Genomic DNA, 57,671 nt, shown 5'->3' with positions numbered 1-57,671 from the left:
GACTTGATAGCCTAGGCAGATGTGGTGTTGCCTTTGCGAACATATGTCAGGAACTTATGCCGGATTCAGAGAGAACAGGCATAGGTATGATAAAACCGAGTGGATGGCAGACTGCAAAATATAACGGAGTTGTTGAAGGCAATTATCTTTACAACCGCTGTCACCTTATAGGATTTCAGCTTGCCGGGGAAAATGCAAACGAAAAAAATCTTATTACGGGAACAAGATATATGAATGTAGAGGGTATGCTGCCGTTTGAGGATGAGGTCGCAGCTTACGTCAAAAAAACGGACAATCATGTACTGTACAGAGTAACACCTGTCTTTAAAGGAAAGAATCTTGTGGCAGAAGGGGTGAAAATGGAGGCATATTCGGTAGAGGATAAAGGTAAGGGAGTATGCTTCAATGTTTTTGTGTATAATGTCCAGCCTTATATAACAATTGATTATGCGAACGGAAACAGCAGGCTGTCATCTGATGTAAAGGAAAATGGCGGCAGTACAGACAGCAAAAGTAAAAACGCAAATAAAAATAGAAAGAGTACATCTAAAAGCACTAAATATGTAATAAATACAAATACCGGAAAATTTCATCTGCCATCATGCAGCAGTGTAGCAGATACACTCGCTAAAAACAAAAAAGTTTTTAACGGAAACAGGGAACAGCTTATTTCGGACGGCTATATGCCGTGTAAGAGATGCAATCCATAAATTCGTTTACACTTGCGTAATCCTTGCAAAAAAGATATAATTATAGCTTAGAATGTATAAAAAGGAGAAAGTTTATGGCAGCGGCTTCAAAGAAAAAATCGACTAAAGAAAACGATGAGGTCAAAGATAATGCTAAAAATGCTGAGAGTGTTTTTGAAAGCAATACAAAGAAAGGCGGCAGAACCGGAAGTTCAAATGTGAAAAAGACGGTAAGGCCACAAAGTACAGCTTCTAAAACACTCGATAGAAAAAGGAAAACAGCAGATGTAAATATTACACATCAGCGTAAAATTCAGGATGTGACAGAATACAGGGACAGGCTTGCATTTGAGACAGGTATAACTCTTATTGTTATAGGGATAGTAGCTGTTTTTTTGTATATCAGTTTTTTAGGCCTTGGAGGTATCATAGGCAGAATTTTTGGAGGCCTCTGCTTTGGAATTTTTGGCTGGATAGCATGGTTTGTTCCGGCAGGAATGATGCTTACATATATTTTTACGATTGTAAATAAAGGTGACAGGCGGGTTAAGAGAAAAATGACGGGAATTATCGGTATGTTTCTGTGTTTTGCTGCCATAACAGACCTTATAACTAAAAAAGAAGTCATAACAGAATATTATACGTCAAATCATGTTCTGCACCGTGGTTATTTCGATTGCATGAATCTGACATTGGAAGATGTACTTGAAAGCGGAAAAAGCAGCGGAGGTTTGATTGGAAGATGGATAAGTTCACTGCTTTCAAAAATATGCGGAAATGTCGGTGCGTGTATTTTGTTGTTTGCATTGCTTATATTGTGTCTGTTTGTTTTTGAGGGTGTCGAGATTATGGCTGCCTTAAGAAAAAGAAATGCATACAGAGAGGAAATGGAAAGGCTGTACGGAGAGGTTAGGGATGAGATTGGTTACAGTGAGCCGTCATACAATGTTCTCAGAAATAAATCCTCAATAAATCCATTTGGGGATATAAATAAAAAGAACGATGAAGTAGACATAAGAGAAAAATATAGGAGAACATCAGAGGGAGCAGCAAAAAAATCTGACACACCTGATTATGTTGAAAGCGTAAGAAATAGTACAGATGGTGTAATGCAGTCTGTTGATTTGAAAATGATGGGAAAATTTCTTGATGAACAGAAGAAGAAAGCTGAGGCAAAAGAGAAACAACATAATGAAATATGCGAAATACACAGTGAAAAACCGGGTGTTCAAAAGAAAAAGACCAAAATACAAAAAGAGACTGAAACTAAAATTGATTTAAATAAGCAAAAGAGTACAAATAATACAGAGAAAAAGGCTGAAAAGGAAATCGAAATAAGAATAGACGGTGATAAAGAGATTGAGAAACAAAAAAAGGAAGTCAGTCTTGACTCTGAGAGCATACCTATTTATAGGGAGGAGATGAACCAAAAATTTGGCAGGAACAGAGGAAGATTATCTTACTCCGGAAATTCAAATCTAAATTCAAAACAAAATAATGAGCAGAAGCAGGAGAGTTTTGAGGACAGACCTGTACCTGTATTTGAAGAGAAATATATACCGGAAATAGAGCATTATGACGATAAAAGCGCAAAAGATACTGTGGTAGAAAATAATTCTAATATTGCAGAAAACAGTTCTAATGCAGTAGAGCGTTACGATACATATGTAGAAAACATAGCTGCCGCAGAAGAAAATGCATCGGAAACAGTTGAATTTACAGCGCAGACAGAGAAAGCGGATGGAGCAGTTGAATTTGCTGCAGAAGCAGATACAGAGGATGGAATACCCGGATTTGACACAGAAACAGAGATGGCAGGTGAAACAGTCGAAGTGCCTGAAATAAATAAAAATGATGAATTTTTTGCTGATGAAAGTATTAAATATGCCCAAAATACAGAATTTGAAAATGAGCCTGTTAATGTTAGTTCTAATGTAGCCGGTCAGCCGGTCAAATCAACTGTTGAAACCGTTGGAAATGTCGGTACGGTAAATTCATATAAGAAACCGGAAAACAGCAGCAGGCATGGAAAGTTTGGCGGAGAGGATTATGTCTCAGAATCGAAAGCGTTTAATGCTTTAAATGAAACAAAGGTGGCAGAGCCTGTTATTGAATGTGCACATGTATTTCCTACTGTTGAACTTTTGGGAGAACCTGTTCATAGCAGCGATTCAATCAGTGACAGTGAACTCAGGGAGACAGCACAGAAACTGGAAGATACATTAAAAAGTTTTAATGTCAATGTCAGGATGGGAGCTGTTATCTGCGGTCCTACGGTTACAAGATATGAACTTTACCCTGAACAGGGTGTCAGAGTAAATAAGATTACTAATCTTACGGATGATATAAAACTTAGTCTTGCCGCACAGAGTATTCGTATCGAAGCACCGATTCCGGGAAAATCTGCCGTGGGTATCGAGGTGCCTAATCCTACTCCAAGTTCTGTATATTTCAGGGAACTTCTGGAGGGAGAAGCATTTGAAAAGGCAAAATCACCGCTTACATTTGCTGTCGGCAAAGATATTTCAGGAAAACCTATACTTACTGATATTGGAAAGATGCCGCATCTTCTTATAGCAGGGGCAACGGGTTCCGGTAAGTCAGTATGTATAAATACTTTGATTATGAGTATTCTTTACAAGGCAGATCCAAAGGATGTAAAACTTATTATGATTGACCCGAAAGTTGTTGAGCTTAGTGTATACAACGGAATACCGCATCTTATGTGTCCTGTTGTGACAGATGCTAAAGACGCTGCCGCAACATTGAACTGGGCAGTAAGGGAAATGAGCGACAGATATAATAAATTTACTGAACTTGGTGTGAGAAATATTGCAGGATATAATGAAAAACTGCAGAAAGTAAGTGAACCGGAAAAAGCCGGACATACAAAAATGCCGTATATAGTTGTTATCGTTGATGAGTTTGCGGATTTGATGATGGTTGCATCAAAGGATGTTGAAGATGCAGTATGCCGTCTTGCACAGCTTGCAAGAGCAGCGGGCATTCATCTTGTACTTGCTACCCAGCGTCCGTCAGTAAACGTAATAACAGGTACCATTAAAGCAAATATTCCGTCGAGAATAGCATTTTCGGTTTCATCAGCAATTGATTCAAGAACTATCCTTGACAGGAGCGGTGCTGAAAAGTTATTAGGAAAAGGTGATATGCTGTTCTTCCCGTCAGGTTATTCAGAGCCGGTCAGAGTACAGGGTGCATTTGTGACTGATGAGGAAGTAAGCAAAATTGTTGATTTCCTCAAAAACAATAATGAAGAACCTGAATACAATGACAAGGTTACACAGGTGGTCGAGGAAGATACAACTGAAACTCAAAAAGAATCAAAACCTGAGAGGGATGAATATTTTGAGGAGGCCGGAAGATTTGTGATTGAGTCAGACAGAGCCGCAGCGGGTCAGCTTCAAAGAAGATTTTCAATAGGTTTTAACAGAGCGGGAAGGATAATAGACCAGCTGCATAAGGCAGGTGTCGTAGGTCCGGCAGAAGGAACAAAACCGCGCAAAATTCTTATGAGTAAAAACGAGTTTGAAATGATGCTTGGAAATGCACCGGAGCCGGTATCTGAGGAAGAGATAGATGCAATAACAGAGGAATTTGGACAGCAATAAATTATCATGAACTGAGTATTGTAAATAACGCAGTAAATTATCTTGAATTAAGTGTTATAAAAAACTTTCAATAAACAGCCTTGAAAGAGAAAAGAGGAAAACTATGAACGTAAAAAATAATATTAAAAATAAAGCACTACTTGTATACAATGATTTTTTGCACAGCGACAAGTTTAATCTGCATTATAAATGGCTAAGGGCTGCCGCTGAAAAGCATGGTATATCCTTGGAATGTGAGGGGAATTCAAAAATTTTATGTTCATATGCATCTTCTTTAGACGAAAGTTTTGAAAAGACTCTTTTGGAATATGATTTCATTCTTTTTTGGGACAAAGATATAAGACTTGGAAAAAGATTTTCTGATATATGTTTTAAGGCAGACATTCCAATTTACAATAATATTCAGGCGATAGCTGATTGTGATGACAAGTCAGCAACCTATGAAAAAATATGGAGATGGAATGACAGTCATGATGGCAGTGAGCAGATAAAAATGATACCTACTGTAGTTGCTCCGATGACTTATGAAAATATAGGATACACAAGTTTTGATTTTCTCGACAGGGTAATTTCGGAGTTTGGATTTCCGCTTGTTGTAAAGGAGTGTTTCGGTTCTTTTGGAATGCAGGTGTATATGGTACATGACAGGGAAGAGCTTGAGAAAACTGTCAAAGATATAGGCGGAAAACCAATGCTTTTTCAAAAATATATAAAGGAAAGTAGTGGTTTTGACGTAAGACTTCAGGTTGTAGGTGATGAGGTTGTGGCTGCTATGTACCGCTATACGGATGACGGCGATTTTAGGGCAAATATCACGCATGGCGGAAAAATGAGAAAGTATGAACCTGATGCGGCAGAGATAAAGCTTGCCGTGAATACCGTAAAGGCTCTGGAACTTGACTTTGCGGGTGTTGATCTCTTGTTTTCAAGTGGAAAAAATAAACCGGCAGATATGGTATGTGAAGTGAATTCAAACGCCCATTTTAAAAATATTTTTGACTGCACTGGTGTAAATGTTGCAGACGAGATTATGGATTATATAGTAAAAAGACAGTAGAGAGATGAAACGCAGCAGTTAAAAAGAAAACGGAGAAAAAATGAATATTGCATATATAATTTATTATGACGAGGAAGCAAAGAAAAACAGTGGTTTTATAGATATGTTAAAGTCAGAGTGCAGAAAATATGATATTGCTATTGAATATATTTCTTTTGAGAAAGTTAATCTTATGTCTGAAAGTTCTTTTGAAAATAAATTCAAAAAGATTTTTTTTGTTATAAACAGAACAAGAGAGTATAAGCTTAGTCTGAGATTTGAAAAGATAAACGTAAAAGTATTTCATTCATCAAAAATTACGGAGCTTGGCAACAACAAATATAAAACATATTGTTATCTGAAAGAGTATTTTGAGAGAAATAAAAATGAGCCACAGGGCGAATGGATAGCACACACTGTCTTGGTCAAAGCAGACGATTTAAATAATGTTTTAAATGATTATATTGGAAAAGATTATGTGATAAAGTCGGTTGACGGTCATGGCGGAAGCCAGGTTTTTTCATTAAACGATGATGGTACGAAACATGGTTCATATAGAAAAAACAGAGATAATGCAAAAAATAATATATATAAAGCACTACAAGGGCATGACTGTGTGTTACAAAAGCGTATAGACAGTGACAGTAATGACATCAGGGTGTATATTGTTTTTGGAAAAATATATGCAGCCGTTTTAAGGCATGGGAATGATGGGTTTAAATCAAATTTTTCTCTCGGGGGAAGTGTAGAGGAATATTTTCCGGATGAAGAGCAGAAAAAAAACATAGAGAAGTTTATAGAAGCATTTGGAGCAGAGCAGCTTTCTATGGCTGGAATAGACTTTATTCTGACAAGAGACGGCAATCTGATTTTTAATGAGCTTGAGGAGATGGTTGGTTCAAGAATGTTGTATAATTGCTCAAAACATGATATAGTAAGAGAATATGTAGAACAAATTGCGAAATTGCAGGAAAGAGGTACAGTATGAAGAGTGACATCGAAATAGCACAGGAAGCAGAAATGATTCATATTCGTGAGGTTGCAAAACAGCTTGATATTACAGAGGATGATTTGGAACTTTACGGAAAATATAAAGCAAAACTTACTGATGAGCTTTGGGAACAGGTAAAAGACAGAAAAGACGGAAAACTTATACTTGTTACAGCCATAAATCCGACACCGGCAGGTGAGGGAAAGACAACCACATCTGTGGGTATAGGACAGGCGATGGCAAAACTCGGAAAGAAAGCAGCTATTGCACTTCGTGAGCCATCACTTGGACCTTGTTTTGGTATAAAGGGCGGCGCAGCAGGCGGCGGATATGCACAGGTTGTTCCTATGGAAGAATTAAATCTTCATTTCACGGGAGATTTTCATGCGATTACTTCAGCAAACAATCTTTTGGCAGCTATGCTTGATAACCATATCAAGCAGGGAAATAAGCTTGGTATTGACACAAACCAGATTGTATGGAAACGCTGTATGGACATGAATGACCGAGTTCTCAGAAATATTGTTGTAGGACTTGGCAGACCGGTTGACGGTGTTGTCAGAGAGGATCATTTCATAATCTCTGTTGCATCTGAGATTATGGCCATACTTTGTCTTGCCGACAACATGAAAGACTTAAAGGAAAGACTCGGAAGAATGATTGTTGCATACAACTATGAGGGAAAGCCTGTTACAGCGGCTGAGTTAAATGCGGTTGGTGCAATGGCAGCACTTTTGAAAGATGCAATCAAACCAAATATGGTTCAGACATTAGAGCACACACCGGCATTTGTACATGGTGGTCCTTTTGCAAATATCGCACACGGATGTAACAGTGTACGAGCTACAAAAACATCACTCAAACTTGCTGATTATACTATTACAGAGGCAGGTTTTGGAGCAGATCTCGGAGCAGAGAAATTCTTTGATATTAAATGCCGCATGGCAGGTTTAAAACCGGACGCAGTTGTACTTGTCGCAACAGTAAGAGCATTAAAATACAATGGTGGTGTTCCAAAGGACAAACTTTCTGAAGAAAATCTTGCTGCTTTAAAGAAAGGTATTGTAAATCTTGAAAAACATATTGAGAATGTTGCTAAGTTTGGTGTGCCTTGTGTAGTTACACTCAACAGATTTGTGACAGATTCAGAGGCAGAACTTGATTATGTCAAGAATTTCTGTGAGGAAAGAAATTGCGATTTCGCACTTTCAGAGGTCTGGGAAAAAGGTGGCGAAGGCGGAATTGAACTCTGCAAAAAGATTATCAATACACTTGAGACAAAGGAAAGCCACTTTAAGCCACTTTATGATACAAATCTTTCAATCAGAGAAAAAATTGAGACTATTGCAAAGGAAATTTACGGTGCAGCCAGTGTTACATATGATGCGGCAGCTTCTAAGGCAATTGACAGACTTGAAGAACTCGGTTATGGAAATACACCTATCTGTATGGCAAAGAACCAGTATTCATTGTCAGATGATGCAAAGAAACTTGGAAGACCTGAAAACTTTAATATAAATATAAGAGAAGTTTATGTCTCTGCCGGTGCAGGATTTGTAGTTGCTATCACAGGAACAGTAATGACAATGCCGGGACTTCCGCTTCATCCTGCTGCTGAGAGAATTGACGTAAATGATGATGGAGTTATCGTAGGATTATCATGATGATTTTTGACTATATTCACAAAAAAAGCATATTGTGTATGCTTGTGATAGCATTTGCTTTTGTTTTGTGTGGCAATACAAAAAACACCTCGGCACAGAGTGTGTTCAATGATGAGGCAGGTTTTTATTATACTGAAAATGTGGCAAATGGAACATATAACGTTGCAGCTTACAATGGAACAGATATGTCGGTGACAATTCCAAGTTATTTTAACGGAGGGGAAGTAGTATCAGTACTTACTAACGCATTTAGCAATAAGGATATTACGGATGTGTATATTCCGGATACAGTAAAAACATTGGGAGACAATGCATTTGGCTATTGCACGAAGTTAAAAAATGTACGACTTTCAGCAAAACTTACTTCAATCCCTATAACATGTTTCAGCAATTGCAAGTTGTTGAAAGCAATTTCCATACCTGTGTCATGCACTCAGATAGGATATGATGCATTTGCATCATGTACAAGTTTGTATCAGATAAGTGTATCAAAAGCAGTCAAAGTAATCGCTTCATCAGCATTTGAGGGCTGCAACAGAAACATACTTACAGTAGTTGCACCAAAAAGTTCATATGCTGCCAAGTTTGCTAAAAAATACGGCATTATGACGACAACGACAAAGTCTGCAAAGCTTTCAAGTAAAAGCAGAAAAATGATTATAAAAGAAAAAATTCAGCTTTACCTGTATAATTCACCGCAAAAACCTAAGTGGAAAAGCAATCATTCATCGATTGTCAGTGTAAACAGCAAGGGAAAGATTACAGCAAAAAAAAATGGCAAGGCTACGATTACGGCAGTATGTGGTACAAAGTCATATAAATGCAGCATAACGGTAAAGACAAAGACTGTAAATTCGATGCTGCGTGTTATATACAGCCAATATGTCAAAGATAGTATGAACGATTACGAAAAGATAGCGGCTGCGCATAAATGGCTTATACAAAACGTCAAATATGATAAGAGATTATATACTAAAGGTGATGTTCCGTGGGTAAGCCATACCGCTAGGGGAGCGTTAAAGTATGGAATAGCAGTGTGTGACGGATATTCAAAAGCGTTTATGATGATAATGGAGCATTATAATATTCCGTGTATGATGGTCACGGGAGGGCAGCATGCATGGAACCTAGTTAAGATAAAAAATAAATGGTATCATGTTGACTGTACATTTGATGACCCTATTGTAAATTGGAGTTTCAATAATACTCATGTATATAAGACATACTTTTTAAAGACGGACGCGTATATGTCAAAGGATCATACATGGCTTAGAAAGTATTTTCCTAAGGCAAAATCTACTACAGTTGATAAAAAATACAGAACAAAGTAAAAGAAGAAATACAGACTAAAAAACTTAAAAATAAAAACTCAAAACAATGTTTACCGATACAGGTAATGATGTTTTGAGTTTTTTGTTTACAAAATATTGACACATAAATTATCTGCCATGAAATAAATATAATGCTGCAAGCAAATGTACTGATTATAAGTTATAAAAATCAGTTTCCCTTAAATTTTGATTCGCAGTAAACACATCTGTATATTCTGTGTTCACGGTTGGTGAGCTTAAATTTGTGAGGAAGTTCCTGCTCTATGGATGTTATACAGCGTGGGTTTTTGCACTTGATTATGTTTGTTACGGTTTCAGGTAATTCAAGTGTATGTTTTCCGACGATTCTGTTGTCTTTTATAAAGTTGATTGTTATCTTGTGGTCAAGAACTCCCAATACATTTAAATCTACATCAAGATTACCTTCTATTTTTATGATGTCTTTTCTGCCCATTTTACTGCTTTTAGCATTCTTTATTATGGCTACCTGACAGTCCATCTTTTCAAGATTGAGATATTCGTATATCTTCATGGCTCCGCCCGCCTGAATATGGTCGATTACGATTCCTTCGCTTAAACCGCTTATATTAAGCATATTATGACTCCCCTTTCTTTGTTAAGAACATATTTTAAAATATAAATTATAAATCTTATTGAAAACGAATGGAGTGGTGCATTAACACTTATCTTTGAGTCCGAGCAATGTTATGATAAGTGCCATTCTTACATAAACTCCAAATTTAACCTGTTTAAAGTAGACGGCTCTCGGGTCGTTATCTACATCCGTTGAAATTTCGTTTACACGAGGAAGAGGATGGAGAACATACATATCGTCTCTTGCAAGTTTCATTTTCTCACTGTCAAGTATAAAACTGTCTTTTAATCGTATGTAATCCTCCTCGTTAAAGAAGCGTTCGCGCTGAACTCTTGTCATGTACAGGATATCAAGCTCAGGCATATATTTTTCAAGTTCATTTGTCTCGACATATTCAATATTTTTTGCGTCGAGAACTTCCTGTCTGAGATAGTCAGGTATTTTAAGTTCATTTGGTGATATAAGAATAAAACGCACATTTTCGTATCTTACCATTGCATTGATAAGAGAGTGTACTGTACGGCCAAATTTTAAATCTCCACACATTCCGATGGTCATATTGTCAAGACGGCCTTTAAGTGTTTTTATGGTCAAAAGGTCTGTAAGAGTCTGTGTTGGGTGGTTGTGACCGCCGTCACCTGCATTTATAACAGGAATTTCAGAATACATAGATGCAACTGTCGGAGCACCTTCTTTCGGATGGCGCATAGCGCATATGTCTGCATATGAAGAGATAACTCTTATAGTATCTGCAACGCTTTCTCCTTTTGATGCCGAACTCGAATCAGCCGAAGAAAAACCAAGTACCTTACCGCCGAGATTAAGCATTGCAGCTTCAAAACTAAGACGTGTTCTTGTACTTGGTTCATAAAATAATGTAGCTAATTTTTTTCCATCGCATACATGGGAATACTTTTCAGGATTCTGCATAATAGCTTGTCCTAAGGATAGAATTTCATTTAATTCTTCAATAGATAAATCAAGTGGACTTATTAAATGTCTCATGGTTACCCCCTATAAAATGTATTTTTCTAATTTTACTACAATGATTGAAAGTATTCAATAGTGTCATATAAAAAAATTGAATTATTTTGTTTTTTATTGCTTTGACGCATAGAGATATAAACTTTCCAGCTATTTACATATATCACTATGCTTATCAAATGATTTTTTACTTATAGATTATAAGAATATATGATATTTGAGATATATGAATTGATTTAATCAAAATGGGAAATCTTATCATTAGCAAATATTGATTTATGAGAAAAGTTAGTATAAACTAACCTAAAAGGAAACTTATATCAGGCGTACATGAATATAAGTGACCTCATTTACTTACAACAGTATTGCAAATTGATTATAATAATGTGCGCAGAAACGAGGAAAAATATGTCATATTTGGAAATTGAAAAAGTAGTAGGCAGAGAGATTCTTGATTCGAGAGGGAATCCAACGGTTGAGGCAGAGGTTTATCTTATTGATGGATCTGTAGGCAGGGGAACTGCTCCTTCTGGTGCATCGACAGGTGAATTTGAGGCACTTGAACTTAGAGACGGAGATAAAGAAAGATACCTTGGAAAAGGTGTTACAAAGGCGGTAACCAATATCAATGGTACAATAAATGACGTTCTTACAGGAATGGATGCGTCAGACATATATGCCATAGACGCTGCAATGATTAAAGCAGACGGAACAAAAGGAAAAACAAATCTTGGTGCAAATGCAATTTTAGCTGTTTCAATTGCATGCTGCCGTGCAGCTAGTATTGCCCTTGACATTCCTCTTTACAGATTTTTGGGCGGAATTTCAGGAAACAAACTTCCGGTTCCTATGATGAATATTGTAAACGGTGGATGCCATGCACTTTCATCAGGACTTGACGTTCAGGAATTTATGATAATGCCTGTCGGAGCACCTTCATTTAAGGAATGCCTGCGCTGGTGTGCAGAAGTATTCCACGCATTAGCTGCGATTCTTAAGGAGAGAGGACTTGCAACATCAGTAGGAGATGAGGGAGGATTTGCACCGGCATTAAAATCTGACGAGGAGGCTATTGAGACAATTCTTGAAGCAGTAAAAAAAGCAGGATACGATCCTGAAAAAGATTTCCGTATTGCTATGGATGCCGCATCATCTGAATGGAAGACAGGAAAAGTCGGAGAATATAAACTTCCGAAAGCCGGAACCGTATACTCATCTGAACAGCTTATCGAACATTGGAAATCACTCGTAGAGAAATATCCTATTATCTCTATCGAAGATGCACTTGACGAGGAAGACTGGGAAGGATGGCAGAAGCTTACAAAAGAGCTTGGAGACAAGGTTCAGCTTGTCGGGGATGACCTTTTTGTTACAAATACTGAAAGACTTGCAAAAGGTATTAAACTCGGCTGTGGAAACTCAATCCTCATTAAACTCAATCAGATTGGTTCTGTATCAGAAACACTTGAAGCTATCAAGATGGCACACAAAGCAGGATACACAGCTATTAGTTCACATCGTTCAGGAGAAACAGCAGACACAACTATAGCAGACCTTGCGGTTGCATTAAATACATGCCAGATTAAGACAGGAGCACCAAGCAGAAGTGAGCGTGTTGCTAAATACAATCAGCTTTTGCGCATAGAGGAAGAACTCGAGGAGAGCGCAGTATATCCCGGAATGGATGCATTCAATGTAGAATAATTCATCATTTAAAAATCTACTCTTGAAAAAACAAAATAAAAGTAATAATATATGCAAGGGCAAAAATATAATTTTTGCTCTTGTTTTTCGTTAAAACATTATAAAAACATTGATTTTATATATTTTTGAAAGGATTTTGATAAAAATGAGCAATGTTAAAGTCGGAAAGAGTAAACAGATAGATATGCTTAACGGCAGTCTTATTGATAAAATACTTGTTTTTGCAATACCTATTGCGCTTAGCAGTATTTTGCAGCAGATGTTTAATGCTGTTGATGTGGCGGTAGTCGGAAGGTTTGCGAGCAGTACGGCGCAGGCGGCAGTTGGCGGAAACGGAGCTTTGATAAATCTGCTGTTAAATCTTTTTATAGGAATTTCAGTGGGGGCAAATGTTGTTATTGCAAAATATATAGGGCAAGGAAGAATCAACAAAATAAAAGGGGCGGTACATACAGCAATGCTTATCGCCGTGTTAAGCGGTATCATATTGCTTTTTCTTGGTATTTCGGTTGCAAAACCAATACTTGAGCTTATGGGAACGCCATATGATGTAATAGACCAGGCAGTAGTGTATCTAAGATTATATTTTGCGGGAATGCCGTTTATAATGGTTTACAATTTCGGAGCATCTATTTTGAGAAGTATTGGTGATACAAAAAGACCGCTTATATGTCTTATAGTTGCAGGAATTACCAATGCAATAATAAATCTTACATTGGTGATTGTCTTTCATATGGGAGTAGCCGGTGTAGGAATTGGAACAGTTGTATCAAATATGATAAGCTCATCGATGGTTGTGTATTTTCTTATAAAAGAGAAAGACCCGATAAAATTGTATCCTAAGGAGCTTAAAATACATAAGATTGAATTGCTTAGAATGCTTAAAATCGGTATTCCTGCCGGTCTTCAGGCAATGGTATTTTCGGTTGCCAATGTGTTTATTCAGGCTGAATTAAATAAATACGGTTCAGATGCAGTTGCAGGTTCAGCCGCAGGTCTTAATTATGAGTACATAGCATATTTTATGATTTCAGCATTTAACCAGGCGACTATGACATTTACTAGCCAGAATTTTGGCGCAAAAAAATATGACAGATGTAAGAAAATATATAGGATAACAATGACATTGGCCATAGTGGTTACAATAGTAATGTGCGGTTGTTTTTTGATGTGGAGAGGATTTTTTATAGGAATATTTACATCTGAACCTAAAGTGGCGCACTATGCGGCAGTAAGAATGATACGTCTTTTAAGTTTTTATTTCCTGATACCTACATATGAGATAGCAGGTTCGACGCTGAGAGGAATGGGGTATTCAATGACACCGGCTGTTATCACAGTATTTGGGACATGTGTATTCAGATTGGCATGGATATACACGGTGTGCAGAAAATTTAAGGGATTTGAAGTTCTGATGAATGTTTATCCGGTATCATGGGTGATAACAGGTGCTTTGGTATTGATTAGTTATTATATTATACGAAGAAAAGTTTTTAATAAAAAAGGGCAAAACCAGCGTTTAGCGGTATTTTAGATAATCTATAAATTTTTTTGTTGCAAGTGACGCATTTTTGCTGCTTTTTAGGGCGAGTCCAATCTGTCTTTTTGCAACAACATCAAGTGGTCTTGTCATTATGTTAAAAGGTTTCTTTTGTAATATGAGTTCCGGAAGAATACTTACGCCGAGACCGTGTTCTACCATTGACATAATCGCATAATCATCCCATGTTGTAAACTGGGTGTTTGGTTTTATATTATTTTCTTTGAAAATGGCAGAAATCTCAGTATTTTTATCTTTTTCAAGCAGCATAAACGGTTCCTTTGAAAGTTCTTTTAAGGGAACTTTTTTGTATTTTAAAAGAGGATGTTTTTTTGGCAGTATGGCAAGGAAAACATCTTCTTCTAGAAAAATTGTCTCAACACCGGTAGAAACAGGGAGACAAAGAAAACCGCAGTCAACACGTCCGTCTAAAATCCAGGCTTCTATTTCGTCATAATCACCTATGAGAAGTTCGTATTCAATATTTGGATAATCTTTTTTGAATTCTTTAATAATATTGGGAAGCCAGTAGGTTGCCACACTTGAAAAAGTGCCTATTCTTATAATACCTGATGAAAGGTCATTTAAGCTATCTATCTCGATTTGTAATCTTTCAAAATCATCACATATTTTTTTTGCAAAAGGAAGTATCCTGAGTCCGTCAGACGTGAGTTTGACACCGGAGTGGTCTCTTTCAAGCAGACACATGTTCCATTCTTTTTCTAAATCACCAATCATTCTGCTGATGCCGGATTGAGAGTAATTTAAAATCTCGGATGCTTTAGTAAAACTTCCATATTCAACTGTTTTCACAAATGACATGTATTTCTGGATATTCATTTCCATTTTGCAGATTCTCCGTTTAATAATATATTTTATCTGATAAAATTGTACACTTATTAAAAAGTAACATCATAAATAAATATATCTTTTATAGAGAATGTTTGTCAAGGTTCTGCAGTCAGTTTTATGGAGATTATACATACAATTCAAGGTCGTGCATAAAATCTTCCATAATAAAATAAACCTCTTTTCTGTGCATGTTTTGTTTATTAAGCTGTGATTATTATGGGATATATTGTTAAAATTATGCATGTAAGAATAAAAAGGTAAAAATTTCCGTATTGACATATATATATAATGGTGTATTATATAAAATGCAACTTGGTTGCAAATGCAAATTATTTGCGAATTGAAAAGTGAATTCATGAAACAGTAAGAAGGAGGAAGAGATTATGCTTGAAGTGGTAGAAGACACACTTATTGACGGACTGAAATTAGTACCGTTTTTATTTATAACATATCTTTTTATGGAAATTCTTGAACATAGGATGAATAATAATGTCAGACAGAAAATAGTAAAAGCGGGAAAGACGGGGCCTGTATGGGGCGGAATTTTAGGAGTTCTACCACAGTGCGGTTTTTCTACGGCGGCGGCGAGTCTTTATTCTGGAGGAATAATAACAGTTGGAACGCTTATAGCGGTTTTTATGTCAACTTCCGATGAGATGCTGCCCATTCTTATATCAAGGGCATCAGGAGCAGGAATGATTTTAAAAATTCTTGCCGTGAAGGTTGTGATAGCTGTGATTTCAGGTCTTGTGGCAGAATATGTTTATGTAAAGATTTTCTTGAAGAAAGAAAGGGAGCCGGATATTCATACGGTATGTGAAGAAGAACATTGTCACTGTGAGGACGGTTCTTTAGTTTCAGCGATAAAACATACTATAAAGATAACGATATATATCATAATCATTTCGTTTGTTTTAAATGTGATAACACATTTTTGGGGAATTGAAAACATGGAAGGTCTGTTTTCGTCTGTACCTGTGATTGGAGTGCTTTTATCTGCACTTATAGGTCTTATTCCAAATTGTGCGTCATCTGTTGTTATTACGGAGTTTTATCTTGACGGGGTTATAAGTGCCGGTTCTATGATGGCAGGACTTCTTGTTAATGCAGGTGTAGGCATGCTGGTACTTTTCAGGCTTAACAGGCACATAAAACAGAATTTAAGCATTGTTTTGGCGATGTATTTTCTTGGAGTGTTCTGGGGATTTGTAATACAGATTGCAGGTATTACATTTTAGATATATATTAAAGATAAAGAAATGAGGTAAATATGCAGGGATATTCAACACCGAGCAGAAAAAGGATATTAGAGTACCTTGAGGAGAATAAAAGCAGAACCGTTACAGTGGCAGATATTGAAAACTATCTTGCAAAAAAAGAATGTGCAGTAAACAAGACCACGATATACAGGTTTTTGGAAAAACTGATATTAGAAAAGAAAGTTGTAAAATATGTTGCACAGAAAGGAAAACAGGCAACATTTCAATATATTGAGGATGGACATCACTGTGAACAACATCTTCATCTGCAATGCACAAAATGTGGACGTATATTTCATCTTGAATGCGATTTTATGGGTGAGATTGCAATGCATATTCAAAGGGAACACGGTTTTTATATAGAATGCAAAAAATCTATTATATATGGAATATGCAAGGATTGTGTAAAAAAATAATAAAATATTTGTTGAAAGTGCATAAAGTTTTTGGTAAAATAATTTAAAAGAAACTAAACAACATAAGTTTATTGTAAATTATTTTGAGGAGGATCTATGAACAAAAATCTTTTTGCAAAAAATCCGCCGATGGGGTGGAACAGTTATGATTATTATGACACATCAGTAAATGAAGAACAGATAAGAAAAACAGCAGAGTATATGGCTGAAAATCTTAAGGAATACGGTTGGGAATACGTTGTTGTTGATATAGAATGGTACAGCTATGACACAGGAAGCCAGAGAGATAAATATCAGTATATTCCGTTTTGGAAAGTTGAGATGGACGAATATTCAAGACTCCTTCCATGTGTTGACAAGTTTCCGTCATCAAAAGGCGGTAACGGTTTCAAACCGTTAGCTGATTATATACACAGTCTCGGACTTAAATTTGGTATACATATCATGCGTGGTATTCCAAGACAGGCAGCACATGAGCACACAAAGATTCTTGGAAGCAATGTACTTGCAAATGATATTGCAGACCCTTCAAATATCTGTGAATGGAATCCGGATATGTATGGTATACGCCCTGAGGCAGAGGGAGCACAGGAATATTATGATTCTATTTTTGGATTATATGCTCAGTGGGGTGTTGATTTTATAAAGTGTGATGACATCTGCCGTATGGATATGCCGTCTGCAAAAAAAGAGATTGAAATGCTTTACAATGCTATTCAGAAATGCGGACGTGAGATAGTATTAAGCCTTTCACCGGGACCGGCAAAGATTGAGGAAGCATGGCATTATGAGAAATATGCAAATATGTGGAGAATTACCGATGATTTCTGGGACAGATGGGAATTGCTTCTCCCTATGTTCTGGCGTTGTGAACTTTGGCAGAACCATGTAAGCGAGGGATGTTTCCCTGATTGTGATATGCTTACACTCGGAAAACTCGGAAAAGGTTTCGGACATGAGTGGGAGTGCAATTTTTCACATGATGAACAGATAACACTCATGACACTTTGGAGTATATTCCGTTCTCCTCTTATGCTTGGTGCAGATCTTTTACAGCTTGATGACTGGACAAAGAAACTTATTACAAACAAGGATGTCCTTGGACTTTTAAAACATTCAGAAGGTGCAAGACAGATTGAGAGAGATGATGAGCATGTTATCTGGTGTTCAAAGGATACAGAGGACGGTTCATATTATATGGCAGTATTCAACTTAAAAGAACAGAATTGTGATGTGACAATTCCTTGGGAGGATGTTACAAATTATGGAGTGACATGCAGAAAGGCTGTTGAGCTTTGGAGCCATGAAGAAATAGATTTTACAGACAAAGAAAATGTGTTTGTAGCGTCACACGGAGCGAAATTATTTAAAATACTGTAATTTGTAAAAGAATGCCATGTTAAAAATTACATAGGAAAAAATGCCGTGCATTGGTTAATGCACGGTATTTTTGATTTTTTTTCGGTGTTTTGAACATATTTTGAACGTGGTTGAAAAAAACTTGCATAATTTATTACTGTATGATATAATACGACACGTTGTTTAAAACTGCATAAAAAACTTTGGTATAAAATTGGAAACGACACATGTGTGACTTATCACCTGATTAACGAACAACACACATGTATTTTTTATGCCCATTTTTAGAAAAAGGAGATATTAAATTATGCAGAGAACGAAACTTCAAAACTTTATTTTTACTGTTGTTATGGCATTTATCATGGTATATGGAATGGTATGTTATAATATTGCCCTTGATAAGGGTGGAATGAGCAATGAAATATTTTTGATAGCTTTTCATGAGATGCCTATTATGTGGCCAATTGCTGTTATTCTTGAAATGTTTGTTTTTGAGAAACTTGCGGTAAAACTTGCATTTAGATTTGTAAGACCGGGAAAAGACAGTGAGTTTATGGTGACAATAGCGATTTCATCAATGATAGTTGCACTTATGTGTCCTACAATGAGCCTTATTGCAACAGTATTATTTGCACATCCGGGTTCACAGGTTGTAGCCGTATGGCTTCAGAAATATATATTAAATTTCCCAATGGCATTTTTCTGGCAGACATTTATAGCAGGTCCGCTTGTGAGAAATGCATTTAAAATATTTGAAAGTGGAAACAATGTAGAGAGTGAAGAAAAACAGGCTGCTTAGAAGATTATGAAAATTTATAAGACCTGATATTATATATTAAACTAAACCGCCCCAAAGAGCCGAAATTTAAGTCTGACTTTTTGGGGCGGTGTTTTAATATAAAACACTGAAATTTAAAAATAATATTTTGTAGGGTATCCGTAATCATTATAGCGTGAGTTTACAATTATATATGGAACATCAACGCCGCTTATGATTTTATTTTTGGATGCTATAGCCTCATATTCATCTTTTGTGATTTTATTGTAAATTATAGGATATTTTGTGGCAGTGTTTTGATTTTTCCAAGGCATACACTGAATAACTCTTGGAATATTTTTAAAACTGCAGCCTTCAACTGTTATTTTTGAGACACCGCCTCTTATAAGGATTGCTCTGGTAGTATTACTTTTATCAAATGATGTGTATTTCCCTTTGGAGTTTTTGCCAATATTTATAAATTTTATATTGTTTAATGATATATTTTTCCAGTTCATCATTTCAATAGCACCGCTTACACAGTTTTTTATGGTGCAGTCAGATATTGTAATATTTGTGTGATATTTTTTTACGGAATACTGATGTGTTCCTATTGCTTTTTCAAGATTAGAGAATGTGCAATTTGTAATCTTTACATTTTTATTTGCGGTACAGTCATATTTGCTCCAGTCGTGAGTAAATCCTTTGGTTTTTTTGTCGGGAGTGTCAAGATTTATCGCTTCGGAAGTGTGACGTTTGCTTGACTTGTATCCTGTGAATGTACAATTGTTCACGACAACATTATTAGAGGCATCCATCTCAATAAAATGACCGTACTTCATGTTTTTAAATGTTATGCCGTCTATAGTGATGTTTTTGTTGTGACACATAACAAGTCCGATACAGTTTTGACCGTCTTTTCCCTTGTATGCCTGATCTATAACTGCCTTTCCGATAGAATATATTTTGACATTGTGTACACCATTATATTTACCGTGAACACCTTTTTTTGCAGCTTTTGACGGTTCGAGCAGTTCAAAAATACCACCGCTTGGCTGCATCTGTTTAGAGTTTGTTTTCATTGTCTTTTTGATTGTTACACCGTCTTTTAACTCGATTGTTACATTTGAAGGTATGTATAAAACGTTTGATATTTTATAAGTACCTTTTTTAAGAATAAGTTTTCCACCACCCTTTTTTTCAAGCATTTCCAAATATGAGCGGATAAGGAAATATTGTTTAGTTGTTGAATTATAAGCGGATGCATTTTTATAATTTCCTTTATAAACTGCTGAATTTGGCGATATTGTATAAGTTTTAGCGGCGGATACCATTTTTTGAATTTGAAGAGTTTTAGAATATGGTGTGGTAACAGCTATTGCAGAAAACATAGTGATACCGGCGAGCATAAATGATAAGTTCTTTTTTAACATTTGTTTTTTCCTCCATTTTTTCTGTTATGTATTTTATTATAACTAAAATTATAAAGAAAATCAAGAATATGAGGCGTAACAGGAAACGAATAAAATTTCAAAAATAATAAAATCTTAATACTATTGCTGCTCAAATCTGTTATACTTTAAATAGCGTATTAAGGAAAAATAAGGAAGTATACTAAAGTATATTGTACGGATTGGAGACAGGCATATGTTCTGCTTTCAAGTTGGGAGGAAATATTTATGAAGAATGGGAATTTTAAATATTTGACATTGTTTAGCTTTATTGTTGTACTTATTATTGTTGTTGCAGATACGACGATATGTGCCAGAAAAGATATTAGTCAGAAAAGTAAAAAAATATCTTCGGTTGTGAGTAAGGACACAACAAACAGTACTGACAATAAAAAAACATTAAAAAAATCTATTAAAAGTAAAGAAAATAAAATTTTAAACAGTTCAGGTACAAAAATCAAGACAAGATTCAATACTCCGGCAGGTTATAAAAGAAGTGTATCAGAAAATTCATTCGGAGAATTTTTAGAGAATTATCCGTTATATAGTGATGGCAGAAAAATCAGATTATATAATGGAAAATTAAGCAGTACGCAGAATGTACATGCGGCGGTTTTAAAAATGAATATGACTGATGGTGACTTACAACAATGCGCGGATTCTGTTATAAGGCTTTACGCAGAGTATTACTATAAACAGAAAAAATATAATAAGATAAAGTTTCACCTCACAAACGGATTTGAAGTTGACTTTTCAAGGTGGGGTCAGGGAATGAGAGTAAAAGTAGACGGAAACAAGACATACTGGGTGAAAAGTGGACAAAAAGACAGTTCATATAAAACATTTGAAAGTTATCTCAGGTTTGTCTTTGCCTATGCCGGAACTTTATCTATGGTTCAGGAGTCAAAGAAAATTTCTGAGAAAGATATAAGACCGGGAGATATTTTTATATATGGCGGAAGTCCGGGGCATGTTGAGATGGTTGTTGATGTATGTGAGAATAAATCAGGAGATAAAGCTTTTTTGCTGGGACAAGGGTATTTGCCAGCACAGCAGTTTCATATTCTTAAAAACCCGGATAATGAAAACGACCCTTGGTACTATGTATCAAAAATGAAATATCCGTTTAGAACAGCTGCAGTTACATTTAAAAAGGGTACGCTTATGCGACCGAATTATTAGATTTTGTGTACAGCAGTGTCCTGTGAAACTCAGATTATATGTGTGAACAGTAATGTTGCTTGCAGAATTCACAAAAAATTCACAATTTAATTAGCAGTCACACTTGACGAGTGCCAAATAAAGTGCTATAACACAATTGTATCAGAAAGATACCTAGTGATCACCAGGCGATTTCAAATTTTGCCTACAATTGCACTGATACTGATATGGTTTTATTACCATATTCGCAATTGCAAATTTTAATCGTTTTGGAGGAAAAGACAAATGAATACTTTAAAAGCAGAAAAAAGAAACGCAAAGGCTAAGGCATTAAGAAGAGAGGGTTATGTGACAGGAAATCTTTTCGGAAGAGAGATTGAGGGTTCTATCCCTGTAAAAATAGCTCAGAAAGATGTAAGCGAAGTATTACGTTATAATGACAAGGGAAGTCAGTTATTCCTTGAGGTTGAAGGAAAGAAGTATGATGTAGTCATTAAAGAAATTGATTACGATAATATGGCTAAGCATGTTTTAGATATAGAATTTCAGGCTTTAGTAAGCAATGAAAAGATTCACAATACCGCTGAAATTATTTTACTCAATAGAGAAAAAGTAGTTGAAGGTGTTTTGGAAGAGTTGCTTGAGGAAGTATCATATAAAGCATATCCTGCTGATCTTGTTGACAAGATTAAGTTAGATGTCGGAAGTCTCAGACTTGGAGATACAATTAAAGTTAAGGATCTTGATATTTCAAAGAATGATAAGATTGAGGTTACAACAGACCCTGAGACGATAGTTGTAAATGTTATTGCATCTAAGAACGATCAGACAGATGATGATGAAGATACATCAGAGACTGCAGCAGAATAGTTAATACATTTCTTAATTTTTCATTATATAAGAGGAAGTCAGAGTGTTAAATGCTCTGGCTTTTTCTTATGTTATAGGAAAATGCTGTAACATAGTGAGAAGTCAATAAGAATTGCAAAGCAATTCTTAGAGGGCAAAACGCGGGTTTTGCCCTTTTATACAAAATAATAAAAAGAATGGAGAAAAAAGATGGAATACTTAAAAATTATTATTCCCATACTCGTAGGAGCACTGATAGGATATTGTACAAATTACATTGCTATCAAAATGCTTTTCAAACCGCAGAAACCGATTCATGTATTTGGAAAGAAACTGCCATTTACACCCGGTGTTATTCCAAAGAACAAATCGAGAATAGCTGCGGCTGTCGGTAAGGCAGTGGGACAAAATCTTTTTACAAATCAGGATATAGTAAATGCGATAACAGAGTCCGGACTTAAAAATAATCTATCAGAAAAAATCATGGATACTGCCTTTAACACAGACAGTTCAATAAAAGATTATATAGATAAATATTATTCTAAAAAGTCCGGTGAAAATGATGACTTGATACAGACAGAACTTTCAAAAGAAGTCGATTATGATGCAAGTGATTATGATGATGTTATCATTGAAGAAACGGATTACGATAAAATAAAAAACAAAGTGAGCGATGTTATTACATTAAAAATTTTAGGTGCATTTGAAAAGATTGATTTAAATGCCATGGTATCACAGATTGCCAGTAAGACTTTATCTGAAAAGGTAAAAGGTACCATGATGGAGATGTTTTTAAACGAATCTACCGTATCAGCAATGTCGGCACCAATAGGCAATTCAATAGCAGAATATATAAAAAATCACGGTGAGGAGATTATTTATCCTCTGGTTGATACTGAGGTCGACTCATTTATGGAAAAGCCGGTGAGTGAAAATCTTGAAGAATTGGGATTAGATACCAATATCTTAGAGTCATCTGTAAATAAACTTTTCGATACGGCAGTTTCAAAATGTAGCAGCATGATTTCTGAATATATTGATATACCGGGAATTGTTGAAAGTAAGATAAACAAAATGGATGTCAGTGAACTTGAAGAACTTGTTATGCAGGTCATGAAAAATGAACTTCAAACAGTCATAAATCTTGGTGCTCTTATAGGTGCTGTTATTGGAATTATAAACATATTTTGGTAATGATACAATGTATCAATAACTATATTGACTGCAAATGTTAATTAGTGTAGCATGAAATAGTAGTTAGATATATCTAACAAAAGTTACACAATGTCAATTCTGCATGTGTAGATTATACATGTGGCTAACATTTGCAGGAGGTTATATGAGAACAAATGTACTTTACATGTTGAAAAGTATGGATAAACAGGATGTAGGATTACAGCTTGCATTACAATGTGCACCGGTTATTACAGGGATAAAAGTGTCCAATCTATTTATAATTGATAAAAACATGGTTGAAGAATTATATGATATTATTGACGGAACGGATATATCTGCATTTTTTCTTTACGAAGATGAAATTAAAGCAAATATTCTTCTATACAGAAAGAAGGAACTTCAGCAGTATCTTTTGAGAAAAGAAAATCAGAAATTTATCAGAAATTTTGGGTATGAAAGCGTCTATATTGACGATCTGTTGCCTGAGTTTGCAATAAGATTTTCTATTTATCAGCTTACACAGGGGGAGTTTCCACATGAGATGGGGATATTGCTTGGTTATCCCGTAGAGGATGTAGAGGGATTTATAAGTAATAACGGAAAAAACGAATTATACACAGGTTACTGGAAAGTATACGACAATCTACCTGAAAAACTCGTTCTGTTTAATTATTATGAAGCGGCGAGGGAACATTTTATATGTCTTTTGGCAAAAGGGATGGATATGAGCAGTATACTTATGATGTATAACCGTGCAAGAAAAAAATACTTGCAATTTCAAATAAATTGAAGTAAAATAAAAGATAAAGACTATTAAAACTCTTTGCACTGCATATATTTACTACAGTACAAACTGAGCAGGCCGACACATAGGAGCCGGGTCACATTAGTGACAGTGGATTATTATAGTCAGACGATTATTTCTCCACGGGACAGTAGTTACTTGATTTATACTGACCCGTGGTCTTTTTTACTCAAATTTTGAAAGTGAAAGTCCGGGAAAGTATGGATTTTCACTTTTTTAATGTTATAGGAAACTTTGGTATTAAGTATGCAAAGTATGAGTGCTCAGTTAAAAAAGGAGGTTTTATTATGGCGAATGTAAATAATTATGAAAAGACGGCTATGAAAGTATCAATTGTGAGTATTATCTGGAATTTGATTTTATCTGTCGGAAAGCTTTTTGCGGGAATTTTTGCAAATTCCGGGGCAATGATAAGTGATGCAGTCCATTCGGCATCTGATGTTTTCAGCACGGTTATTGTTATGATAGGAGTAAAGATTTCAAGCAGGGATTCTGATACCGAGCATCCATATGGACATGAGAGACTTGAATGTGTTGCCGCCGTAATTCTTGCCACGGTGCTTGCTGCAACAGGTTTAGGTATAGGGTATGGAGCAGTTGCAAAAATCTATTTTGAAAATTACAATGTATCAATGCCCGGAATTTTGGCTCTTGTTGCTGCAATTGTGTCAATTTTAGTAAAAGAAATGATGTTTTGGTATACGAGATATTATGCCAAAGTTATAGATTCAAGTGCTCTTATGGCTGATGCATGGCATCACAGATCAGATGCACTTTCTTCAATCGGTGCACTTATAGGTATTGCCGGGGCAAGGCTTGGATTTGGCATTATGGAGCCATTAGCATCTGTTGTTATCTGCATTTTTATCGAAAAGGCCGCATTTGATATATTTATGGATGCCGTAAATAAAATGGTAGATAAAGCTTGTGACAATGATGTGGTTGATAAATTAAAGGATTGTGCGTTAAGTATTCCAGGTGTCGAAAATATTGACTTGTTAAGAACAAGGGTATTTGGCAATAAGATATACGTTGATATGGAGATTGCAGCAGATGGTACAAAGACGTTGAATGAAACACATGCTGTTGCAGAAAATGTACATGATGCAATAGAAAAGAATTTTCCGAAAGTAAAACATATAATGATACATGTCAATCCAACTGTAAAATAAAAAAAGGATTTTGATGAGATGACAGCTAAAGATAAGAAAAATATAAAGAAAACAAAAGCAAATAATATTTTTACAAATAAGAGTATGGTGGTTGTTTTTGCGGTTATCGCAATGTTTTCTTGGGGATGTGCATTTCCTTTTATAAAAATCGGAATGCGTGAGTTTGCCATTGCTGTTGATGACACGGCAGGTAAGATGTTGTTTGCAGGTGTCAGATTTTTATCTGCCGGGATAATCACACTTATAATTTCTTTCTTTAAAAATAAGGATATAAAAATAAATTCCACAATGGATTTTTTATGGCTTATTTTGTACGGAGCAGTAAATACAGGTTTTCACTATTTCTGTTTTTACATGGGACTATCCAATTGCAGTGGAAGCAAGGCGTCTATCATAGACTCTCTTGGAACTTTTTGGCTTATATTTTTAGCTGCAATAATTTTTAAAGAAAAGATTAACGCAAATAAAATTGCAGGATGCATTTTTGGATTTTCGGGTATTGTAATAGCAAATTATACAACAGACATGATTGGAGGTCTTTCATTTAATGGAGAGGGATTTCTTCTTATAAGTACATTCTGTGCTGCATTTGGAGGCGTTATAACAAGAGTTGTTACGGTAAACAGAAAGATAAGCGTGATTAAAGCGACAGGGTATGGATTGTCGATTGGAGGTATAATGCTTCTTATAGGAGGTATTGTTTTAGGCGGAAGTGTTGAGAGAATAACATTAAAAGGTATTTTTGTAATGGCGGGGCTTGTATGTATTTCTGTAATAGGTTTTGTTTTGTATAATCAGCTTTTGTCATACAATCCTGTGGGGCAGATTGCAATATTCAATGCACTTATTCCGGTTTTCGGAACACTCACATCGTGTATTCTGACTGGGGAGAAATTTTATTTTAAATATACGGTATCAATCATATTGGTAGCTGCCGGAATATGGTTTGTAAATAGGGACAGCTTTAAGGAAAAATAAAAAATCATGCGTAATCTCTTGCAAATATCGGGCATAAGTAATATACTAAATATGTTTAATATACATATAGTAAATAGATTTTTGGAGGGTGTCATGGCAAGAAGCACAAATTCATCAAAAAAGAATACAACTACAACAAAGAAAGCAGAAGCAGTAAAGACTGCACCTGTCACAAAGGAAAACGTAACAGAAAAAGATGAAAATGTTACAACGGCAAATGAAATTAAAAATGAAGTTAAAAAAGAAACAGAGAAAGTGATTTCTAAAGAGACAGAAAAAACAGAATCTAAAAAAGTGGCAAAGAAACCGATTGAAAAAAAGGAAGCTGTCAAAGAGCCTGAAGCAACAAAAGAGGAAGCAGTAAAGGCAGATACAAAGGTAGTCTCTGCTAACACAAAGAAAGAAAGTGCACAATCTGCACCAAAGAAGAGGGGAAGAAAGCCGGGAAGCAAAAACAAACAGAAAGAGCAGCTTACACCTGAGGTATATGTACAGTATCACGGAGAAGAAGTTGAACAGAGTGCTATCATAGAAAAGATTAAAGAACAGTATGTGTCAGAGGGACACAGAGCCGGAAATATTAAGTCATTAAAACTTTATTTAAAACCGGAAGACAGAGCTGCATATTTTGTTATAAATGATCGCTATGCCGGAAAGGTTGATTTGTTTAATTTTTAAATAAAAATAAATTTTAGGTGTTGTAAAAAGGCAAGATTATTTTAGTCTTGTCTTTTTATGATAATACAGTCTGTTTTGGAGAGATACGATGATAAATATCCTTATATCAGTTGTATGTGTAGTAATTATTGGGATATTATACTGCATATACAAATGCAGAAAATCAGGTACAAAAGTAGCAGAATCAATATCAAGGTTATTATTCATAGCTCTTGTGACAGTTATTAGTTATTTAGTGTTTGGATTTTCTGATAATAATATGATTGCATATATTTTTGCAACAATATATTGTTGTTCAATAGATTGGGTTTTAATTGGTCTGTTTGATTTTACGGGAATTTATACCGAATATTCTTTTTTAAATAAAAGAATAAAAGGAATATTGTATATTATTGCTGCGATAGATAATGCATTATTGCTTTTAAATATTCCTTTTCATAATGTTTTTTTAGTAGAAAAAAATATTTTTTTCAAAGTGATTTTAACAGTATAGCTGATTTTGGTGTTGTTTTTTATATGCATTTAGGATTTTCATATATAATTGTTATAGCTATTATGGCGGTTATGGTCAGGAAAATTATGACAGTTCCGGAGTTTTACAGGAAAAAGTACAGTATTGTTTTAAGTACATTTCTGACTGTGATTTTTTTAAATGCAATATTTGTATGTACTGATTTGTCATTTGACATATCAATACCATTTTATATGATTGCGGCGGTGTTTATAAGTTATTGTGCGGTAAGTTTTATGCCTAATGGACTTGTAGAAAAAACACTTTCACTGGTAGTAGATGATATGAACAGTGGCATAATATGTTTTGATTTTCAGGGAAAATGTATTTATGCAAATGAACTGGCGAGAGATTTGTTTGAGACAGGTGATGATATAAAAATATTTGAAAAATATCTTCCTATATGGCTTGAACGCAGACATATAGAGGGTGAGAGTGCCTCAACGTGGACTGAGGGACATTTGTATAAAGACGAAGAAATCTACATAAAAGCAGAATTTAAAAAGATTCTTGATGAAAACAGTCGTCTTATAGGATATTATTTCTGCATGAGTGACAGAACAAATGAAATAGAAAAATACAGGAGTGCAGTTTATCGTGCAAATCATGACAATCTTACAGGAATTTATACAAGAGAAAAGTTTTTTGACAAGGTAAGTGAAATTATTCATATAAATCCGGAGGTAAAACGACTGATAATTTGTACCAGAATAAATAATTTCCAAATGATAAATGATCTGTTTGGAATTGAGATGGGTGACGAAGTCTTGAAACAGCAGGCAGACATATTAAAAGAAAAAATCAGGGCGGATTATGTATATGGACGTCTTATAGGAGACAGATTTGCAATGTGTGTTCCAAAAGAGTTATTTGATATGGATAATTTTATCAAAAAGAATACTGAAATTGGAAAAAAATACCATAATAAACTGTTTGGAGTATATATAAATATAGGTATATATGAAATAACAGATATAGATGAACCGGTTTCTGATATGTGTGATAAGGCGTATATAGCTATTGACGGTATAAAAGAAAGCAATGACTGCAATGTTGCTTATTTTGATGTTGCTTATTTTGACGATGATATTCTTGATGAGGTAAATTATGAAAAGGGGCTGGTGAATGATTTTGAGACAGCAATTGAACAGGGACAGTTTAAGATAAAGTTACAGCCTCGTGTTTCAGGTGATGGGACGGTAAAAGGTGCAGAAGCACTTGTCAGATGGGAACATCCTGAAAAGGGAATGATTATGCCTGGGGATTTTATAAGAGTTTTTGAGAAGAGAGGTCTGATATATCGTCTTGACGGATGGGTATGGGAACAGGCAGTGATTCAGCTTAAAAAATGGAAAGAAAAGGGGAGAGAAGATTTATACCTGTCGATAAATATTTCAGCAAAGGATTTCTTTTATCTTGATGTGTATAAAATGTTGACCGGTTTCATTAAAGAATATGATGTAAATCCAGACAATCTTCGACTTGAGATTAAAGAGAATGTGCTTGTGACAGAAGTTGAAGGAAAATTAAATGTGTTATCATCACTCAGTAAATTTGGTTTTAAGATTGAGATGGACGATTTCGGAAGCGGTTATTCATCTTTAAATATTTTAAAGAGTATGAATGTTGATAATGTTAAATTTGATATTAAATTTATTAAAGAAAATATACATGATGAAAAGAATGTTGCTGTTCTTGATGCGACAGCTCTTTTAACAAAGAATTTGGGAAAAGGTTTGATAATAGAGGGTGTGGAGACAAAAGAGGAAGTTGATACACTTATAAAACATGGCTGTGGGATGTTTCAGGGATATTATTTTTCTAAACCCTTGTCTGTTGAAAAGTTTGAAGATAAGTTTTTACAGGATGTAAATTAGCAGATGTTTTTTCAGATTTGGAGGATAAGAATGACATTTAAATACGAATATGATATAGCTTCTGCTGTTATTTTGTTTATATTACTTGTATATAACTGTTGCATTCCGCAAGTAAAAAATCTTGTAACAAAATTGTTTAAGTATTTTTTGTTGATTGGTTTTATAAGTAGTTTTGCCGATTCAATATGCGGTGTGTTTATTTCAGTTCATTTCAGTGATAATTTATTTCTGAGTTATTTATGTATATGGATTAATTTCGCTTCAACTCATTTAATTGCACCATTATATTTAATGTTCGTTATGGCATTGACAAATAAATATGAAAAGATACCATATAGGGAATATTTGTATTTTATTCCGGCGGGTGTTGCACAGATATTAATACTTTTTTCTCCTGTAACAGGCTGGGTATACACTTACTCAGCGGAGAATGGATATCACAGAGGGAAAATGCTGCCACTGTTGATCTGCATTTCATTATTCTATATGATTTATGGCTCGATTTTGGTTTGGTTCAAGGGTAAGCATCTTGGCTTGTATTATCAATTGACAGTGATGGGACTTTTTGTGATTTCTGCAGTATTTTTAGGAATTCAAATTTATTATGGTGAATATGTGCTTTTGGATGCAGCTATGGGAATAAGTGCCTTTATAATGCAACTAACACTTTTAAATCCTAAGATGATACGAGATGCAAGTGAAAAAGAAATTGTAGCAAGAAAAGCTGCTGAGGCGGCAAATGCGGCAAAATCGTCATTCCTTGCAAATATGTCACATGAACTCAGAACACCGTTAAATGCAATTTATGGGATGACGGAACTTCTTGAAAAGAGTAAGCTTGACGATTTTCAGGAAGATTCTGTTACTACAATAAGACATGCAAGCGAGAAACTTATTTCAATAGTTGATGATTTGCTCAATTATTCAAAAATAGATTCGGGAAATCTTGATATAAATGAGACAGAATATAAATTTTCTGATTTGCTCGAAAGAGCTGAGACATATATGGCAGAGCAGCTTGATGAAAGAAATATAGACTTTGAGGTCAATGTCGGTGCGGGAATACCAAGCAAATTATACGGTGATTATGAGAAAGTATATACTATTCTGAAGAATATCCTGAGTAACGCTTCAAAGTTTACTGAAAAGGGAAAGATCATACTTGATATTTCATTTAATATTTTTGCTGAAAATAATATGAAGCTTATATTTAAGGTCAGGGATACTGGTATAGGTATTAAGCCTACAGATATGAAAAAGCTGTTTAAAAGTTTCAGTCAGGTTGATGATAAGACTAACAGAAAAATACAGGGAACAGGAATCGGTCTGGCATTATCAAAACAGCTTGCAAATCTTATGAACGGTGATATAGAAGTACATAGTGAGTATGGCTTTGGAAGTTGTTTTGAGATAAGTGTAATACAGAAATATTTAGAACTTGAAAAGCTTCCGTCTGAACGTGAAGTAGTCAATTATAAGGTTTATCTTTATACTGAGGAATATGATTTAAAATGGCATATAAGTAAAATTTTTTCAAGATTAGGTATTTCGGTAATATTTGTGCACAATATAAAACAATTGGAAAAAATTCCACTAAAAAAGATAAACAATATGAAAACAATATTATTGTATTCATATGAGAAAAGCAAGAAGGAAGTTGAGTCATTAAATCTTCCTTTTAGAACTATTGCGATTGCCGAGTACAACACAGTCATTCCAAAAGATGACCAGAACAATGTTCTGGTAAAGCCGATAGATATTATCAAAATCAGAAGAATTGTCTTTGACCGGATGTATGATATTGTCTTTAAGGAAAGACTGGCAAAAGGGAAGGATAATCAATTTGATTTAAGCAATGCACATATTGCTCTGGTCGATGACAACAAGGTTAATTTAAGAATTGAAGCAGCATTGTTAAAGGATTTCAATGTTAAGATTGAGGCTTTTACAAGTGGAAGTGCAATTTTGAAAGCATATAGTCTCGGCAGAAGGTATGATATAATTTTTATGGATCATATGATGCCTGAAGTTGATGGTATAGAGACTGCGAAAAGGATAAGAAATCTGCCGGAAAATGCTGGAAGAACAGTTAAAATAATTGCGCTTACTGCTAATGTTATTCAGGGAGTCGAAAATGAATACATTGCAGCAGGAATGGATGACTGGCTGTTTAAGCCGGTTAAGCAGGAGCAGTTGAAAGGAATGATATTAAAACATTTAAGAACGTAAATATTGGATACTTATAATAATTATGAAAGGGTATAGCATCATAATGAAAACAGTAAAAGAAAAATTACAGTTACTCAGGATAAAAATGAAAGAAAATAATATCAGTGCGTATATTGTCTGCACTCAGGATTTTCATGGTTCAGAATATGTAGGAGACTATTTTAAAGAGAGAGAATATTTATCAGGCTTTACCGGTTCTGCCGGAACTATAGTTGTTTTAGAAAAAGAGGCTGCGTTGTGGACGGATGGCAGATATTTTTTGCAGGCTGAAAAAGAACTTGAAGATTCTGATATTGATTTGATGAAAATGTTTCAGCCGGATGTTCCTGAAATTGATGAATATTTATTTGATAAATTGTCAGAGAACGGCAGGATAGCGTTCGACGGAAGAACAGTCAGCATAGCTTTTGCAGAACAACTTAATAAAAAACTTAGTTTAAAAAACATTTCATTTGTTTATGATGCAGACTATATAGATGATTTTTGGGAGGACAGACCTGAACTTTCCAAAGAGCCTGTATGGAGACTTTCAGAAAAATATGCCGGGGTTGATTCTTTTGAAAAAATGAGGATATTAAGAAAAAAGATGTCGGATAATAATACAGACGTATTTGTATTATCTGCTTTAGACGAAATAGCGTGGCTGTTAAATTTAAGAGGGAATGATGTCTTATGTAATCCGGTCTTTTTATCGTACATGATAATATATGCAGATTCGGCAGTTTTGTATGCGGATGAAAAAATTTTTAATGAAGATATAAAAGAATATATATCTTCATTAAAAATAGAGATAAGACCATACATGTCATTTTACAGTGATTTAAAAGTTATTAAAGCTGAAAATCATGTTTTAATTGATTCAAGAAATTCAAATTATCTTATAAAAATGAGTTTACCGGATAAAATTAAAATAACAGATAAACAAAGTCCTGTTATTTTGATGAAATCAGTAAAGAATAAAACAGAATACGAAAATGAGAGAAAAGCACATATTAAAGATGGAATAGCTGTAACAAAGTTTATGTATTGGCTTCAGAAAAATGTAGGAAAAATGCAGATTACGGAAGTTAGTGCCGCAAAAAAACTTGAAGCTTTGAGAAATGAACAGGAAGGATACTTAGGACCAAGTTTTACGCCTATTATGGCATATCGTGAGCATGGAGCCATTGTACATTATTCTGCTACAGAGGAGAGTGACATCGCATTGCAGCCGGAAAGCTTTTTGCTCTCTGACACAGGCGGTCATTATTATGACGGTTCGACTGACATAACAAGGACATTCCCGCTTGGCAGGCTGACTGATGAGGAAAAGAAGGCCTATACGATTGTACTTACTGCACATCTGCGGCTTAAAAATACAAAATTCCCGTACGGAATGACGGGTACACAGCTTGATTGTGTGGCTAGACAGCCGTTATGGCAGTATGGAATGGACTACAATCACGGAACAGGTCACGGGGTAGGTTATATTTTAAATGTGCATGAAGCACCAAATGGAATAAGCTGGCAGATGAGAAATAAAAAAAATATGTATGCCGTATTTGAGGAAGGCATGATAACATCAAATGAGCCAGGATTTTACTGCACGGGCAGATTTGGAATAAGACATGAAAATCTTATTTTGTGCTTGAAGGGTGATAAAAATGAAAACGGTCAGTTTATGTATTTTGAAAATCTGACTATGGTTCCGTTTGACTGGGATGCAATTGACAGAAAATATATGACTGACAGGGATATTAGTCTTTTAAACGAGTATCACAGTGAAGTATATAAAAGAATATCACCGTATCTTGATGAAGACGAAAAAGCATGGCTCAGAGAAAAAACTATGCCTCGTTAAATAAATTTTAAGACAGTTGTGGATATGATGAGTACGGGAAATTGTACATGGAATGGGGAGCACTATGGTTAATGAAGAAAAAGTTAGGATAATGACAGCGATAGCTCATGAAGAAAAAGAACATGGGAGTGAACTTCTAAACGATGCTTTTTTTTATAAAAATGATTATGTGAAGATGCATGTATTGTCGGTAATATGGAATTATACAATCGGATATTTTCTTATATTGATATTGATTGCACTGTATAATATGGATTATTTATTGCTGAATTTTGTGAAAATAAATTATTTATATGCCGGAATGGCATTATTGTTTTCATATTTGTTAATAATTATAGTAAGTGTTCTTATTTCAAAGATTTATTATCAGGACAAATATGACAAAGAGCAGGAAACACTGCAAAAATATCATAAATATGTACTTGAATTGAAAAAATTTTACTCAGAGGATGGGAAGGAGACAGAAAATGTCGATATTACTGGAAATTAGAGAACATATTCAAAAATTATATCACAAATATGCACCTGGTTTTAATGTCCTTTTTAGATTTTTGGCAGCATTTATTACTTTTTTTGCAACAAACAAAGTGATAGGATTTAACCCGTATTTAAATCATGCATATATAGCAGGAATTTTGGCTGCTGTCTCAGTAGTTTTCCCGACACAGATATTACTATTTTTTGAAGTTGTGTTTATTGTTCTGCATATTTTATATGTATCACGTTATTTAGCGTTTATAACGGCGCTGATTTTTGCAATATTGTATTTTATATATGTGCGTTTTATTCCGAAAGACGGATATGTAATATTGTCAATGCCTGTATTATCTTCGTTTGGAGTGCCATATGTTGTTCCTGTACTTCTTGGTGTTATGGAAACACCGTTGTCAATAATTCCTGAAGCAATAGGTGTGGTGATATATTTCTTTTTGCAGAACGTAATTACTGTTGTAAGTACATCCACAGAGGACACCATAAATTTATATTATCTTGTTATGCAGCAGACTTTTACGGATAAAGAACTCTATATCACACTGATGGTATTTTCGGTGGTTACAATTGTAGTATATTTTGTAAGAAACGCAAAAATTGATTATTCATTTGAAATTGCAATTGTTAGCGGAGGATTTGTAAATATGATACTGCTGCTGATAATGAATTTTTTCATGGATATAAATATGAGCATGATAAAATTTTTTAGTTCAGTGATTATATCAATAATAATAGTTTGGATTATCCAGTTTTTCAGGCTGTCATTAAATTACAGCGGTGTAGAAAATCTGCAGTTTGAGGATGATGAATATTATTATTATGTGAGAGCAGTTCCAAAAAACAGTATTGCGAAAGCTGACAAGAATATAAAAAGATATAATGCACACACTTTTATAAAACATCACAATGAAGACAAACAGCAGGGTGATGAATTATCGAATGATAAAAGTGCGGAAAATATGTTACAGAATAATCAAAATCAGAAGGATGACTTTGACCATAACTTTGATTTTACGGTTTCACTTGATGATGATGATTTAATTGATATTGAAAAAAAAGAAAAATAGATATAAAATATATTTGGTATATTAAAAATAAGAGTTAGAAACAATATGGAGGAATAATGGAGGCTGTAATATCATTATTTAAAGAATATTTTTATGTATTATCTTTTCCTAAAATAGGATTGACTGATATATTAGAAATTTTTATAATAGCATTTACGATTTATCATGTCAGTTTATGGGTGAAAAGGACAAGAGCGTGGGCTTTAGTTAAGGGGATTTTAATATTATTTTTATGTTATATAGTTGCATATTTATTAAATATGAGTGTTATTCTGTGGATATTTAATAAAACAATAGCAATTGGAATTACTGCTTTGATAATTGTTTTTCAGCCTGAACTCAGAAAAGCTCTTGAAGAACTCGGAAAGAAAAATATCGTGCGTTCAATAATACCTTTTGATGAACAAAAAGATAAAAATAAACGTTTTTCAGACCGCTCGATTAATGAGATAATCAGAGCCACTGTTGAGATGGCAAAGGTCAAGACAGGTGCACTTATTATATTAGAGCAGGATATTGTTCTGACAGAGTATGAGAGAACAGGAATTACTTTGGACTCAACTATAAGCTCGCAGCTTCTTATAAATATATTTGAGCATAATACTCCGCTTCATGATGGGGCAGTCATAATAAGAGGGGACAGGATTGTAGCAGCAACATGTTATCTGCCTCTCTCGGACAATCTCGGATTGTCAAAAGAACTTGGTACAAGACACAGGGCGGGTGTTGGTATCAGTGAAGTAAGTGACAGTCTTACAATAATCGTATCGGAAGAGACAGGTAAGATTTCCATAGCCATAGGCGGGAAACTCCTAAGAAATGTTGACGGAGATCTTTTAAGGAAAAAGATTTCTGAAATTCAGGGCAATCCATATGAGACTAAAAAAAGATTTAAAATCAACTTTCATTCAAAGAAAGCTAAGCAAAATTAGGATGGGAGGGTATTATGAAAGAGGAAACAAAACATATTTACTTAAATAATATTGGTATAAAAATTGGTTCTGTTTTTTTTGCACTGCTTATTTGGATGATTATTATCAATATTGATGACCCATATAAAACAAGGACATTCAGTGTAAATGTCGAGACGATAAATGAGAGTGCACTTCAATCGGTAAATAAAGTTTATGAGGTCATAGACGGAAGTACAGCCAGCGTAAAAGTACGGGGAAAAAAGAGTGTTGTAGACAAACTTGAGGCATCTGACATAAGAGCGACAGCAGATTTATCTGATCTCTCAGCAGTAAATGCAGTTGCGATTAAACCGTCATTGACAATAAATGTTTCGTCAGAGGTAACTCTTGAATGTGACCAGGTTTTGAAAGTTTCTCTTGAAAACAGGGCAAGTAAGCAGGTCAAGGTGACTGTTATTACGGAGGGAAATCCTGAAAAGGGATACAGCATAGGAGAGTGTATTGCAAAACCGAATATGATAGAGGTATCCGGAGGAGAGTCTGCCATAAGACAGATTGATTCTGTGAGAGTATACCTCAATGTGAACAATGTATCAGATGATTTTGCAAAAAGATTGGTTCCCGCGGCATATGACTCTGACGGAAATAAGGTTACATCCAGTACACTCACATTCAGTTCCAACAGTATCAGGGTTACGGCAAGCGTTTTAGAAACCAAAAAGATACCTGTAAAAGTTAAAATTATTGGTGAACCTGCGGAGGGCTATCAGTATGTAAAGACAAATTGTCTGCCAAAAGAGGTAGAAATAGCAGGGAGACCTAGAATTCTTTCACATGTAAATTCTGTTCCGATAACGCTTGATATTTCAGGAATGACCAGTGATTCGAGAAGACTTGAACAGGATATTTTGATAAGCGATTATCTGCCGGAAAATATTACCGTGTTAGATGAGTCTGCAACTGTTTCAATTAAGATAATTATTGAACAATTATACAAAAAGAAAATTCAGATAGCGGCAAATGATATAGCGTACAGCGGATTGGATGACGATTACGAAGTTATACCTGCGTCTGACTTGTCGAATGTTTATGTTGTCGTTACAGGTATAGCATCGGATTTGAGAAATCTGAATACAAAAACAATCAGTCCGTACATCAACTGCAAAGGATTGGGAGAGGGAACATATGCCATGAGACTTCGATGTGATGTTGGAGAGGAATGTGAAGTTCTTGAATATCCTAAAATTAAAATAACGATAAGAAAAAAAGAATCTGATAAAGCAGAGAGTACACCTAAACCGGTGGCAACAAAAAAGCCGACAGACAGTGAGGATATAATTCATACACCTGAACCTACTCCTAATGACGAAGCGGGAGATGATACAAACAAAGACGGTGAAGACTCAAAGGACAACAATGAATAGTTGTAAAATTCACTTTGTGTTAAGAGCATTTTTCTATACACTAAAAACAATATCCTGAAAACAGATTAACTGTTCTCAGGATATTGTTTTATATTTGGATATTATATATTGTTTTAAGCTTTATAAACTTATTATTTTGCGTTTTTCTTAGAACGGAATCTAAGTGTTGAATCAAGTATTTTTTTACGGATACGAAGATTTTCAGGAGTGATTTCAAGTAATTCGTCCGTATCAATAAATTCAAGAGCTTCCTCAAGACTGAGCTTTTTTGGAGGAATAAGTTTAAGGGCATCGTCTGCTGATGAAGAACGTGTATTTGTGAGATGTTTGGTCTTACAAACATTTAATTCTATATCTTCAGCTTTTCCGTTCTGTCCAATAACCATGCCAGCATAAACTTTCTCACCCGGACCTACAAATAAAGTGCCACGTTCCTGAGCACTGAATAAACCGTATGCTACAGTTTCGCCAGATTCAAATGCTATAAGTGAACCCTGTTTACGATATGCAATGTCTCCTTTATATGGACCATATTCTTCAAACATAGTATTAAGAATACCGTTTCCTTTTGTATCTGTCATAAATTCGCCACGGTAGCCGATAAGACCACGCGAAGGTATGAGGAATTCAAGTCTTGTAAATCCGCCACCTATAGATGACATTCCCTGAAGTTCACCTTTACGATTGCTTAATTTCTGAATGACATTTCCTGAAAAATCGTCCGGAACATCAATATATGCACGTTCCATAGGCTCCAATTTTTTGCCTCTCTCATCTGTCTTGTAAAGAACTTCAGCTTTGCTTACCGCAAACTCGTATCCCTCACGGCGCATATTTTCAATAAGAACTGAAAGATGAAGCTCTCCACGTCCTGAAACTTTAAAGCTGTCAGTGTTTTCTGTCTCCTCAACTCTTAAACTTACATCGTGATTTAATTCGCTGAAAAGTCTGTCACGAAGATGTCTTGATGTAACAAATTTTCCTTCCTGACCTGCAAGAGGACTGTCATTTACTATGAAGTGCATTGCGATAGTTGGCTCTGAAATCTTCTGGAACGGAATTGCAACAGGATTTTCAGGAGAGCAGAGAGTATCACCGATGTGAATGTCTGCAATACCTGAAATTGCAACTATAGAGCCAATGCCTGCTTCTTTGACTTCGACTTTATTAAGACCGTCAAATTCATAAAGCTTGCTTACTTTTACACGCTGCATTTTGTCTTTGTCATGATGGTTTACGATAACAACATCCTGATTTACACTGACTTTTCCGTTGTCAACTTTACCTATACCGATACGACCTACATATTCATTGTAATCGATAGTGCTTATAAGTACCTGAGTTCCTGCATCAGGGTCTCCCTCAGGGGCAGGAATGTAATCAAGTATAGTCTCAAAAAGAGGAACCATGTCCTTGCCTTCTTCATCCATGCTGTAAGATGCGACACCTGCTTTAGCGGAAGCAAAGATGAATGGGCAGTCAAGCTGTTCCTCGCTTGCATCAAGGTCAATAAATAATTCGAGAACCTCGTCTACAACCTCAGCAGGACGGGCTTCAGGACGGTCAATTTTGTTTATGCATACGATAACAGGAAGATTAAGTTCAAGTGCTTTTTTAAGAACGAACTTTGTCTGAGGCATAGCTCCCTCGAATGCATCGACAACAAGTACAACACCGTTTACCATTTTAAGAACACGTTCAACCTCACCGCCGAAGTCAGCATGTCCCGGTGTATCTATAATATTTATTTTTGTGTCTTTATATGTTATGGCAGTATTTTTTGATAAGATAGTAATACCACGTTCTCTCTCTATATCACCTGAATCCATTACTCGCTCAGCTACTTCCTGATTTGAACGAAAAACACCACTCTGTTTAAGAAGTTCATCTACTAAAGTAGTTTTTCCATGATCGACATGGGCGATAATGGCAATGTTTCTTATATCATCACGTTTAATGTTCATTTTTTAATTTCCTCCATTATTTTTAAATCAAACAAAAATCCACAGATAACTATTATATCGAAAAAAACGCCGGTGTACAAGATATAAAAATAAACAAAAAAATATTTATATATAGTATAAAATTGTTACTGTTCACTTTTGAATGGCTGTTGAATGGCTCAAATTGCATATGTTGAATAAAAACATATTTATATGTGGAAAAAATACGCAAAAAGATGTATCTTATATAGGTATAAAAACTGGAAATGTCGAAAAATGATACACAAAATATTGAAATAGGGGGTATAAAGTGGTTCTAAAAAGTTTAAAATGTCATATAATTTATTAAAACAAAATACAAGCGGGTTGTAATACACCTGCAAAATAATGGAGGAAAAGAAAATATGTTGGATAAAGTGTTTACGAATAATCAGGTAACAATTGCAGGAGAAGTTGTGAGTGATTTTACTTTCAGTCATGAAATTTATGGTGAAAATTTTTTCTTAGTGAACATAGCAGTGAGCAGGCTCAGTGATTCCTGTGACATTATTCCGGTTATGGTTTCAGACAGACTTATGGATGTAAAGGGAGACTATAAAGGCTGTATTTTACAGGCCAGCGGACAATTCAGGTCATATAACAGACATGAGGAAACTAAAAATAGACTTGTATTATCTGTTTTTGCAAGAGAGGTATCATTTATTGACATTCCTGAAGGAGAACAAAATCCTAATCATATCTTCCTCGATGGATATGTTTGTAAAAAACCGGTTTACAGAAAGACACCACTTGGAAGAGAGATTGCCGATGTATTGCTTGCCGTAAACAGACCTTATGGTAAATCTGATTATATTCCATGTATCTGCTGGGGAAGAAATGCAAGATATGCCGACCAGTTTGAAGTCGGTGCACATATTCAGCTTTGGGGCAGGATACAGAGCAGGGAATATCAGAAAAAAATTGATGAAGAGCTTTATGAGAAGAGGGTTGCATACGAGGTTTCAGTCAGCAAGCTGGAATATCTCTCAGAGGAATAATTTTTCAAAGAGTATGGGTTAGGAGATATAGAGGTTGAATAAGAGGTAAAAATATGTTGTAATAAATTACAGAAAAAATACTGATTAGTGAAATTTAGGTAGATTTTTTAGAATATATGTGATAGAATGGCTAGAGTTGACGATGATGAATAAATATGTCGTTATCTGGCCATTCTTAGATTATAAGAATAAAAAGGAAATGAGGAAAAATGGGAAAAAGAATAGTTCAGGTTTTTTACGGACCGGGAAAAGGAAAGACATCGGCGGCAGTTGGACAGTGTATCAGAGCTGCAAGTCTTGGACAGTCTGTTATTATAATACAGTTTTTGAAAGGAAAAGATGCAGAAGAATTTAATTTTCTTGAGAGATTGGAACCGGATATAAAATTATTCAGATTTGAAAAATCCGAGGAATCATATGATTCACTTCTGCCGTCTCAGAAAAAAGAAGAACAGCAGAATATTTTAAACGGATTTAATTTTGCCAAAAAGGTCATTGATACGGGAGAATGTGATGTTCTGGTACTTGACGAGGTGCTTGGTCTTTTGGACTTCGGGATTATAGAAGTTTCAGATATTATAAAGCTAATAGAACTTCGCGACGATTACACTAGACTTGTGCTCACAGGCAGAAATCTGCCACAGGAACTTATCAAGTATACGAATGTCATATCTAAGATTGAACTTGAAAAAGATGATACAGATAAAATGTGATTTGAAAAGTACACAACAAGTGTAACTATTTTGAATATAATATTATATACATAATTGATGAGGAGGAGATAGTTATGTCTATTTTTACTGGTGCAGGTGTTGCACTTATAACACCTATGCATGAAGATGGCTCTATAAACTATGATGAAATGGAGCGCATCGTTAATTATCAGATTGAAAACGGAACAGATGCCATAATTGTTTGTGGAACAACAGGTGAAGCATCTACAATGACACATGAGGAACATATCGAGACTATAAAAGCTTGTGTTGAGATGACAAAGAAGCGTATCCCTGTTATTGCGGGTACAGGTTCAAACTGCACTGACACAGCGATTTATTTATCAAAAGAGGCACAGCGGGTTGGTGCTGATGGAATATTAGTTGTATCTCCTTATTATAATAAAGCGACACAGAACGGTTTGAAAAAGCACTTTACTGCTATTGCAGGCAGTGTGGATATTCCTATGATACTTTACAATATCCAGGGAAGGACAGGTGTAAATATCCAGCCTAAAACTATAGCATCACTTGCTAAAGAGGTTGACAATATCGTTGCCGTTAAGGAGGCATCAGGAGACCTTTCACAGGTAGCAAACATTATTTATGAGTCTGAGGGACAAATCGATGTATATTCAGGAAATGATGATCAGATTGTACCTATCGTAGCTTTGGGCGGAAAGGGTGTTATCTCTGTTCTCTCTCATGTTGCACCGAAAGAGACTCATGATATAGTTGCTAAACTTATGGCAGGCGATGTAAAGGGAAGCCAGGAACTTCAGATAAAACTTCTTCCTGTAATCCATGCACTTTTCAGTGAGGTAAATCCTATTCCTGTAAAGGCTGCCATGAATATGCTCGGTTTCAATGTAGGCTCACTTCGTATGCCGCTTTCAGAAATGGAAGATGCACACAAGGAAGTTCTAAGACAGGCATTGAAAGATGCAGGTTTTAATGTGGTTGCATAGTGATAAATTATATAATCTATGTATAAAAAATATGATATTGTAAATAATAAAGTGGGCAGGTCCGTTGGTCTGCCCTTTATGGTATAATACAGAAATTGGAGGATAAAATGACAGATATAATTATGTTAGGATGCAATGGCCGCATGGGTCAGATGATTACTGAAATAGTAGGAAATGACAGTGAGGCACAGATTGTTGCAGGTATTGATATAGTAAACAACAGACAAAATACATATCCTGTTTTTACGGATATAAAAGATTGTGATGTAAAGGCTGACGCAATTATTGATTTTTCTTCTGCAAACGGTTTTGAGGAGAGAATGGACTATGCAGTAGAGAAACAGATTCCTATAATTGTATGCTCGACAGGTTTATCTGACGGACAACTTGATTATCTTAAAGAAGCAAGCAAAAAAGTTGCCGTACTGAAGTCAGCAAACATGTCGCTTGGAATAAATCTCTTAATGAAACTTGTTAAGGAGGCTGCAAAAAAACTTGCAACCGAAGGATTTGATATTGAGATAGTTGAAAAACACCACAATCAAAAGCTTGATGCTCCTTCTGGTACTGCACTTGCACTTGCAGATTCAATAAATGATGAGATGGGCGGACAGTACGAGTATGTCTATGACCGTTCTAAAGTAAGACAGAAACGTGATAAAAAAGAACTTGGTATTTCAGCTGTAAGAGGTGGTACTATAGTCGGAGAGCATGATGTTATTTTTGCAGGGACAGATGAAGTTGTAACATTCTCACATACAGCATATTCAAGAGCTGTATTTGCAAAAGGGTCTGTTACTGCTGCTAAATTTATTAAAGGAAAGGGCGCAGGTCTTTACGACATGGCAGACGTTTTAATGTAATGGATATCGGTACGATAATAGATATAGTATTAGCATGTATTTTTTGTGTGTCGCTTGTAAGCGGATGGCATCAGGGACTTGTTATGAAAGTGGCAAGCCTCATAGTTGTCGGCGTTTCTTATATTCTTGCAGGGATATTGTCAAAAACAATATCTCCGTATATTGCAGATGAAATATCGAAAAATATTTCAAAAGATACCGGGATTTTAAAAAACGGGGTTACGAATGTAACAGAAGCGTTTTTATATACAGTCATATTCATGATAGTTTTTTTTGTGGTAAGGTATATTTTCAGAAAGCTTATCAAAGTATTAAAAATAGTTGACCATATTCCGGTAATAGGCTTTTTAAACAAAGCAGGCGGGGCTGTTGCAGGATTTCTTGTTGACTTTATAATAATATATGTCATTTGCAGCTTTTTATTTACAATTGTGCCGGCTGCTGCATGGACTGAAATAGGACTTACCGGAGCAGTCATAAAGAATACTATACTGTTGTCGGTTTTTGCACCATAAAAGGAGAAGAGAACGTTAACAGATGAATAAGATAAATTATCAGATTGAGCTTGACAAAATAATTGACAATTTGCAAAAAGAAAACCGAGTACCGACATTACTGCTGCATAGTTGTTGTGCACCTTGCAGCAGCTATTGTCTTAGTTATCTTGCAAATTATTTTAAGATAACAATATTTTATTATAATCCTAATATTTCTCCGGCAGAAGAGTATCAGAAAAGAGTAGAAGAACAAAAAAGGCTTATAAGCGAACTCCCAGTAAAAAATAAAGTTTCATTTGCGGAAGGTAAGTATGAACCGGAAAAATTTTTTGAAATGGCAAAAGGACTTCAAAATATTCCGGAAGGCGGGGAGCGCTGCTTTAAATGTTATGAAATGCGGCAGAGGGAGGCGGCGGTATATGCAGCTGAAAACGGTTTTGAGTTTTTTACGACTACACTATCGATAAGTCCCCACAAAAATGCCGCTAAATTAAATGAGATAGGTCTAAAACTTGAAAAAGAATACGGTATCAGATACCTTGTCTCTGATTTTAAAAAGAAAGGCGGGTATTTGAAATCTATTGAATATTCCAGACAATATGATTTATACCGCCAAAATTATTGTGGATGTGTTTACAGCAAAATGGAAGCAGAAAAGAGATAAATCTAAACATTGCACGAATTTGGAGGAAATCATGACGGAAATTTGGGATGTATATGATGAAAACGGTAAAAAAACAGGACGCACCATGGAAAGAGGAATTCCGAAAGATGGTGACTATATGTTATGCGTACATATGTATCTGTTCAATCTAAGCGGTGAAGTTCTTGTTCAGAAACGCTCAAAGAACAAGGAGTCTCATCCGGGGGAATGGGATATAACAGGTGGTGCAGCTCTTTCAGGTGAAAGTGGCAGTGATGCGGTCATAAGAGAAACCTTTGAGGAAATAGGTATAAGTTTATCAGAGGGCGAATTAAATTATATAGGACGGATTATAAAACCGGGTCGTATAATTGATGTTTTTTTTGCACAAAAAGATTTTGATATTATTGATTGTCATATACAAAATGAGGAAGTTGATGAAATAAAATTTGTTTCATGTCATGAATTGTTTAGTGAAATTCTTGAAAAGCGGGGCAGAAAGAAAAATTATATTTCTATGATAAAAAACGCTGTAAAAAATTATGATTTCAAAAATAATCAGTATTGACATTATACTATAGGTGTTATATACTTGATTTAATTTCAAGGCGGGGTGCGATTCCCCACCGGCGGTATTTTCATTTTATTATGATTGAGCCCGCAAGCCTTTACAGGCATGATTTGGTGAGACTCCAAAGCCGACAGTATAGTCTGGATGAGAGAAATTAAATGTACCGATTTGATTGTTTATGTATATTATTCAGAACATTATATAAATTTATCTTATTAGAAACCTTGAAATTTTTTCAGGGTTTTTCTTTTTTACAAATAAGATTTTCTTGAAAAAAATTTCAAAATATTTTAACAATATCAGAAAATCAATAAATCTATTTTAAATTTAGAAATCTATATAATAGATACATCTATATCATATTTTTAGAAAAAACCCATAAAAATTTAAAATTGGAGGTCATATATGGATGAGAAGTATATGCGGCGGGCTATAGAGCTTGCTAAAAAAGGTGCAGGAAAAGTTTCACCAAATCCTCTGGTTGGTGCTGTTATAGTTAAGGAAGGCAGAATTATTGCAGAGGGATATCATAAAAAATATGGCGAACTTCATGCGGAAAGAGATGCATTTTCAAAACTTAGTGAAAGTGCTTGCGGAAGTGATATGTATGTTACATTGGAACCATGCTGTCATTACGGAAAACAGCCTCCGTGCACACTTGCGATAATTGAGCATGGAATAAAAAATGTGTATATTGGTTCAGATGATCCAAATGAACTTGTTGCAGGTAAGGGAATAATACAGCTGAAAGATGCCGGTATCAATGTTGTGAAAGGTGTATTAAAAGAAGAGTGTGATGCATTAAATGATGTTTTTTTTCATTACATAACCAAAAAGACACCGTATGTCGTAATGAAATATGCAATGACACTTGATGGGAAGATTGCATGTGATAATGGTGAGAGCAAGTGGGTGACATCAGAAGAAGCAAGACAAAACGTGCAGTATACAAGAAATGCACTTAAAGGAATTATGGTGGGAGTACAGACTGTTATAAATGATAATCCGAGCCTTACCTGTCGTATTGAAAGCGGTACAAATCCGGTGCGTATTATATGTGACAGTAATCTGAGAATACCGGAAAACAGCAATATAATAAATACTGCGTTGGAAATACCGACAATTATAGCAACCGTTTCTGATGATAATAAACGTATCAGATTTTTAGAACAACGAGGAATCGATGTTATAAAAACTGCAAAGAAAGACGGGCGGGTTGATTTAAATGACCTTATGTTCAAACTTGGAGAGAAAAAAATAGACGGAATTTTACTTGAAGGTGGCGGGACTTTGAATATGAGTGCACTTGAAGCCGGAATTGTAAATCATATTCAGGCATATATAGCTCCAAAGATATTTGGGGGAAGCGGCATATATAATCCGGTAAAAGGGATGGGAGTAAAAAGCCCTGATGAAGCATTTATCTGTAGGAATGTTAAGGTTTCAAATATTGGCATTGATATTCTTATCGAATGTGATTTATAAAAATATCAATGTTAAATGCTGCATAAGAAAATATAAGGTGGTGAAAAAATGTTTACTGGTATAATCGAGGAAACAGGAAAAGTTGAAGCTGTTGCAAAAGGCAGTAATTCGGCAGTTATTACGATAGCCGCCGTCAAAGTGCTTGAAGATACCAAAATAGGTGACAGCATTGCGGTAAATGGTGTGTGTCTGACTGTTACTTCAATAAGCGGTAGAAAATTCAGTGCGGATGTGATGGCGGAGACATTGAGACGAAGTTCCTTAGGTTCATTGAAACACGGGAGCATGGTTAATCTTGAGCGTGCGATGGCTGCAAACGGAAGATTTGGAGGACATATAGTATCAGGACATATAGATGGTGTCGGGGTTATAAGTTCTTTTGAAAAAGAGGATAATGCAGTCTGGGTTGAGATAGAAACACCTGCAAAAATTTTGAGATATATAGTTGAAAAAGGATCGATAACTATTGATGGAATAAGTCTTACGGTGGCTAAGCTTACAGACAGCAGTTTTGCGGTTTCAGTGATACCTCATACAGGCGAGGAGACGACATTGCTTAACAGGAATCCGGGTGATATAGTGAATCTCGAAAATGATATAGTAGGCAAATATGTTGAAAGACTTATGAACTTTAAAACAGATGATAGAGATAATAAAAGCGAAGAAAGAAATAATTCAGACAGTATAACGATGAATTTTCTGAATGAAAACGGTTTTTATTAAGGGTAATAATAAGAAAATATATAGAGAGGAAGGAACTTGATTATGGAAAATAAATTTAATACTATTGATGAAATCCTGGAAGATATAAAGGCAGGAAAAATCGTAGTAATGATTGATGATGAAGAAAGAGAAAATGAGGGAGATGTAATATGTGCTGCACAGTTTGCCACAAATGAAAATGTAAATTTCATGGCAAGTTATGCAAAGGGACTTATATGTATGCCTATGACCGAAGAATATACAAATAAATTTATGCTTCCGCAAATGTGTGAGGTAAATACTGATAATCATTGTACGGCATTTACGGTATCAATAGACCATGTAGATACTGCGACGGGAATTTCGGCATATGAGCGTTCAATTACGGCGATGAAATTTGTTGAGGATGATGCAAAACCATCTGATTTCAGAACTCCGGGACATATGTTCCCGCTAAAAGCAAAGAAAGGTGGTGTACTTGAAAGAAACGGCCACACAGAAGCAACTGTAGACCTTGTAAGACTTGCCGGACTTAAACCTGTTGGACTTTGCTGTGAAATCATGAAAGATGACGGAACTATGGCAAGAACACCTGATCTTATGGAATTTGCAAAAAAGCATAACCTTAAGATAGGAACGATTGCTGATCTTGTGCAGTACAGAAAAGAACATGAGGTTCTGGTAGAGTGTGTTGCAAAAGCAAAAATGCCTACAAGATACGGAGAATTTACAATTTACGGATATATCAATAAATTGAATGGAGAGCATCATGTAGCACTTGTCAAAGGTGATATAACAGACGGAAAACCGGTTCTTTGCAGAGTTCATTCAGAGTGTCTTACAGGTGATGCACTGGGTTCGGCAAGATGTGACTGTGGCCAGCAGTATGATGCAGCTATGAAGATGATAGCAAAAGAGGGAAGAGGTGTTCTTCTTTATATGCGCCAGGAGGGAAGAGGAATTGGTCTTATTAACAAAATAAGAGCATATGAGCTTCAGGATGGCGGATTGGATACAGTTGAAGCCAACCTTAAACTTGGTTTCCCTGAGGATGCAAGGGATTATACGATAGGAACACAGATTCTTGTGGATCTTGGCATTCATGAACTTAAGCTGATGACAAATAATCCACTCAAAGTTTATGGACTTGAGGGATATAATCTCAAAATAATTGAAAGGGTTCCTATTGAAATGGAACCTGGAAAATATGACAGCTTTTATCTTAGAACAAAAAAAGAAAAAATGGGACATCTGCTTAATATGTAAAAAAGCAAAAGAAAAATAAACTTTTGCGCAAAATACAAAAATAAAATGATTTTTGCTAAAAATAATAAATATTAAAATAAATAGCATATTTATAGAAAAAATAAGGAGATAAAATATTATGAAAACATTAGAAGGAAAATTAGTCGCAGCAGAAGGAATGAAAGTAGGAATAATCGGAGCAAGATTTAATGAGTTTATCGTATCAAAACTTATTTCGGGCGCAAGAGACGGTCTTGTACGCCACGGTGTTGAAGACGATAATATAACTTTTGCATGGGTTCCCGGTGCATTTGAAATTCCGGTTATAGCCAAAAAAATGGCAATGTCAGGCAAATATGATGCAGTTATATGCCTTGGTGCCGTAATAAGAGGTGCAACAAGCCATTATGATCTTGTATGTAACGAAGCTGCAAAGGGAATAGCAAGTGTATCTCTCGAATCTGGGGTACCTGTACTCTTTGGTGTAGTTACGACAGATAATATCGAGCAGGCAATTGAGAGAGCCGGAACAAAAGCCGGAAATAAGGGATATGATTGTGCCCTCAGTGCGATAGAAATGGCAAATCTGGCAAGACAGTTATAATAAAATCCTCTCCATAATTTTTCTTGATATGATACGTTTTTTCTTACACATATTGCTTGTGTCATTGGCAGCGTATAGTGTATATTTATTATAATGAAGCTTGTCAATTCTTCCCGAGGAAAGGAAAGGTGATTAATATGAAAAAGCGTATCTTATCAATGGCATTGGTTGCGCTTATGTTAGTAAGCGTTTTACCTATTATGCCTGTCCGCAGTACATCAGCGGCGGATCAGACACAAACATTATTTGACCGTTATATCCCGGTAAATCAGGTTTACTCTGCTAAGGCGAGTTCATACAGCGTTGATGTAAGCGGAAAGTACAGTTTCAGTTTTTTTATCGGTACAAGGTTTAAGGATGAAAACGCTGAAAGTATTATGTTTGCAGAAGAACTGAAACGAACGGACATGCAGGGACAGTTTTTCAAAATCAATTATAAAGGCACTTTCGGTACCTTAGATAAGGCTGACATAATGAAATATTTTGATATAGATGAAAATAATTATCTGTTGGCAATGGGCGATCCGTCTGCTACGACTTATGAAAATTATAGCAAATGGATTACGAAGGATTCGATAATTATATCTATTGACCTTTACGATGCTGAAAAGAATTTTGTCAGAAATATCAGTCCTGCAACTGCCATCATGGCAGTCGGACCTGATGGAGAATTTCTTACATGTTCCCTAATACAGGGATATAGATGCTGTATTTATTTTTCAAAACAGAATAACCTTTTTAAAGCCACGGATGATAAAAGTTCAAGTTCACGTTACATGTATTTTAAACCTCAATATGCGTGGCTTGAGGATAAAAGTGTTGCCGATGGGCTTATAGGTTCAAATCAAAGTGAAAGCAGTGATGACAGCAAAGAGGAAGAATTTAATTATGAGTATAAACAGTATCCAGAGCTTAAAGGCACACCGCGCTATATGACAAACAACATTTTAAGTGTCAATGAGTTTATATCTCCGGATAATACATACTATCAGGTAGGACGCAAAGATGGTGAGATTGACCCTTGCGTTATGAATAAAATTGAGAATGTTGCAGATTATTCAGAAAATGTTCTCACAGTGTCCTCAGGAGTTACAAGAAGGACTGTTCTGACTGCTGATGGAACTCTCTACGGTGTTTCAAGTGATTATGAAATGAAAAAACTTGCAAGTGATGTCAAACAGGCCGGAATGGGGCATTATCTGACAAACAAAGGTGAGGTAAAAGAAATCAATAGTGGAAAAACAATAGCCGCTGATTGTAAGGCTTTTGCCGAGCACCGCTATGGCAGAGTAATTGGTGTATTGAAAAATGACGGCAGTTTCTCTATGGGTTATACTTATCTTGGCGAGCAGAAATATTATGAAAAGGGTCTTGTATATGCAAAAAAGGATAATGTTACAACAATTGTTCCAGGTGGTATCTGCACTAAAGACAAAACATTCTACCGCTGGGTAGAGGATGTCAGAATTGGCGGTTACACGATGGATCCTGCAACCGGTTCATTTTCACAGTCATATACTCTGGAACTTAAACTTAATCTTGTAACTAAAAATGCCGTGCGTGTTTTTCCTTATGAGTATTATACAAGACAATATGATGCATATAGTTCACAAACAGGAACTACTGAAGTTGCAAAGACTGGTTTTGTTGAAAATGCCGACGGACGTATGTGGGCATTCGGGCTGCAGGATACTGAAAGTATGGGAACTATGACTAAAAATGGCACAAAGTCTCTTATAAGACGTATATTCCCTATATATCAGAGCACAAAATCTCCGGGATTTGACAATGGAAACTTTGTAGGAATGGTTCCGGAAGAAAGCAATGATGTATCAATGCTTATCAATAATCATTGTTCAGACAACAGACCTAATGTACTTAAGAGTAAGACGGATTACCTTACTGATGTTCCGGGCGGTTACAGGGCACTGGATGGTTATGCGTATTCTTTTGATAATGATGTAGACGATGGTTCGCCTATAAGAAGCTTTAAAAAGAAAGCAACTTCATTCCATTATCTTAATGACAGCAGCGAGATATTTAAGGCAATCAATACTAAAACAGGGACAGGCACTATTGCCAATCTGTATCTGCTGCCAAATGTTGCGAGAAGTTCTTACAGAATGGACAATAAGAGTGGAAACACTATTTTGCTTGAACGTACCGACGGTTCTATGTGGATGACGGAAATTTATCCTGTGGCATCTGCAGCCGCTACAGTAGCTAAACTTGGTGGCTGGGAGTGTTCAAATGCAATACAGATTACAAAAGGCACCACAAAGAAAACATCTACAGTAGATTATGTTGACCTCGTAAGCAGAAACGTGCTTGAGAAGAATTTCCCGGCAATGAAAAAAGGTACACCGGTTGAAACTGATGCAGCTAAGTATATCACATCAAAGTATTATTCTCAGATTACACCAGGAAAGGCAGACCAGCTTTCAAGAGAGGGTAAAACTTTCCTGCTGCTCGTAACTAAGACCGACTGCAGTTATTCAAAGAAAATGAAGAAGACTATAAAAACAGCTATAGAAAAGCAAAAAGTTCCTATTTATGGCTGCGTTAATAACTATTCATCTTTAGAGTTTGTTTGGGATTACACAAAATTAGATTCACTTACTACACCTTACTTTGTTCTGGTAAACGGTGATAAGAGTGTAAAGGTTTATAATAATGTTATTACACAGAAGAAAGTCACTACAATACTTAAAGCTGCAAAGAAAATCGGTGTTGCAAATGATAAGCTTTCGTCTGCAAGTGCCGAAGTACAGTCAAAATATCCCAGTGATAAAATTTCGGTTGACAGTTATGAATGGGGTGTTCTCAAATATATAAATCAGAAACGATTTGCGAACAGGCTGTCGTTGCTTACTATGCCTGATGCATTACAAAATGCATGCAATATACGTGAGAAAGAGATAGTGTTGTCGTATGATCATACCCGTCCTAACGGTGAAAAACCATATACTACAATTTCGGATTCATTTGAGCATAAATATGCTGCTGAAAACATAGCAAGCGGACAGCATTCTTCGACCCAGGTTGTGACTGACTGGATGAATTCCGAGGGGCATCGGGCAAACATACTAAATGACAAATTTGGGTATATGGGAGTTGGATATATGAATACAAATCCGCCGTACTGGGTACAGATGTTTACAGATTGTGCAGGTTACAAATCAGTGACAACGAGCACAGGTTCCATGAAATTTAAGAGTTTGGCGGCTATGCAGAAAGAATATCTTATCTGTGTAGATAATAATAACGTAGAATCATACATGCCTTTGGATACAAGTGTTATGAGCAAAAAAGGAAATAAATACACACTTAAGCTTTATGGTAAAAATGTTACATTGACTGTATCAAAATAAATAACTAAGCATGGTAAATATTAAAGTTCTCTAAACATCGCGCAGTAATTTGACAAAACAGCTATAATTTAATAAAATACCCATAGTTATTATTGTATAAAAATTTATGGAGGTAAATATGTTTCAAAATTTATATCCCAGTGAGGATTGTGACTCGGCGTACCAAATAGACTATGAAGGCTTTTATGATAAGGGTTATCGAGGAATACTCTTTGATGTTGACAATACTTTGGTTGAGCATGACCAGCCGGTTACACTGCCAGCTATTGAATTGTTTGAAAATCTCAAAGAGATAGGTTTTAAAACATGTATTATATCTAACAATAAAGATTACAGGGTAAAACCTCTTGCAGATGCACTAGAATCTGAGTATGTATATAAGGCAGGAAAGCCTTCAAAGGCAGGCTATGAGAAGGGGATGGAGATTATGGGCACAACCCGTGAAAATACTCTTTTTATAGGGGATCAGATATTTACGGATATTTGGGGAGCCAACAAGGCAGGCATACATTCAATACTCGTAAAGCCGATTGCAAAGCATGAGGAAATTCAGATTATACTTAAACGTAAATTAGAAAAAATTGTGCTGGGAGAGTATAATAAAGCAAAAAGCAGAGCTTAGAACATAAAAAATAAAAGAACAGACTTAGATTTGAGAATGTTAAGTCTGTTCTTTTATTTTTTCAGGAATATGTAAATTTTCATACACTTCTTTATATTCTGAAACAGAATAATCATTTATATAATTCTTTTCATAGTTGGTAGTACATCCGTTATTTATGAGAAAATCAACCGCCTTATTGTAGGCTATTGCAGCATGTTCTATTTTATCGTATTTACCGATAAGTACATAACCGTTGATATGAATTTTTGAGTTATAACATATTGTACCGTTTGTGACTTCTATGGTGACACCTTGATAAGGGTTTATTATTTCGATATTTGCATATCTGAAATCATTTGTGTCACCGTTGACAAATCTGAAATCTATACCTTTTCTTGCAAAATTTCTTATACCATATCTTGAAGCTATGTTAGTCTGCATGCCATATTCTGCAACAAATAAATGAGTGCCACGTCTCATTATTGAATGCTTGGAGTAATAAAAAAGGTCATCAACATCAAAGGTCAACACATCATTTTTTGAAAGATAATAGTTGAAAAAATTGTTGCGCATATATATCGGTGTTTTTATATATATACCATTATTTTTAAAGTTAATCAAAGTTATCCATTTTTTGAAATCAAGTTTTTTGCATACCTTAGCTGAAAAATCATCAGGAAGATAGGAATTTTCGCTTCTGACAATATTTATTGCTTCGTTATATACGGTATTGGCATCTTTTTCATTATCAAAACTGCCGAGACTGATATGCTTTGAGCGAAAAGTTATCGATGTTCTGTAATATGTACTTCCATCTTTCTTCTGTGCTTTAAAAACACCGGGTAAATTATTAGCCATGTTTTTTGTAAACCTCAATTCTTTTGTAAATTCGTAAATTTTTTTTATGATATATGAAGTGTAACATTTTAAAGGAAAGATTGCAAATTAGGCTTTATTTAATAAAATAATACCGTGAAAACTTATAGATTCTATAAATTTTCACGGTATATGCAATCTTTTTAATATTGTTTTATTTATACACACTTATTTTACAAAAAATTTTCTTGTGCATGTAATATAATTTTTCTTTGATACGATAACAGTAATTTTTGTCCCAGATTTTAATTTAGCCACGAGTTTTGCAGTAAATTTTCCGGCATTATTGGATTTTACAGTATATGTGTTACCTGATACATTTACTTTGACAGTAGCAGCTTTAATGGTTTTACCAATTACTTTTTTTGTTCCCTTTTTATATGATTTCAGAGAAAGTGTAGTAATTTTCTTTTTCTTAGTGCTGTTGCTGTTATTATTGTTGCCGCTGTTGTTGTCGCTGCTGTTGTCGTTATTGTTGCTGTTATCGTTGTTGTTGTTACTGTTGTCGTTATTGTTATTGTTGTTGTCGATATTGTTATTGTTGTTGTTATTATTATTATTGTTGTTTGTTTCTTTTTGTAAACTTGCTTTTATTGAATAATTTGCAGTATTGATTTTGTTATTTCCGGCTTTAACCTTGACGTATATAGTCTGTCCGTGTCCTGTTACAGAATATTTATTGCTGGTATTATTCGCATCAACTGTAAGTTCACTGAGATTTGCTCTGTTTTCATCGAGAAATTTAACATTTAAGCTATTGTCACATGAAATATTAAAAGTGTATTTGCTGTTATTGTCTGGAAGAGTAACAAAAAAACAGTCAATATCATCTGCTTTTTCTAATTTTCCATTTTGCCATTCATTTGGCTTAAATTCAACTGCTTTAGAGAAAGTGCCCCAGTTGTCATCAGCAAGGGATTTAATAGAAACGGAGGCATTACCTGTAAGCTTATGTCCGTATTTATCTCGAAGCTTTATATAATATGTATTGCCTGGAACTAAGATGTAAGAAGAATCTATTAGAGACTCGCCGCCTTCTATTTTAGTATCAATTGTATATGTTTCTTCCTTTTTAACTGACTGCCCTTTGACTAATTCTGTACCAATAGAGTCTAATAATGTTGCATAAATATTGTTATTTGTATAATTAGTTGCAGAGAAAGTTATCCACTGATTACCAATATCATTAGGAACTGTGAATTTGAAATAATGGGCTTCATATTTCTCACTGGCAAACAGGCATGTGGCATTTTCATCAAATTGCAGTACAGATGCTCCCTGCATTGTTGTATCTGATGCCTCAGCAGCATATACAGTAGAATAAAAAGGACTGCCATACACTGATTGTGAACATATAGCCAGTGACAGTGTCAGTAGTGTGCACATTTGTTTTGATTTGATATTTTTTTTCATTTGGTGTGATACCTCCTATTTTGTAAATAAAAAATTGTTTGATTAAAACGTATGAGATTATAGCATTAATAGATAAATACACATTTTTAAAAATTATATATTGTGCATTAAATACATAAAATAATATAACATATATGTATTACAAACGCAATAAAAAGCGTAATACATACAGAGTGAAAATATGTATATTTGTTTTATTAGTACAAAACTGGATATATTGATGACATATAACCAAAACAAGATACTACAAATGTGTTACGAATACAAAACTTTTGAAGTGCTGAATTGTGAGCTCAAAAGTAATACTATTATAATACGGGAGGTGTTATATTATGGCTATTCAAATTAAAAGTGATAGAAGAGAAACAGAAAACAAAACAGTACGTTTTCCGGTCGATCTTATCAGTCGTATTGAGCAAATAATGATTGAAAAAGATGTTTCGTTTTCGGGTTTTGTAATACAAGCATGTGAATATGTTGTAGATGAACTTGAAAATGAAAAATAAGCAGAAGAATCGACTAATATGGATTTTAATTTAAGATTTTCAGTATGGTAATTGGGGCTGTCGCATCGATAAAAATTTATACAATATATAAAATTAATTATTTATTATAAAATTTTCTTGTTGTGACAGTCCCTATTAATAAAATAGTCAGTTTAGAGTATCTTTAATTTTTTTCATTGATAAATTGTTGGACTTTTTATTTTAACCTCATATATGACATTGTGTCTTTTCCTCTTTTATAGTAAGAAGTTTTGTCATAGGCTATTCTTTTGCCGTTAAAATGATTATGATTATTTTAATTTAATATTATACTCTTTGACTTTTGGATTATAAGAAATCCATGCTATCTTTGTTATTTTGTCTTTCTTATTATAATAAAAATTTTTATATACAGACAGTTTGCTTTTTTTGTCATAGTATCTTGCTGTAGTGACAAACTCTCCATAATCATCCCAGCCTTCATCTTCCCATGATGGATATTTTTTTAGTACTTTACTGCTGGAATCACCATTTTTTATGCCACGGTTATATTTAGAATTTTTTTTCAATTCATTTTTCTGCCACATCCAACCATTACCAACATTTTTCTTTGCCCACTCTATAAAATTTTTATAGTGTTTATTGTTATCAGTAATATCACAAGTATATTCTTTTCTATTAATGCGTTTATCTGTAACCTTTTTGTTTGTCTGTGTTTTGCAAGTTTTGTTTCCGTTGACAATGACGTCAATATATTTATACTTATTACCAGCTTTATATTTGATTTTACTATCCTTATTAGCTGTAAATGTAATTTGTCTGCCGGATTTTTTGTATTTGCTTCCTGTTACTGTAATAAACTTAGCTTTTTTAGATAACACGCATTTTTTGGGTTCTCCTTTTGCACAATAAACAAATCCTGCAGGAGTGTATGTTATTTTATTCGGCTTTTTTGTTGGTTTAGTGGTCGGTTTTGCTGTTGGTTTGGCAGTAGGTTGAACTGTTGGTTCAGCAGTAGGCTCCGCAGTTGCAGTTAATTCGCTGTTTTCTGCGGCAGTTGTTTTGAGCATAGGTGCAGAAGATATCATGCTTCCTGTTGCAAGTGCAGCCACAAGAGCTGAACTTATAATTTTTGTTTTCATTTTGTTTCTCATTTGGAAACCTCCTTATAATTGTAATTGGTGATTATAAAAATGCATGGGTGTATAAAGAAGCTTATAACTCCTTGCAAATTTAAATACTATCTCAAATAGTAATACAAAAATAATGCTTTTGCAATACGAAATTTAAATGGATATATCATATTTATAAAATAAGTGTATAAAATATTACGAAAGTGTGAATAATTTTACAAAAGTATTCATAGGATATAATGTGAGAAATTATGATGTATATACTTACAATTTACAGAAAACAATGTAGAATGGAGATTATTATGTATAAAAACAGAAAAAAGACAATTAGTATTTTAATTATTAGTAGTATGGCTGCAGGTATGGTAAATAATATTACATGTTTTTCAGAAACAATCAAAGAAAAAAATATAGTTATTATGTCTGAGAATGATTATAACCTAAGAAATAGAGCAAACATTAAAAAAATTTCGACATTAAGAAAATTGCATGTAGAAAGAATGAAACAGTATAAAATTATGCAGATAAAAAAAGCATGTGGTGTAAGTGTGACCGCTTCTGAAAGAAAAATACTCGAAAGAATTGTTGAAGCTGAAGCAGGAGGTGAAAATCATAAGGGAAAGGTGCTTGTAGCAAATGTTGTGCTAAACAGGGTAAAAAGTAAGACGTTTCCTTCAAACGTTAAGGATGTTGTGTTTTCACACCGAGGAGGAACGTATCAGTTCTCGCCCATTATGGATGGAAGGTATTATACAGTAGATGTATCTGAAGATACTAAAAGTGCTGTTTCAGATGCATTAAGAGGTGTGGATTATTCCAATGGGGCATTATATTTTATGGAAAGAGCTTTAGCTGACAGCAGTAATGTATCATGGTTTGACAGAAGCCTTACAAGATTATTTAGATACCATTGTCATGAGTTTTATAAATAAAATTTCCTATTAGCAATACAATAGCGTTGCAAATGTATTATAGAAGTGATAAAATGGCTTAAGAAAACTTACATGTAGGAGAAGAGATTATGAAAAGAACACAAAGGATTATTTTATTATTATTAGTTATAAGTTTGCTGATATCAGGTTTTAATT

The 57,671-nt window shown here is 34.9% G+C and carries 50 protein-coding genes and 2 riboswitches (1 of these 52 running past the window's edge); of the genes, 42 read left to right on the top strand and 8 right to left on the bottom strand.

All coding sequences use genetic code 11. The features are described 5' to 3' along the window. The 6 genes from ACZLXV_RS05150 to ACZLXV_RS05125 all read left to right on the top strand — a co-directional run. Nucleotides 1–710, top strand: partial view of a DNA/RNA non-specific endonuclease gene (locus ACZLXV_RS05150; protein ID WP_482382711.1) — the 3' portion only. It extends 295 nt beyond the left edge of the window; the window shows 710 of its 1,005 coding nt (coding positions 296–1,005); its start codon lies off the left edge, out of view; it ends in the stop codon at nt 708–710. 74 nt (nt 711–784) lie between these two features. After that, nucleotides 785–4,318, top strand: a complete 3,534-nt coding sequence (locus tag ACZLXV_RS05145; RefSeq protein ID WP_482382710.1) for an FtsK/SpoIIIE family DNA translocase — start codon at nt 785–787, stop codon at nt 4,316–4,318. A 103-nt stretch (nt 4,319–4,421) separates the two neighbouring features. Then, nucleotides 4,422–5,375 (top strand): ATP-grasp domain-containing protein, encoded by a 954-nt coding sequence (locus ACZLXV_RS05140; RefSeq protein WP_022225641.1) that lies wholly within the window; start codon nt 4,422–4,424, stop codon nt 5,373–5,375. 40 nt (nt 5,376–5,415) lie between these two features. Beyond that, nucleotides 5,416–6,342 (top strand): ATP-grasp domain-containing protein, encoded by a 927-nt coding sequence (locus ACZLXV_RS05135; RefSeq protein ID WP_482382709.1) that lies wholly within the window; start codon nt 5,416–5,418, stop codon nt 6,340–6,342. Then, entirely contained in the window at nt 6,339–8,009 is a 1,671-nt protein-coding gene (locus ACZLXV_RS05130) for a formate--tetrahydrofolate ligase (protein WP_482382708.1), read from the top strand. Before ACZLXV_RS05135 ends, ACZLXV_RS05130 begins: the two co-directional genes overlap by 4 nt. Further along, a complete protein-coding gene (locus ACZLXV_RS05125; protein ID WP_482382707.1) occupies nt 8,006–9,340 on the top strand; it encodes a leucine-rich repeat protein in 1,335 nt (444 codons plus the stop codon). Before ACZLXV_RS05130 ends, ACZLXV_RS05125 begins: the two co-directional genes overlap by 4 nt. A 169-nt stretch (nt 9,341–9,509) precedes the next feature. On the opposite strand, the gene ACZLXV_RS05120 is transcribed toward ACZLXV_RS05125, so the two are convergent. Beyond that, nucleotides 9,510–9,935, bottom strand: a complete 426-nt coding sequence (locus ACZLXV_RS05120) for an aspartate carbamoyltransferase regulatory subunit (RefSeq protein WP_022225637.1) — start codon at nt 9,933–9,935, stop codon at nt 9,510–9,512. A gap of 81 nt (nt 9,936–10,016) precedes the next feature. Continuing rightward, nucleotides 10,017–10,940 carry an aspartate carbamoyltransferase gene (pyrB, locus tag ACZLXV_RS05115; protein WP_482382706.1) on the bottom strand — a complete coding sequence of 308 codons (924 nt, stop codon included), beginning with the start codon at nt 10,938–10,940 and terminating at the stop codon, nt 10,017–10,019. Nucleotides 10,941–11,327: 387 nt separating this feature from the next. Between pyrB and eno the strand changes: the two genes are divergently transcribed. Both eno and ACZLXV_RS05105 read left to right on the top strand, forming a co-directional pair. Next, on the top strand, nt 11,328–12,623 hold the full coding sequence (gene eno, locus ACZLXV_RS05110; protein WP_482382705.1) for a phosphopyruvate hydratase: 1,296 nt from the start codon (nt 11,328–11,330) through the stop codon (nt 12,621–12,623). A gap of 145 nt (nt 12,624–12,768) precedes the next feature. After that, nucleotides 12,769–14,157: an MATE family efflux transporter gene (locus ACZLXV_RS05105; protein WP_482382704.1), complete on the top strand. Its 1,389-nt coding sequence runs from the start codon at nt 12,769–12,771 to the stop codon at nt 14,155–14,157. On the opposite strand, the gene ACZLXV_RS05100 is transcribed toward ACZLXV_RS05105, so the two are convergent. Next, nucleotides 14,143–15,009, bottom strand: coding sequence for a LysR family transcriptional regulator (locus tag ACZLXV_RS05100; protein ID WP_482382703.1), 867 nt, complete (start codon nt 15,007–15,009; stop codon nt 14,143–14,145). The two genes, ACZLXV_RS05105 and ACZLXV_RS05100, sit on opposite strands and share 15 nt — an antisense overlap. Nucleotides 15,010–15,398: 389 nt before the next feature. Between ACZLXV_RS05100 and ACZLXV_RS05095 the strand changes: the two genes are divergently transcribed. From ACZLXV_RS05095 to ACZLXV_RS05080, 4 genes are all read left to right on the top strand, one after another. Next, complete coding sequence (locus tag ACZLXV_RS05095; protein WP_482382702.1) at nt 15,399–16,253, top strand: putative manganese transporter; 855 nt, start codon at nt 15,399–15,401, stop codon at nt 16,251–16,253. A 32-nt stretch (nt 16,254–16,285) separates the two neighbouring features. Beyond that, nucleotides 16,286–16,690 (top strand): Fur family transcriptional regulator, encoded by a 405-nt coding sequence (locus ACZLXV_RS05090; RefSeq protein WP_482382701.1) that lies wholly within the window; start codon nt 16,286–16,288, stop codon nt 16,688–16,690. 96 nt (nt 16,691–16,786) lie between these two features. Further along, a complete protein-coding gene (locus ACZLXV_RS05085; protein WP_482382700.1) occupies nt 16,787–18,070 on the top strand; it encodes a glycoside hydrolase family 27 protein in 1,284 nt (427 codons plus the stop codon). 286 nt (nt 18,071–18,356) lie between these two features. Beyond that, complete coding sequence (locus ACZLXV_RS05080) at nt 18,357–18,848, top strand: DUF2798 domain-containing protein (protein WP_022225628.1); 492 nt, start codon at nt 18,357–18,359, stop codon at nt 18,846–18,848. 113 nt (nt 18,849–18,961) lie between these two features. On the opposite strand, the gene ACZLXV_RS05075 is transcribed toward ACZLXV_RS05080, so the two are convergent. Further along, nucleotides 18,962–20,239, bottom strand: a complete 1,278-nt coding sequence (locus ACZLXV_RS05075) for a glycoside hydrolase family protein (protein ID WP_482382699.1) — start codon at nt 20,237–20,239, stop codon at nt 18,962–18,964. Between the two features lie 246 nt (nt 20,240–20,485). Between ACZLXV_RS05075 and ACZLXV_RS05070 the strand changes: the two genes are divergently transcribed. The 15 genes from ACZLXV_RS05070 (at nt 20,486) to ACZLXV_RS05000 (ending at nt 37,430) form a co-directional block, all read left to right on the top strand. Then, nucleotides 20,486–21,439: a DUF4846 domain-containing protein gene (locus ACZLXV_RS05070; RefSeq protein ID WP_367334773.1), complete on the top strand. Its 954-nt coding sequence runs from the start codon at nt 20,486–20,488 to the stop codon at nt 21,437–21,439. 264 nt (nt 21,440–21,703) lie between these two features. Then, nucleotides 21,704–22,288 carry a 50S ribosomal protein L25 gene (locus ACZLXV_RS05065; protein WP_482382698.1) on the top strand — a complete coding sequence of 195 codons (585 nt, stop codon included), beginning with the start codon at nt 21,704–21,706 and terminating at the stop codon, nt 22,286–22,288. A 189-nt stretch (nt 22,289–22,477) separates the two neighbouring features. Beyond that, nucleotides 22,478–23,461, top strand: a complete 984-nt coding sequence (locus tag ACZLXV_RS05060; protein ID WP_482382697.1) for a DUF445 domain-containing protein — start codon at nt 22,478–22,480, stop codon at nt 23,459–23,461. 145 nt (nt 23,462–23,606) lie between these two features. After that, complete coding sequence (locus ACZLXV_RS05055) at nt 23,607–24,233, top strand: DUF3793 family protein (protein WP_482382696.1); 627 nt, start codon at nt 23,607–23,609, stop codon at nt 24,231–24,233. 53 nt (nt 24,234–24,286) lie between these two features. Beyond that, a riboswitch (NiCo riboswitch) is annotated at nt 24,287–24,381 on the top strand. Nucleotides 24,382–24,535: 154 nt separating this feature from the next. Then, on the top strand, nt 24,536–25,420 hold the full coding sequence (locus tag ACZLXV_RS05050; RefSeq protein ID WP_367334775.1) for a cation diffusion facilitator family transporter: 885 nt from the start codon (nt 24,536–24,538) through the stop codon (nt 25,418–25,420). Between the two features lie 18 nt (nt 25,421–25,438). Further along, entirely contained in the window at nt 25,439–26,398 is a 960-nt protein-coding gene (locus ACZLXV_RS05045; protein ID WP_482382695.1) for a DMT family transporter, read from the top strand. 93 nt (nt 26,399–26,491) lie between these two features. After that, nucleotides 26,492–27,076, top strand: coding sequence for a DUF6465 family protein (locus ACZLXV_RS05040; RefSeq protein WP_022225621.1), 585 nt, complete (start codon nt 26,492–26,494; stop codon nt 27,074–27,076). Nucleotides 27,077–27,164: 88 nt separating this feature from the next. After that, a complete protein-coding gene (locus ACZLXV_RS05035) occupies nt 27,165–27,569 on the top strand; it encodes a hypothetical protein (protein ID WP_482382694.1) in 405 nt (134 codons plus the stop codon). A 23-nt stretch (nt 27,570–27,592) separates the two neighbouring features. Beyond that, nucleotides 27,593–29,464, top strand: a complete 1,872-nt coding sequence (locus ACZLXV_RS05030; protein ID WP_482382693.1) for a putative bifunctional diguanylate cyclase/phosphodiesterase — start codon at nt 27,593–27,595, stop codon at nt 29,462–29,464. 30 nt (nt 29,465–29,494) lie between these two features. Further along, on the top strand, nt 29,495–31,693 hold the full coding sequence (locus ACZLXV_RS05025; RefSeq protein WP_482382692.1) for an ATP-binding protein: 2,199 nt from the start codon (nt 29,495–29,497) through the stop codon (nt 31,691–31,693). 43 nt (nt 31,694–31,736) lie between these two features. After that, nucleotides 31,737–33,533, top strand: coding sequence for an aminopeptidase P family protein (locus ACZLXV_RS05020; RefSeq protein ID WP_482382691.1), 1,797 nt, complete (start codon nt 31,737–31,739; stop codon nt 33,531–33,533). A gap of 64 nt (nt 33,534–33,597) precedes the next feature. After that, nucleotides 33,598–34,023, top strand: coding sequence for a hypothetical protein (locus tag ACZLXV_RS05015; protein ID WP_482382690.1), 426 nt, complete (start codon nt 33,598–33,600; stop codon nt 34,021–34,023). Beyond that, entirely contained in the window at nt 34,001–35,092 is a 1,092-nt protein-coding gene (locus ACZLXV_RS05010) for a hypothetical protein (RefSeq protein WP_482382689.1), read from the top strand. Before ACZLXV_RS05015 ends, ACZLXV_RS05010 begins: the two co-directional genes overlap by 23 nt. 56 nt (nt 35,093–35,148) lie before the next feature. Then, nucleotides 35,149–36,024 (top strand): diadenylate cyclase CdaA, encoded by an 876-nt coding sequence (gene cdaA, locus ACZLXV_RS05005; protein WP_367334783.1) that lies wholly within the window; start codon nt 35,149–35,151, stop codon nt 36,022–36,024. A 14-nt stretch (nt 36,025–36,038) separates the two neighbouring features. After that, entirely contained in the window at nt 36,039–37,430 is a 1,392-nt protein-coding gene (locus tag ACZLXV_RS05000) for a CdaR family protein (RefSeq protein ID WP_482382688.1), read from the top strand. Nucleotides 37,431–37,561: 131 nt separating this feature from the next. Here the strand turns inward: ACZLXV_RS05000 and typA are convergent, their stop codons facing one another. Continuing rightward, entirely contained in the window at nt 37,562–39,394 is a 1,833-nt protein-coding gene (typA, locus tag ACZLXV_RS04995; RefSeq protein ID WP_482382687.1) for a translational GTPase TypA, read from the bottom strand. A 383-nt stretch (nt 39,395–39,777) separates the two neighbouring features. Here typA and ACZLXV_RS04990 point away from each other — a divergent pair, with 383 nt between their 5' ends. The 13 genes from ACZLXV_RS04990 (at nt 39,778) to ACZLXV_RS04930 (ending at nt 52,694) form a co-directional block, all read left to right on the top strand. Then, entirely contained in the window at nt 39,778–40,410 is a 633-nt protein-coding gene (locus ACZLXV_RS04990) for a single-stranded DNA-binding protein (protein ID WP_022225612.1), read from the top strand. A gap of 209 nt (nt 40,411–40,619) precedes the next feature. Further along, nucleotides 40,620–41,123: a cob(I)yrinic acid a,c-diamide adenosyltransferase gene (locus tag ACZLXV_RS04985; RefSeq protein ID WP_022225611.1), complete on the top strand. Its 504-nt coding sequence runs from the start codon at nt 40,620–40,622 to the stop codon at nt 41,121–41,123. Nucleotides 41,124–41,197: 74 nt separating this feature from the next. After that, the gene (gene dapA / locus ACZLXV_RS04980; protein WP_022225610.1) at nt 41,198–42,091 is read left to right on the top strand and encodes a 4-hydroxy-tetrahydrodipicolinate synthase; all 894 of its coding nucleotides are present in this window, start codon (nt 41,198–41,200) and stop codon (nt 42,089–42,091) included. Nucleotides 42,092–42,198: 107 nt separating this feature from the next. Then, entirely contained in the window at nt 42,199–42,954 is a 756-nt protein-coding gene (gene dapB, locus ACZLXV_RS04975) for a 4-hydroxy-tetrahydrodipicolinate reductase (RefSeq protein WP_022225609.1), read from the top strand. After that, nucleotides 42,954–43,469 carry a CvpA family protein gene (locus ACZLXV_RS04970; RefSeq protein ID WP_022225608.1) on the top strand — a complete coding sequence of 172 codons (516 nt, stop codon included), beginning with the start codon at nt 42,954–42,956 and terminating at the stop codon, nt 43,467–43,469. The genes dapB and ACZLXV_RS04970 overlap by 1 nt, the downstream gene beginning before the upstream one ends. Before the next feature lie 22 nt (nt 43,470–43,491). Further along, complete coding sequence (locus tag ACZLXV_RS04965; protein ID WP_022225607.1) at nt 43,492–44,115, top strand: epoxyqueuosine reductase QueH; 624 nt, start codon at nt 43,492–43,494, stop codon at nt 44,113–44,115. A 31-nt stretch (nt 44,116–44,146) separates the two neighbouring features. Further along, nucleotides 44,147–44,662: an NUDIX hydrolase gene (locus tag ACZLXV_RS04960; RefSeq protein ID WP_482382686.1), complete on the top strand. Its 516-nt coding sequence runs from the start codon at nt 44,147–44,149 to the stop codon at nt 44,660–44,662. A gap of 27 nt (nt 44,663–44,689) precedes the next feature. Beyond that, nucleotides 44,690–44,825: riboswitch (FMN riboswitch) on the top strand. 245 nt (nt 44,826–45,070) lie between these two features. Continuing rightward, a complete protein-coding gene (ribD, locus tag ACZLXV_RS04955; protein WP_482382685.1) occupies nt 45,071–46,150 on the top strand; it encodes a bifunctional diaminohydroxyphosphoribosylaminopyrimidine deaminase/5-amino-6-(5-phosphoribosylamino)uracil reductase RibD in 1,080 nt (359 codons plus the stop codon). A 48-nt stretch (nt 46,151–46,198) separates the two neighbouring features. Continuing rightward, on the top strand, nt 46,199–46,873 hold the full coding sequence (locus ACZLXV_RS04950) for a riboflavin synthase (protein WP_022225604.1): 675 nt from the start codon (nt 46,199–46,201) through the stop codon (nt 46,871–46,873). Nucleotides 46,874–46,915: 42 nt separating this feature from the next. Further along, nucleotides 46,916–48,118, top strand: coding sequence for a bifunctional 3,4-dihydroxy-2-butanone-4-phosphate synthase/GTP cyclohydrolase II (locus ACZLXV_RS04945; protein ID WP_022225603.1), 1,203 nt, complete (start codon nt 46,916–46,918; stop codon nt 48,116–48,118). A gap of 118 nt (nt 48,119–48,236) precedes the next feature. Beyond that, the gene (ribH, locus tag ACZLXV_RS04940; protein ID WP_022225602.1) at nt 48,237–48,701 is read left to right on the top strand and encodes a 6,7-dimethyl-8-ribityllumazine synthase; all 465 of its coding nucleotides are present in this window, start codon (nt 48,237–48,239) and stop codon (nt 48,699–48,701) included. A 137-nt stretch (nt 48,702–48,838) separates the two neighbouring features. Further along, nucleotides 48,839–52,072 (top strand): CAP domain-containing protein, encoded by a 3,234-nt coding sequence (locus tag ACZLXV_RS04935; protein WP_482382684.1) that lies wholly within the window; start codon nt 48,839–48,841, stop codon nt 52,070–52,072. A gap of 118 nt (nt 52,073–52,190) precedes the next feature. Further along, a complete protein-coding gene (locus ACZLXV_RS04930; protein WP_022225600.1) occupies nt 52,191–52,694 on the top strand; it encodes a YqeG family HAD IIIA-type phosphatase in 504 nt (167 codons plus the stop codon). 39 nt (nt 52,695–52,733) lie between these two features. On the opposite strand, the gene ACZLXV_RS04925 is transcribed toward ACZLXV_RS04930, so the two are convergent. Together ACZLXV_RS04925 and ACZLXV_RS04920 are read right to left on the bottom strand one after the other, a co-directional pair. Beyond that, complete coding sequence (locus ACZLXV_RS04925) at nt 52,734–53,534, bottom strand: hypothetical protein (RefSeq protein ID WP_482382683.1); 801 nt, start codon at nt 53,532–53,534, stop codon at nt 52,734–52,736. A gap of 186 nt (nt 53,535–53,720) precedes the next feature. After that, the gene (locus tag ACZLXV_RS04920) at nt 53,721–54,965 is read right to left on the bottom strand and encodes a hypothetical protein (RefSeq protein WP_482382682.1); all 1,245 of its coding nucleotides are present in this window, start codon (nt 54,963–54,965) and stop codon (nt 53,721–53,723) included. A gap of 332 nt (nt 54,966–55,297) precedes the next feature. Between ACZLXV_RS04920 and ACZLXV_RS04915 the strand changes: the two genes are divergently transcribed. After that, complete coding sequence (locus tag ACZLXV_RS04915; RefSeq protein WP_482382681.1) at nt 55,298–55,471, top strand: YlcI/YnfO family protein; 174 nt, start codon at nt 55,298–55,300, stop codon at nt 55,469–55,471. Nucleotides 55,472–55,761: 290 nt separating this feature from the next. Here the strand turns inward: ACZLXV_RS04915 and ACZLXV_RS04910 are convergent, their stop codons facing one another. Next, entirely contained in the window at nt 55,762–56,604 is an 843-nt protein-coding gene (locus ACZLXV_RS04910) for a hypothetical protein (protein WP_482382680.1), read from the bottom strand. Between the two features lie 281 nt (nt 56,605–56,885). Between ACZLXV_RS04910 and ACZLXV_RS04905 the strand changes: the two genes are divergently transcribed. After that, nucleotides 56,886–57,515: a cell wall hydrolase gene (locus tag ACZLXV_RS04905; RefSeq protein ID WP_022225595.1), complete on the top strand. Its 630-nt coding sequence runs from the start codon at nt 56,886–56,888 to the stop codon at nt 57,513–57,515. The last annotated feature ends 156 nt before the right edge of the window (nt 57,516–57,671 follow it).

Source organism: Butyribacter sp., from assembly GCF_056818865.1.
The sequence above is the reverse complement of the archived record's forward strand: the minus strand, read 5'-3'. Positions and strand labels throughout refer to the sequence as shown.

Excerpts from the sequence above, each read along its gene's own strand:
- ACZLXV_RS05145 (WP_482382710.1), top strand. The coding sequence starts at position 785 with ATGGCAGCGGCTTCAAAGAAAAAATCGACTAAAGAAAACGATGAGGTC.
- ACZLXV_RS05140 (WP_022225641.1), top strand. The coding sequence starts at position 4,422 with ATGAACGTAAAAAATAATATTAAAAATAAAGCACTACTTGTATACAAT.
- ACZLXV_RS05135 (WP_482382709.1), top strand. The coding sequence starts at position 5,416 with ATGAATATTGCATATATAATTTATTATGACGAGGAAGCAAAGAAAAAC.
- ACZLXV_RS05130 (WP_482382708.1), top strand. The coding sequence starts at position 6,339 with ATGAAGAGTGACATCGAAATAGCACAGGAAGCAGAAATGATTCATATT.
- ACZLXV_RS05125 (WP_482382707.1), top strand. The coding sequence starts at position 8,006 with ATGATGATTTTTGACTATATTCACAAAAAAAGCATATTGTGTATGCTT.
- ACZLXV_RS05120 (WP_022225637.1), bottom strand. The coding sequence starts at position 9,935 with ATGCTTAATATAAGCGGTTTAAGCGAAGGAATCGTAATCGACCATATT.
- pyrB (WP_482382706.1), bottom strand. The coding sequence starts at position 10,940 with ATGAGACATTTAATAAGTCCACTTGATTTATCTATTGAAGAATTAAAT.
- eno (WP_482382705.1), top strand. The coding sequence starts at position 11,328 with ATGTCATATTTGGAAATTGAAAAAGTAGTAGGCAGAGAGATTCTTGAT.
- ACZLXV_RS05105 (WP_482382704.1), top strand. The coding sequence starts at position 12,769 with ATGAGCAATGTTAAAGTCGGAAAGAGTAAACAGATAGATATGCTTAAC.
- ACZLXV_RS05100 (WP_482382703.1), bottom strand. The coding sequence starts at position 15,009 with ATGGAAATGAATATCCAGAAATACATGTCATTTGTGAAAACAGTTGAA.
- ACZLXV_RS05095 (WP_482382702.1), top strand. The coding sequence starts at position 15,399 with ATGCTTGAAGTGGTAGAAGACACACTTATTGACGGACTGAAATTAGTA.
- ACZLXV_RS05090 (WP_482382701.1), top strand. The coding sequence starts at position 16,286 with ATGCAGGGATATTCAACACCGAGCAGAAAAAGGATATTAGAGTACCTT.
- ACZLXV_RS05085 (WP_482382700.1), top strand. The coding sequence starts at position 16,787 with ATGAACAAAAATCTTTTTGCAAAAAATCCGCCGATGGGGTGGAACAGT.
- ACZLXV_RS05080 (WP_022225628.1), top strand. The coding sequence starts at position 18,357 with ATGCAGAGAACGAAACTTCAAAACTTTATTTTTACTGTTGTTATGGCA.
- ACZLXV_RS05075 (WP_482382699.1), bottom strand. The coding sequence starts at position 20,239 with ATGTTAAAAAAGAACTTATCATTTATGCTCGCCGGTATCACTATGTTT.
- ACZLXV_RS05070 (WP_367334773.1), top strand. The coding sequence starts at position 20,486 with ATGAAGAATGGGAATTTTAAATATTTGACATTGTTTAGCTTTATTGTT.
- ACZLXV_RS05065 (WP_482382698.1), top strand. The coding sequence starts at position 21,704 with ATGAATACTTTAAAAGCAGAAAAAAGAAACGCAAAGGCTAAGGCATTA.
- ACZLXV_RS05060 (WP_482382697.1), top strand. The coding sequence starts at position 22,478 with ATGGAATACTTAAAAATTATTATTCCCATACTCGTAGGAGCACTGATA.
- ACZLXV_RS05055 (WP_482382696.1), top strand. The coding sequence starts at position 23,607 with ATGAGAACAAATGTACTTTACATGTTGAAAAGTATGGATAAACAGGAT.
- ACZLXV_RS05050 (WP_367334775.1), top strand. The coding sequence starts at position 24,536 with ATGGCGAATGTAAATAATTATGAAAAGACGGCTATGAAAGTATCAATT.
- ACZLXV_RS05045 (WP_482382695.1), top strand. The coding sequence starts at position 25,439 with ATGACAGCTAAAGATAAGAAAAATATAAAGAAAACAAAAGCAAATAAT.
- ACZLXV_RS05040 (WP_022225621.1), top strand. The coding sequence starts at position 26,492 with ATGGCAAGAAGCACAAATTCATCAAAAAAGAATACAACTACAACAAAG.
- ACZLXV_RS05035 (WP_482382694.1), top strand. The coding sequence starts at position 27,165 with ATGATAAATATCCTTATATCAGTTGTATGTGTAGTAATTATTGGGATA.
- ACZLXV_RS05030 (WP_482382693.1), top strand. The coding sequence starts at position 27,593 with ATGCATTTAGGATTTTCATATATAATTGTTATAGCTATTATGGCGGTT.
- ACZLXV_RS05025 (WP_482382692.1), top strand. The coding sequence starts at position 29,495 with ATGACATTTAAATACGAATATGATATAGCTTCTGCTGTTATTTTGTTT.
- ACZLXV_RS05020 (WP_482382691.1), top strand. The coding sequence starts at position 31,737 with ATGAAAACAGTAAAAGAAAAATTACAGTTACTCAGGATAAAAATGAAA.
- ACZLXV_RS05015 (WP_482382690.1), top strand. The coding sequence starts at position 33,598 with ATGGTTAATGAAGAAAAAGTTAGGATAATGACAGCGATAGCTCATGAA.
- ACZLXV_RS05010 (WP_482382689.1), top strand. The coding sequence starts at position 34,001 with ATGTCGATATTACTGGAAATTAGAGAACATATTCAAAAATTATATCAC.
- cdaA (WP_367334783.1), top strand. The coding sequence starts at position 35,149 with ATGGAGGCTGTAATATCATTATTTAAAGAATATTTTTATGTATTATCT.
- ACZLXV_RS05000 (WP_482382688.1), top strand. The coding sequence starts at position 36,039 with ATGAAAGAGGAAACAAAACATATTTACTTAAATAATATTGGTATAAAA.
- typA (WP_482382687.1), bottom strand. The coding sequence starts at position 39,394 with ATGAACATTAAACGTGATGATATAAGAAACATTGCCATTATCGCCCAT.
- ACZLXV_RS04990 (WP_022225612.1), top strand. The coding sequence starts at position 39,778 with ATGTTGGATAAAGTGTTTACGAATAATCAGGTAACAATTGCAGGAGAA.
- ACZLXV_RS04985 (WP_022225611.1), top strand. The coding sequence starts at position 40,620 with ATGGGAAAAAGAATAGTTCAGGTTTTTTACGGACCGGGAAAAGGAAAG.
- dapA (WP_022225610.1), top strand. The coding sequence starts at position 41,198 with ATGTCTATTTTTACTGGTGCAGGTGTTGCACTTATAACACCTATGCAT.
- dapB (WP_022225609.1), top strand. The coding sequence starts at position 42,199 with ATGACAGATATAATTATGTTAGGATGCAATGGCCGCATGGGTCAGATG.
- ACZLXV_RS04970 (WP_022225608.1), top strand. The coding sequence starts at position 42,954 with ATGGATATCGGTACGATAATAGATATAGTATTAGCATGTATTTTTTGT.
- ACZLXV_RS04965 (WP_022225607.1), top strand. The coding sequence starts at position 43,492 with ATGAATAAGATAAATTATCAGATTGAGCTTGACAAAATAATTGACAAT.
- ACZLXV_RS04960 (WP_482382686.1), top strand. The coding sequence starts at position 44,147 with ATGACGGAAATTTGGGATGTATATGATGAAAACGGTAAAAAAACAGGA.
- ribD (WP_482382685.1), top strand. The coding sequence starts at position 45,071 with ATGGATGAGAAGTATATGCGGCGGGCTATAGAGCTTGCTAAAAAAGGT.
- ACZLXV_RS04950 (WP_022225604.1), top strand. The coding sequence starts at position 46,199 with ATGTTTACTGGTATAATCGAGGAAACAGGAAAAGTTGAAGCTGTTGCA.
- ACZLXV_RS04945 (WP_022225603.1), top strand. The coding sequence starts at position 46,916 with ATGGAAAATAAATTTAATACTATTGATGAAATCCTGGAAGATATAAAG.
- ribH (WP_022225602.1), top strand. The coding sequence starts at position 48,237 with ATGAAAACATTAGAAGGAAAATTAGTCGCAGCAGAAGGAATGAAAGTA.
- ACZLXV_RS04935 (WP_482382684.1), top strand. The coding sequence starts at position 48,839 with ATGAAAAAGCGTATCTTATCAATGGCATTGGTTGCGCTTATGTTAGTA.
- ACZLXV_RS04930 (WP_022225600.1), top strand. The coding sequence starts at position 52,191 with ATGTTTCAAAATTTATATCCCAGTGAGGATTGTGACTCGGCGTACCAA.
- ACZLXV_RS04925 (WP_482382683.1), bottom strand. The coding sequence starts at position 53,534 with ATGGCTAATAATTTACCCGGTGTTTTTAAAGCACAGAAGAAAGATGGA.
- ACZLXV_RS04920 (WP_482382682.1), bottom strand. The coding sequence starts at position 54,965 with ATGAAAAAAAATATCAAATCAAAACAAATGTGCACACTACTGACACTG.
- ACZLXV_RS04915 (WP_482382681.1), top strand. The coding sequence starts at position 55,298 with ATGGCTATTCAAATTAAAAGTGATAGAAGAGAAACAGAAAACAAAACA.
- ACZLXV_RS04910 (WP_482382680.1), bottom strand. The coding sequence starts at position 56,604 with ATGAGAAACAAAATGAAAACAAAAATTATAAGTTCAGCTCTTGTGGCT.
- ACZLXV_RS04905 (WP_022225595.1), top strand. The coding sequence starts at position 56,886 with ATGTATAAAAACAGAAAAAAGACAATTAGTATTTTAATTATTAGTAGT.